This is a genomic window from Vreelandella rituensis, from assembly GCF_003336665.1.
Classification (GTDB): domain Bacteria; phylum Pseudomonadota; class Gammaproteobacteria; order Pseudomonadales; family Halomonadaceae; genus Vreelandella; species Vreelandella rituensis.
This window is the reverse complement of sequence record NZ_QPIJ01000028.1, coordinates 1-50,912: the sequence shown is the minus strand read 5'-3', so window position 1 is coordinate 50,912 and position 50,912 is coordinate 1. Positions and strand designations below refer to the sequence as shown.

The 50,912-nt window shown below is 55.3% G+C and carries 55 protein-coding genes and 4 pseudogenes; 21 read left to right on the top strand and 38 right to left on the bottom strand.

Annotated features, from left to right (window positions below; genetic code table 11):
- The 7 genes from DU506_RS12315 to DU506_RS12285 all read right to left on the bottom strand — a co-directional run.
- Positions 1-268: DUF6444 domain-containing protein (locus DU506_RS12315; RefSeq protein WP_235825583.1), on the bottom strand; the 268-nt coding region annotated here is incomplete at its 3' end.
- The gene (locus DU506_RS12310) at positions 265-681 is read right to left on the bottom strand and encodes an ATP-binding protein (RefSeq protein WP_181870760.1); all 417 of its coding nucleotides are present in this window, start codon (positions 679-681) and stop codon (positions 265-267) included. The genes DU506_RS12310 and DU506_RS12315, both read right to left, overlap by 4 nt.
- A gap of 57 nt (positions 682-738) precedes the next feature.
- Complete coding sequence (locus tag DU506_RS12305) at positions 739-1,791, bottom strand: IS66 family transposase (RefSeq protein ID WP_114487204.1); 1,053 nt, start codon at positions 1,789-1,791, stop codon at positions 739-741.
- Positions 1,792-1,928: 137 nt separating this feature from the next.
- Positions 1,929-3,446 carry a M48 family metallopeptidase gene (locus tag DU506_RS12300; RefSeq protein ID WP_114487203.1) on the bottom strand — a complete coding sequence of 506 codons (1,518 nt, stop codon included), beginning with the start codon at positions 3,444-3,446 and terminating at the stop codon, positions 1,929-1,931.
- Entirely contained in the window at positions 3,443-3,814 is a 372-nt protein-coding gene (locus DU506_RS12295; RefSeq protein WP_114487202.1) for a hypothetical protein, read from the bottom strand. The genes DU506_RS12300 and DU506_RS12295 overlap by 4 nt, the downstream gene beginning before the upstream one ends.
- Entirely contained in the window at positions 3,807-5,243 is a 1,437-nt protein-coding gene (locus DU506_RS12290) for a CHASE2 domain-containing protein (protein ID WP_114487201.1), read from the bottom strand. The genes DU506_RS12295 and DU506_RS12290 overlap by 8 nt, the downstream gene beginning before the upstream one ends.
- A gap of 290 nt (positions 5,244-5,533) precedes the next feature.
- Entirely contained in the window at positions 5,534-6,184 is a 651-nt protein-coding gene (locus DU506_RS12285) for a sodium-dependent bicarbonate transport family permease (RefSeq protein ID WP_415843675.1), read from the bottom strand.
- On the opposite strand from DU506_RS12285, the gene DU506_RS12280 reads away from it, so the two are divergent.
- The 5 genes from DU506_RS12280 (at position 6,178) to DU506_RS12260 (ending at position 11,863) form a co-directional block, all read left to right on the top strand.
- Entirely contained in the window at positions 6,178-6,642 is a 465-nt protein-coding gene (locus tag DU506_RS12280; RefSeq protein WP_235825579.1) for a LysR substrate-binding domain-containing protein, read from the top strand. The genes DU506_RS12285 and DU506_RS12280 overlap by 7 nt on opposite strands.
- A 334-nt stretch (positions 6,643-6,976) precedes the next feature.
- Positions 6,977-8,497, top strand: a complete 1,521-nt coding sequence (locus tag DU506_RS12275) for a COG3014 family protein (RefSeq protein WP_114487200.1) — start codon at positions 6,977-6,979, stop codon at positions 8,495-8,497.
- Between the two features lie 90 nt (positions 8,498-8,587).
- Positions 8,588-9,190, top strand: coding sequence for a penicillin-binding protein activator LpoB (lpoB, locus tag DU506_RS12270; protein ID WP_114487199.1), 603 nt, complete (start codon positions 8,588-8,590; stop codon positions 9,188-9,190).
- 10 nt (positions 9,191-9,200) lie between these two features.
- Entirely contained in the window at positions 9,201-10,589 is a 1,389-nt protein-coding gene (locus tag DU506_RS12265) for a DUF6844 domain-containing protein (RefSeq protein WP_114487198.1), read from the top strand.
- Entirely contained in the window at positions 10,589-11,863 is a 1,275-nt protein-coding gene (locus tag DU506_RS12260) for a CsgG/HfaB family protein (RefSeq protein WP_114487197.1), read from the top strand. Before DU506_RS12265 ends, DU506_RS12260 begins: the two co-directional genes overlap by 1 nt.
- A 103-nt stretch (positions 11,864-11,966) precedes the next feature.
- Here DU506_RS12260 and DU506_RS12255 read toward each other — a convergent pair whose 3' ends face one another.
- Together DU506_RS12255 and DU506_RS12250 are read right to left on the bottom strand one after the other, a co-directional pair.
- Positions 11,967-12,344 (bottom strand): Rieske (2Fe-2S) protein, encoded by a 378-nt coding sequence (locus DU506_RS12255; protein WP_114487196.1) that lies wholly within the window; start codon positions 12,342-12,344, stop codon positions 11,967-11,969.
- Positions 12,345-12,398: 54 nt separating this feature from the next.
- The gene (locus DU506_RS12250) at positions 12,399-12,773 is read right to left on the bottom strand and encodes a thiol-disulfide oxidoreductase DCC family protein (RefSeq protein ID WP_114487195.1); all 375 of its coding nucleotides are present in this window, start codon (positions 12,771-12,773) and stop codon (positions 12,399-12,401) included.
- 451 nt (positions 12,774-13,224) lie between these two features.
- Between DU506_RS12250 and DU506_RS12245 the strand changes: the two are divergent.
- Both DU506_RS12245 and DU506_RS21660 read left to right on the top strand, forming a co-directional pair.
- Positions 13,225-14,651 (top strand): annotated as a pseudogene (locus DU506_RS12245) (IS1380 family transposase).
- 494 nt (positions 14,652-15,145) lie between these two features.
- Positions 15,146-15,295: a hypothetical protein gene (locus tag DU506_RS21660; protein WP_220254362.1), complete on the top strand. Its 150-nt coding sequence runs from the start codon at positions 15,146-15,148 to the stop codon at positions 15,293-15,295.
- Positions 15,296-15,337: 42 nt separating this feature from the next.
- Here the strand turns inward: DU506_RS21660 and DU506_RS12240 are convergent, their stop codons facing one another.
- Entirely contained in the window at positions 15,338-15,835 is a 498-nt protein-coding gene (locus DU506_RS12240) for a type II toxin-antitoxin system YhaV family toxin (protein ID WP_114487194.1), read from the bottom strand.
- On the bottom strand, positions 15,832-16,167 hold the full coding sequence (locus DU506_RS12235) for a type II toxin-antitoxin system PrlF family antitoxin (RefSeq protein ID WP_114487193.1): 336 nt from the start codon (positions 16,165-16,167) through the stop codon (positions 15,832-15,834). The genes DU506_RS12240 and DU506_RS12235 overlap by 4 nt, the downstream gene beginning before the upstream one ends.
- Before the next feature lie 372 nt (positions 16,168-16,539).
- Between DU506_RS12235 and DU506_RS12230 the strand changes: the two genes are divergently transcribed.
- Positions 16,540-16,866 (top strand): cupin domain-containing protein, encoded by a 327-nt coding sequence (locus tag DU506_RS12230; RefSeq protein ID WP_114487192.1) that lies wholly within the window; start codon positions 16,540-16,542, stop codon positions 16,864-16,866.
- A gap of 564 nt (positions 16,867-17,430) precedes the next feature.
- Here the strand turns inward: DU506_RS12230 and DU506_RS12225 are convergent.
- Positions 17,431-18,795 (bottom strand): hypothetical protein, encoded by a 1,365-nt coding sequence (locus DU506_RS12225; RefSeq protein ID WP_114487191.1) that lies wholly within the window; start codon positions 18,793-18,795, stop codon positions 17,431-17,433.
- Positions 18,796-19,019: 224 nt separating this feature from the next.
- Here DU506_RS12225 and DU506_RS12220 point away from each other — a divergent pair, with 224 nt between their 5' ends.
- The 4 genes from DU506_RS12220 to DU506_RS12205 all read left to right on the top strand — a co-directional run bounded on the left by DU506_RS12220 (position 19,020) and on the right by DU506_RS12205 (position 24,023).
- Positions 19,020-20,150 (top strand): PDDEXK-like family protein, encoded by a 1,131-nt coding sequence (locus DU506_RS12220; protein WP_181870758.1) that lies wholly within the window; start codon positions 19,020-19,022, stop codon positions 20,148-20,150.
- Between the two features lie 123 nt (positions 20,151-20,273).
- Positions 20,274-21,104, top strand: a complete 831-nt coding sequence (locus DU506_RS12215; RefSeq protein WP_114487209.1) for an abortive infection family protein — start codon at positions 20,274-20,276, stop codon at positions 21,102-21,104.
- 332 nt (positions 21,105-21,436) lie between these two features.
- Complete coding sequence (locus DU506_RS12210) at positions 21,437-22,156, top strand: hypothetical protein (protein ID WP_114487189.1); 720 nt, start codon at positions 21,437-21,439, stop codon at positions 22,154-22,156.
- A gap of 778 nt (positions 22,157-22,934) precedes the next feature.
- Positions 22,935-24,023, top strand: coding sequence for a tyrosine-type recombinase/integrase (locus DU506_RS12205; protein ID WP_181870757.1), 1,089 nt, complete (start codon positions 22,935-22,937; stop codon positions 24,021-24,023).
- 138 nt (positions 24,024-24,161) lie between these two features.
- On the opposite strand, the gene DU506_RS12200 is transcribed toward DU506_RS12205, so the two are convergent.
- The 6 genes from DU506_RS12200 to DU506_RS12180 form a co-directional block, all read right to left on the bottom strand.
- Positions 24,162-24,566 carry a type II toxin-antitoxin system HicB family antitoxin gene (locus DU506_RS12200; protein ID WP_114487187.1) on the bottom strand — a complete coding sequence of 135 codons (405 nt, stop codon included), beginning with the start codon at positions 24,564-24,566 and terminating at the stop codon, positions 24,162-24,164.
- On the bottom strand, positions 24,485-24,724 hold the full coding sequence (locus tag DU506_RS12195) for a diguanylate cyclase domain-containing protein (RefSeq protein ID WP_268877323.1): 240 nt from the start codon (positions 24,722-24,724) through the stop codon (positions 24,485-24,487). The genes DU506_RS12200 and DU506_RS12195 overlap by 82 nt, the downstream gene beginning before the upstream one ends.
- A gap of 115 nt (positions 24,725-24,839) precedes the next feature.
- Positions 24,840-25,136, bottom strand: a complete 297-nt coding sequence (locus DU506_RS22190) for a hypothetical protein (RefSeq protein WP_235825577.1) — start codon at positions 25,134-25,136, stop codon at positions 24,840-24,842.
- Positions 25,133-25,276, bottom strand: a complete 144-nt coding sequence (locus DU506_RS22185; protein ID WP_235825574.1) for a hypothetical protein — start codon at positions 25,274-25,276, stop codon at positions 25,133-25,135. The genes DU506_RS22190 and DU506_RS22185 overlap by 4 nt, the downstream gene beginning before the upstream one ends.
- Before the next feature lie 208 nt (positions 25,277-25,484).
- Positions 25,485-25,847, bottom strand: a complete 363-nt coding sequence (locus DU506_RS12185; RefSeq protein WP_114487185.1) for a helix-turn-helix domain-containing protein — start codon at positions 25,845-25,847, stop codon at positions 25,485-25,487.
- A complete protein-coding gene (locus DU506_RS12180) occupies positions 25,837-26,145 on the bottom strand; it encodes a type II toxin-antitoxin system HigB family toxin (RefSeq protein ID WP_114487184.1) in 309 nt (102 codons plus the stop codon). Before DU506_RS12180 ends, DU506_RS12185 begins: the two co-directional genes overlap by 11 nt.
- 487 nt (positions 26,146-26,632) lie before the next feature.
- Between DU506_RS12180 and DU506_RS12170 the strand changes: the two genes are divergently transcribed.
- Positions 26,633-26,887 (top strand): transposase, encoded by a 255-nt coding sequence (locus DU506_RS12170; RefSeq protein ID WP_114487183.1) that lies wholly within the window; start codon positions 26,633-26,635, stop codon positions 26,885-26,887.
- Here the strand turns inward: DU506_RS12170 and DU506_RS22180 are convergent.
- Positions 26,863-27,102: pseudogene (locus DU506_RS22180) on the bottom strand (RNA-guided endonuclease TnpB family protein); the annotation flags it as partial. The gene DU506_RS12170 and the pseudogene DU506_RS22180 sit on opposite strands and share 25 nt — an antisense overlap.
- 92 nt (positions 27,103-27,194) lie before the next feature.
- Here DU506_RS22180 and DU506_RS12160 point away from each other — a divergent pair.
- Entirely contained in the window at positions 27,195-28,238 is a 1,044-nt protein-coding gene (locus DU506_RS12160) for an IS110 family RNA-guided transposase (RefSeq protein WP_114487182.1), read from the top strand.
- Positions 28,239-28,540: 302 nt separating this feature from the next.
- Here DU506_RS12160 and DU506_RS12155 read toward each other — a convergent pair.
- Positions 28,541-28,942, bottom strand: a pseudogene (locus DU506_RS12155) (RNA-guided endonuclease InsQ/TnpB family protein); the annotation flags it as partial.
- A gap of 229 nt (positions 28,943-29,171) precedes the next feature.
- Between DU506_RS12155 and DU506_RS12150 the strand changes: the two are divergent.
- Complete coding sequence (locus DU506_RS12150) at positions 29,172-30,428, top strand: dicarboxylate/amino acid:cation symporter (protein WP_114487181.1); 1,257 nt, start codon at positions 29,172-29,174, stop codon at positions 30,426-30,428.
- A gap of 304 nt (positions 30,429-30,732) precedes the next feature.
- Here DU506_RS12150 and DU506_RS12145 read toward each other — a convergent pair whose 3' ends face one another.
- Entirely contained in the window at positions 30,733-31,161 is a 429-nt protein-coding gene (locus tag DU506_RS12145; protein WP_114487180.1) for a hypothetical protein, read from the bottom strand.
- Positions 31,162-31,396: 235 nt separating this feature from the next.
- On the opposite strand from DU506_RS12145, the gene DU506_RS12140 reads away from it, so the two are divergent.
- Positions 31,397-31,684, top strand: a complete 288-nt coding sequence (locus DU506_RS12140; protein WP_114487179.1) for a hypothetical protein — start codon at positions 31,397-31,399, stop codon at positions 31,682-31,684.
- A 612-nt stretch (positions 31,685-32,296) separates the two neighbouring features.
- Here the strand turns inward: DU506_RS12140 and DU506_RS12130 are convergent.
- The 4 genes from DU506_RS12130 to DU506_RS12110 all read right to left on the bottom strand — a co-directional run bounded on the left by DU506_RS12130 (position 32,297) and on the right by DU506_RS12110 (position 34,789).
- Positions 32,297-32,509 carry a hypothetical protein gene (locus tag DU506_RS12130; RefSeq protein WP_220254361.1) on the bottom strand — a complete coding sequence of 71 codons (213 nt, stop codon included), beginning with the start codon at positions 32,507-32,509 and terminating at the stop codon, positions 32,297-32,299.
- Between the two features lie 35 nt (positions 32,510-32,544).
- Positions 32,545-33,030 (bottom strand): RpnC/YadD family protein, encoded by a 486-nt coding sequence (locus DU506_RS21655; RefSeq protein WP_181870756.1) that lies wholly within the window; start codon positions 33,028-33,030, stop codon positions 32,545-32,547.
- Between the two features lie 579 nt (positions 33,031-33,609).
- Positions 33,610-33,927 (bottom strand): hypothetical protein, encoded by a 318-nt coding sequence (locus DU506_RS12115; RefSeq protein ID WP_114487178.1) that lies wholly within the window; start codon positions 33,925-33,927, stop codon positions 33,610-33,612.
- On the bottom strand, positions 33,908-34,789 hold the full coding sequence (locus DU506_RS12110; protein ID WP_114487177.1) for an Rpn family recombination-promoting nuclease/putative transposase: 882 nt from the start codon (positions 34,787-34,789) through the stop codon (positions 33,908-33,910). The genes DU506_RS12115 and DU506_RS12110 overlap by 20 nt, the downstream gene beginning before the upstream one ends.
- Positions 34,790-35,306: 517 nt before the next feature.
- On the opposite strand from DU506_RS12110, the gene DU506_RS12105 reads away from it, so the two are divergent.
- Positions 35,307-36,344, top strand: a complete 1,038-nt coding sequence (locus DU506_RS12105) for an IS110 family RNA-guided transposase (protein WP_114487176.1) — start codon at positions 35,307-35,309, stop codon at positions 36,342-36,344.
- A gap of 716 nt (positions 36,345-37,060) precedes the next feature.
- Complete coding sequence (locus DU506_RS12095; RefSeq protein ID WP_114487208.1) at positions 37,061-37,294, top strand: addiction module antidote protein; 234 nt, start codon at positions 37,061-37,063, stop codon at positions 37,292-37,294.
- A 127-nt stretch (positions 37,295-37,421) separates the two neighbouring features.
- Here DU506_RS12095 and DU506_RS12090 read toward each other — a convergent pair whose 3' ends face one another.
- The 3 genes from DU506_RS12090 to tnpA all read right to left on the bottom strand — a co-directional run bounded on the left by DU506_RS12090 (position 37,422) and on the right by tnpA (position 39,777).
- On the bottom strand, positions 37,422-37,727 hold the full coding sequence (locus DU506_RS12090; RefSeq protein ID WP_114487175.1) for a helix-turn-helix domain-containing protein: 306 nt from the start codon (positions 37,725-37,727) through the stop codon (positions 37,422-37,424).
- Complete coding sequence (locus DU506_RS12085; RefSeq protein WP_235825572.1) at positions 37,724-39,070, bottom strand: type II toxin-antitoxin system HipA family toxin; 1,347 nt, start codon at positions 39,068-39,070, stop codon at positions 37,724-37,726. Before DU506_RS12085 ends, DU506_RS12090 begins: the two co-directional genes overlap by 4 nt.
- A gap of 293 nt (positions 39,071-39,363) precedes the next feature.
- Positions 39,364-39,777 carry an IS200/IS605 family transposase gene (gene tnpA / locus DU506_RS12080; protein WP_114487174.1) on the bottom strand — a complete coding sequence of 138 codons (414 nt, stop codon included), beginning with the start codon at positions 39,775-39,777 and terminating at the stop codon, positions 39,364-39,366.
- Between the two features lie 56 nt (positions 39,778-39,833).
- Between tnpA and DU506_RS22175 the strand changes: the two genes are divergently transcribed.
- Positions 39,834-40,121, top strand: coding sequence for a helix-turn-helix domain-containing protein (locus DU506_RS22175; protein WP_235825569.1), 288 nt, complete (start codon positions 39,834-39,836; stop codon positions 40,119-40,121).
- A 124-nt stretch (positions 40,122-40,245) separates the two neighbouring features.
- On the opposite strand, the pseudogene DU506_RS22810 reads toward DU506_RS22175, so the two are convergent.
- The 5 genes and pseudogenes from DU506_RS22810 to DU506_RS12045 form a co-directional block, all read right to left on the bottom strand.
- Positions 40,246-41,513, bottom strand: a pseudogene (locus tag DU506_RS22810) (IS3 family transposase).
- A 31-nt stretch (positions 41,514-41,544) separates the two neighbouring features.
- Complete coding sequence (locus DU506_RS12060) at positions 41,545-41,952, bottom strand: hypothetical protein (RefSeq protein ID WP_114487171.1); 408 nt, start codon at positions 41,950-41,952, stop codon at positions 41,545-41,547.
- 28 nt (positions 41,953-41,980) lie between these two features.
- Positions 41,981-42,454 (bottom strand): hypothetical protein, encoded by a 474-nt coding sequence (locus tag DU506_RS12055; protein ID WP_114487170.1) that lies wholly within the window; start codon positions 42,452-42,454, stop codon positions 41,981-41,983.
- Positions 42,455-42,529: 75 nt separating this feature from the next.
- Positions 42,530-42,790, bottom strand: coding sequence for a hypothetical protein (locus DU506_RS22160; protein ID WP_415843635.1), 261 nt, complete (start codon positions 42,788-42,790; stop codon positions 42,530-42,532).
- A gap of 134 nt (positions 42,791-42,924) precedes the next feature.
- Complete coding sequence (locus DU506_RS12045) at positions 42,925-43,176, bottom strand: hypothetical protein (protein ID WP_147273751.1); 252 nt, start codon at positions 43,174-43,176, stop codon at positions 42,925-42,927.
- A gap of 176 nt (positions 43,177-43,352) precedes the next feature.
- Between DU506_RS12045 and DU506_RS12040 the strand changes: the two genes are divergently transcribed.
- Both DU506_RS12040 and DU506_RS12035 read left to right on the top strand, forming a co-directional pair.
- Positions 43,353-43,610 (top strand): transposase, encoded by a 258-nt coding sequence (locus DU506_RS12040; RefSeq protein WP_328587977.1) that lies wholly within the window; start codon positions 43,353-43,355, stop codon positions 43,608-43,610.
- A gap of 161 nt (positions 43,611-43,771) precedes the next feature.
- Complete coding sequence (locus DU506_RS12035; RefSeq protein WP_114487168.1) at positions 43,772-44,038, top strand: winged helix-turn-helix transcriptional regulator; 267 nt, start codon at positions 43,772-43,774, stop codon at positions 44,036-44,038.
- A 143-nt stretch (positions 44,039-44,181) separates the two neighbouring features.
- On the opposite strand, the gene DU506_RS22155 is transcribed toward DU506_RS12035, so the two are convergent.
- The 5 genes from DU506_RS22155 to DU506_RS12005 all read right to left on the bottom strand — a co-directional run bounded on the left by DU506_RS22155 (position 44,182) and on the right by DU506_RS12005 (position 50,799).
- The gene (locus DU506_RS22155) at positions 44,182-46,917 is read right to left on the bottom strand and encodes an amidase (protein WP_235825567.1); all 2,736 of its coding nucleotides are present in this window, start codon (positions 46,915-46,917) and stop codon (positions 44,182-44,184) included.
- 61 nt (positions 46,918-46,978) lie between these two features.
- Positions 46,979-48,232 (bottom strand): M20 family metallo-hydrolase, encoded by a 1,254-nt coding sequence (locus DU506_RS12020; protein ID WP_114487167.1) that lies wholly within the window; start codon positions 48,230-48,232, stop codon positions 46,979-46,981.
- Between the two features lie 9 nt (positions 48,233-48,241).
- Positions 48,242-49,519 carry a TRAP transporter large permease gene (locus tag DU506_RS12015; protein ID WP_114487166.1) on the bottom strand — a complete coding sequence of 426 codons (1,278 nt, stop codon included), beginning with the start codon at positions 49,517-49,519 and terminating at the stop codon, positions 48,242-48,244.
- 38 nt (positions 49,520-49,557) lie between these two features.
- Positions 49,558-50,079 carry a TRAP transporter small permease gene (locus tag DU506_RS12010; RefSeq protein ID WP_114487165.1) on the bottom strand — a complete coding sequence of 174 codons (522 nt, stop codon included), beginning with the start codon at positions 50,077-50,079 and terminating at the stop codon, positions 49,558-49,560.
- A gap of 3 nt (positions 50,080-50,082) precedes the next feature.
- Positions 50,083-50,799 (bottom strand): TRAP transporter substrate-binding protein, encoded by a 717-nt coding sequence (locus tag DU506_RS12005; protein ID WP_268877324.1) that lies wholly within the window; start codon positions 50,797-50,799, stop codon positions 50,083-50,085.
- Between the last annotated feature and the right edge of the window lie 113 nt (positions 50,800-50,912).

Here is a 50,912-nt window from a genome sequence, read left to right as displayed (position 1 = left end):
CGGGCACTAATGTCGTGCCTTCATGTCCTGGCTGACCGCCAGGCTTGCGCTCGCCGGCAGCCCGTGAACGGCGCACACGGTTCATGTCCTGCGACGGCGGCTTGCTGCTGTTACGACTGCTAGTCGCCAACCGATCCGCCATCAACTTGACCAGCAGCATCAGCACGTCGATGGCAGCACGCAGCGAAGGTGAGACCGTACGATCTTCCTTAAGCTGCTGCCTGACGCGTTCCAGGGCTTCGTCGACGTTGATATCGCTGATGGTCATGTTATCTGATGAGAGAGTTGCCGAATGTCGATACTATGCCAGAGAAAATAACAGGTTGGCGAGTACAGCCTGGAACCTGCTAAATAGTTACCTTTCACAAAGCGATAGGCATACTGGTTTTGACGATGGCGGTATATCACGGCACAGCAGGTTTCACCCGTGAGACGCTGATACTCAAAAACGATCATGCTCTGCGCGTTGGGTAGGTAATAGCTGACGAAATTGCCTTTATCGGCTGCCTGTACAACAAGGCTTGCGGGCTCTTTGCCATAAAACATGGGTATAAGGAGCAAAGCTGATGTTTTCCCGGCACCGTTAGTGCCGACTAAATAGGTGTGCCCTGCACAGGGGATGGCGACCCTCAAACCCGTGAAATAGGAGTGATGAAGTATGATGTTCTGCAGGCCGCTCATTTGCATTCCTTGTAGGCGCTGAATAATAGATATCTAAAATAAATGTAACTGTTCAGCTCACGCTGCCTGACTCCGCTCGTCTCGTTGCATGAACAAGGGCATCTCACCCGCAAAGAGTTGCTCCAGTGCCGCGTGAGCCGACAGGCCCTGCTTGGCGGACGTCGAGAGAAAGCTGCGCATCCGGCAGAAGATCTCCGCACCTTCCCACGAGCGGAAGCAGCCCGATATCTTCTGCTGGACCTTGGTCATCCGCAGGTCACGCTCACCCTGGTTGTTGGTAAAAGGCGCGGCGGAATCCTCAAGAAAACGCAGCACATCCTCCACGCGTGCCTGGAGGCGTTCGAACAGGTTGCGTGCCTGGGTGCGCCCTCGGGTTCCAAGCAGAGGTTTGGCCGGCGGTGGACTCTCGACGTCGCCTTCCGCCAGGCAATGGCGATAGCGCTCTCGCCATCGTCGAGCCGCGTCGGGAGAGAGTCTGCCTCCGGCGTCTTCAACGGCCTGGTTCATCGCCAGCAGCAGATCATGCAGGGTTTTGGCCCAGGCCTGCTGGTCGTTTTCCCAGACACCGATCAGTTCGCGAAGGTGATGGGCATTGCACAGGGCATGCCGGCACTCCGTGTAGCGGTAGTAAGGCTTCCAGTGATCATGCACCAAGACACCTTGCACGAAGGGCAGTACGCCTATGGCATCCATGGCTTCCTGACCCCGTTTGGCGGTGACAAGCGACTGGATAAGGATGTCCTTGACCTGACGCTTCTCGATACCGACCGTGCGATAGGTGCGCCCCCTGGGGAGTGTTCGACGGTCAATAGACAGCTTGACGACCTCGTCGGGATCATCGACGGGCACTAATGTCGTGCCTTCATGTCCTGGCTGACCGCCAGGCTTGCGCTCGCCGGCAGCCCGTGAACGGCGCACACGGTTCATGTCCTGCGACGGCGGCTTGCTGCTGTTACGACTGCTGGTCGCCAACCGATCCGCCATCAACTTGACCAGCAGCATCAGCACGTCGATGGCAGCACGCAGCGAAGGTGAGACCGTACGATCTTCCTTGAGCTGCTGCCTGACACGTTCCAGGGCCTCGTCGACGTTGATATCGCTGATGGTCATGTTATCTGATGAGAGAGTTGCCGAATGTCGATACTATGCCAGAGGAAATAACAGGTTGGCGAGTACAGCCTGGAACCTGCTGAATAGTTACCAAAAGCTTTAAGACAAGAAGCGCAGAACCGCGAACCGTAGTGGCATCAGAGCAGTGTATCTAATGTGCGCTCGTAGCTTATTTCCTGCTCCTCTGCGTTCTCCCCGGGGCTACATGCCACCGCTTCACCCATGTAGTGGAGCTTGCACTCTATGGCAAGTTGGCCGCTGAGCACGGTGTTATTCATGGAGTCTGCAAGCTCAATCAAGGATGTGTAATGCTGTGGTGGCTTGCCGTACTCGGTAAATATCTCGTTGAGCTGCTCTAGCGTCGCAGGGCCTAAACCATCAGCACCGAGCCTTCCTTTATGAAGATGTAACTCATAGGCTGGATAGGCCCCCTGAAGCCCGTATTCAGCATTGGCAAGGACGGATTCATTATCGTTCTGAGCCCAGCGAATATCCGCGAGCGCTATGCGAATATAATTCTGTTGGCGGCTATAGTCGTTTAAGGTGCTAAGCGCTGCATTGCTGGCTTTATCTACCTCACCTTTGTAGAACAATTCCATGGCGTCGTTGATCGTTGAAACGGAACTGATCAACTGCTGTGTATGGGCAGTGTCTTTTAGCGCTGACCACTCTTTACCCGTCATTGGCGGTCGCGCTGCTCGCCGGTAATGGAGCGCAATGTAATCGGCCGCGTCGCCGATACGCTCCTCAGTGTCGGGATGACTTTCAGCGAAGCTTTTCAAGAACCCCTTGAACTTGTTTTTTATATCGTCTAATCCCGACTCTAACTGCTTTTCAAGGTTGATCCCTGCTTTTTGGCTCGCAGCGGCAAGTAAGGCTTGGCGCCTAGCCCCATTCTCAGCCGCGAGTCTGGCATTTTTCTCATCCCAAGCCCGTATTTTTGCCAGAAGTAGGTTCATGCCCTCCGGGTTGTAGCCTGCTGCTACCATTAGATCTAGAGCAATCTTGTCCGCAACGTGTTCTTGGCGGCGTGACCAGCCGGGGTTGAGGAATCCATCTGAAACCATTGTCATGGCTAGCATGTTGCGGATTCGTCGAGTATCTGATGCTGGCAAGTTATTCCCTTCGCTCGTAAGGGAGCTGACAAACGATGCGGTGTATACAGCCTTTTTCTGCAAGTTCACGAAAAGATCAGCATCATTGTGATTAAGCAGCGCATGGACTAACTCATGTGCCAGCAGTGCCGCAAGTTCATGCTGGTTATCGATATCGTTTAGCATTCCCATCGGGATATAAATATTTCCATCCGCGGAAGTTCGTGCATTGAACCCGGCTTCGGCCGATAGGTAAACGCGCCCATCGAGGTCGCTAAGATTGCTTGATGACTTGAGTTTGTCGAGGTGTTGGTTGAGATAGTTCTCCAGGGCAGGATGCTCCACAAGGCCAAGGCCGTTGCTCTGGGCGTGGAACCGGTCTGCTTTCACTCCAATACCTGTTGTAGCTGGTTTGTGATGTGTACTCACCTGAGAGAGGTATGTCTGCTCGTCGTCGAAACTACCGGGCATCAATGTGCTTAATTTTTTAACGGGATTCGTGTTACAGCCAGTAAGGGTGAGAGCCAGTGCACAAGCGCTTACCAACATGATTGATTTCATTGGGCGCACCCCTTTCCCGCTACACCGCGAGATGAGGCGACCGTGCTGGTGTTCAAGGCATTTTGGCAGTCGGCAATGACGTTGTAGGTCTTGGTAGTGTTAATAAAGCTACTGCCTACCGTGTAGCGTTCGCCCTCGATCTCGATCACGAACATGCCCTGCTGATCTTCGAGAATATCAATGGGGTATTGAATACCATCGGCTGCCACCGAGCGCACATAGGATCCGCTTGATGGATCGAAGAGATCCACTTCCGTCACTCCAGCCTTGACTCCCTTGATCATTAACGTTTCTGCTGCACAAGTGCTCTGTACCAGTAGCCCCATGAGTATTGCAGACGCCACCTGTTTGTACCGTTCCCTAGTCATGCTGCTTCTCCTGATAGATATTTTTACTTAACCATTGAGAGCCTCGCTCTACTAGATCAAGTTTTTCTGTCGCGAACCCAAGAGTTATCACACCTAGATAACCAAGCCAGGACGCTGCTGATACATTGAAAAAACGAAATTCGATCCATGAGCACAACCCAATCCAAAAGAGCAACGCGAGGAGGCTAAACAGCCATTTCGAGACATGGGAAAAGCTATTGGCCGACAGGTTCTTGATGATTACAGACCAAGGGTGACGTCTGCGGGAAAGTTGGCGAGCATTATCAAGTTGATTATTTTTGCGAGTATTGTGATGTGCAATAATTCCAATCAGCGCAACAGGGAGCAGTACCGCAAGATCAAGTTGCCACATCGGCAAGGATTGGGAGACTTCCGACTTATAAGCAGTCCCCCAGGTGAGTAGATTGTCGAATGCCATTGCATGGTAATAAACGCCCGGTAAGATTTCTCGTGTCGGCGAGAGAACGATATCCTGAACGCCTAAAAGATTGGCCCCGTAAAAAATGTGTTTTCCTTGCAAGGTAACATGCAATTCTTGCATGGCCTTGGCCTCGGTATCCGCAATCGGATTGAGCAGGTCACGTACAAAAAATGTCGTGTTGTAAGGGGGGCGTCTTTTGAAGTCGGTGAAGCCCTCTGCCACTTCATTCATGAAACTGGCGTTTTCCTGGTGTTCTATATCCATCCAGGAGATATTGAATGAGTTCTCACGGGTTCCCCAGAAGATATCCATTCGGCCGTCAGGGTCGATACTGCCAAGTTCCGGTTTTAATGCCTTTGCCATGCTGAACGCGGCTGTTTCAAGCTCTCCGCTGCTGAACAGATACTGGCGTGCGACGAAATCGGAAGGGTCGAAGCCGATCTGTGCTGAGACAGGAATTACCAGATCTTTGAGCTCGGGCCAGATGCCAAGGAAGCTATCGCGAGATTTTACCGCCATATAAACGGGAATGCTTTTTTGCTTGTATTTTTCGAGCACCTTTAATAGATACCCGAGGCCCGGTTTGTCACGGTCCATCCATAACAGATCGATAAATATCGAGTCAGGGTCATGCAGCAATAACGTATTGAGAACCTTGCCATGAAAATCGTAGGGGGCTGGCCAGCGTCCTTGAAGTTCGGTCTCGATGACTTCATCGGTGAGCAGCAGTACAACTGAATCATGCTGGTGCGTATCAGGATAAAGCCAGTCACCCATGTAATGGTTGAAAAGGTCCTGAGAATACTTGTCTGCGCGCTCACTGATTCCAAAGGGGGAGATCTGGAGAAGTATTAAACCCACCAAGAGCAAGACTAATGTCTGAGCCGCTATCTTGAACACCACAAAAACATCTATTTTTGTCACGAAAAAATAAATTTTTTTTGCTCGGTGCAATATGCTGGCTATTATTTTTTTTGGATTATTCATTATTTATTTTAGACGTATATCTACTCTGGGCTTGTTGTCTGGACATCAGATCGAATTTTACAAGAGATTGCATTCTTGTGGGACTTAAACCACTGACATAGATCAACTAACTGGGAGATTCCATGAATCGACTCTATGTCACCCTTGAGCAACACAGCTTCGCCCCTCACCAGGACTGATGAGAGGCGGTTTGGTTATCGATGAAGATATCGTCTTGGTTAGAACCGCGCGGCGAGCGTGCCGCCGAATTTCCAAAACGTTTGGAGCTTTCATGGTGAGATGAAAGCCGTTCAATAACCCGCTATTTTCTCGATCAGGACGTGATAAAAAGGAATGCCTATCATCACGTTAAGCGGGAAGGTCACGCCCAGCAATGCCAGCATCGCGAGGCCGATATTGGCTTGGGGAATGCTCGCGCGCATCGCGGCCGGCGCGGCAATATAAGAGGCGCTGGCGGTCAGGGCCGCGAGTATCACCACGGAACCGATCGGCAGACCCAGGGCCACGCCCATGGCGATACCCAGCATCGCCAATAGTGGCGGTGTGACGATGGAAAACGTCAGCAGGCGCCAGTGGTGCCAAGGCAACGGGCGCAGCGTCTGGGCGGCGGTCAGCCCCATTTCCAGCAAAAACAGCGCCAGCACGCCCTTGAAGGCATTGGTGAACAGTGCGGTTACCTCGCCGCCTTGGACAGGTCCATAGAGCGCACCGATCAGCACGCCGCCGCCCAGCAGTATCACGCCGCGGTTGGTCAGGGTTTCGTGCCATAGCTTGCTGACGCTCTCGTTAACTTCGGCCCCTTGATGGCGGCGAAACAGCGCAATGGCGATCATGATCGCGGGCAGCTCCATCGCCACCAGATACAGGGTGACCTCGCTGCCTACCAGGAGGTCGCGCGCTTCGACGTAAGCCAGCGCAACGGCAAAATCCGCTGGTGGCAATTGCCTCCGCCGCGCATCCGTTGGCTCAAGCGCCAGGGGTGCTCTCGATGGAACAGCTGCTCAACGAACGTTTGTTGCTGCGCGAGCCGGGTTCGGCCACGCGGATGCTGCTGGAAAGCTGGCTGCAGGAGCACGGCTTGGCGATGCGTTCGACCCTGCAAATGGCCAGTAACGAGGCGATTCGGGTGGTGGTGAGGGCCCGGATGGGCGTGGCGGTGCTCTCTGAGCATGTGCTGCCCAAGGAGCATCCCGAACTTGCGGTACTGCGGGTACAGGGCCTGCCGATCGAAAGCCATTGGCAGCTGATAATACGCAACGATCGCCGCCTGCCGCAGCCGGCCCAGCGTTTCCTGCAGTACACCCGGGATCATCTGGAAGAGTGGATCGAGCCGCGATTCGTGTGCAACGAACTGGCCACGCTGTTCGAGGCGTTACCGTTCAGGTTGGAAGAAGATTAGCCCGTTGGCCCCTTAATTAGCTCTGGTTTCTAGTGATTCGCGCATATCCGGCGTTATGGGCTTCAGATTGGGTAGTTATTTGGTCTAACTGATAGAGAAATAGCTAAAGTTTTTGGCTGTACTGCCGAATCACCTTTTGAGGGCACAGGAGCGTGTCCGCGAAGCGCCATGGAATCGGCTGCGAGCTTGTTAACGTACATACGGCTTTATTATTAGAGCTTATGTCCAGCCACAACCAATCCTTTGCCGCTTTACGTGGCTCCTCGTTTGCCCTTGCTACTGCCCACAGAGGCGGAAAAGAAGAAATCAATTCAGCACAACGCAAGGGAATTCAATGAAGCAAACTATCAAGGTATTGTTCGCGATCGGCCTGGTGGCAGGTGTGAGCGGCTGTTCCTCCTATCAACAGCGTAGCCAGATGGACGCTTTCAATGTTTCCTGGGTTCAAGGCGACTATCTCGGTGCCGTCGAGGCCATGGAGCCCAAACCAAGTCTCACGGGCAAGAAAAAAGCTGAAGATAAGCAACTGCTTGAATTGCTTCACCAAGCCGAGGCTCATCGCATGGCTGGCGACCATACCACTGCCATCGCACTCTACGATCAAGCTGAGACCGGCATGAAGCTGGATGACACCAGCGGGCTGGCTACCGATCTGCTGGAAGGTGGCATGGCAGTGCTGGTTAATGATGCCGAGCGTGATTACACGCCGATGCTAGCCGAGACGGTATTGGTGAACACCTACAAAGGCCTCTCCTTCCTTCAGCAGGGTAACCGAGACCTTGCCCGTATCGAGTTCAATCGTGCCGACGACCGGACACGTCGTGCAGTGGAAACTTTTGCTGCGGAGATCGCCACCCAACGCGACGCCCTTGAACAAGAAAAAGGGAAGCAGCAGTCGCAACAACGCTCGCAACAACAATCAATCCAGCAAAGCTTGGCCAGCGATGCCCTGCAACAGAGTGTAGCGGCCCACTATGGTGAACCTTCCCAGTGGAGTGTTTACCCAGAGTTCATCGTGCCTTCCGCCACCTATCTGCACGGCCTGTTCTTCCTGGCTAGTGGCGAGAGTGGCGATTTGGAGAAGGCCACCGTCTCGCTGAAGCGTGTCGCTGCCATGTCGCCCGGCAACCAGGCACTGGCTGCTGATGCCGAAATGGCGGAGGCTCTCGCGGCGGGTCGGCAGTCACGCGACACAATCGACCATCGGGTATGGGTGATGTACGAGAACGGCCTGGGACCAGTGGCTAAAGAAACTCGCTTCGACGTTCCCCTGTTGCTCTTGCACGGAAACACCACTAGCCCGGCCTATACCGGTATTGCCCTGCCGCGCTATGCGGATCGCGAGCCGGTCATCGAGCCGTTGCAGCTGGTTGATGATCTAGGGGCACGGTACCTTCCCGAATCATTCTCTCCTATGGGCAAGGTAGTACGTACCGAGATGCAGGCCCGCTTCCCCGCGGTTTTGGGGCGTGCCGTAGCCTCTGCGGCTATCAAGGCTCTGATGCAAAATGCCGCCGCCGAGGAGCTTGGGGCCATGGGTCAGCTAGGCTCGGCGCTCTTCGCTGCTGCCACCACCCAAGCCGATCTGCGCAGCTGGCAAGCCATTCCCGATCACTGGGAAGTGACTAGTCTGCCGCGCCCTGAATCCGGTCGTCTCACTCTGGAAGGGTATAACGGCCAGCAAGGTGATATCCAGCTGCCCGAGTGGCCCTACACCCTGGTTTATATCAAACGACCCAGCCAACAAGGTCCAGCGCAGGTGTCACTTATCGACCTTGAAGGTCGCCATGGCGGAGAACATCTCTCTGTATTCGGTAGCAGCAACGCGGATGACCTTATTGCTGACGCGACGTAAATAACGGGCGGTACGCTCTGGCGTATCGTCGTTTTCCCTATTCCGATTCCCTATACCTAGCTCATACGCTCATCATCAGGAAAGCCAGAAATGAACAAACTTCTCGTCCTTGCCACCTGCTTGACCCTACTGCTGGCTGGCTGTGCCACTTCCACCCGTTACGTGGATCCGGATAACGACCAGGGTGCCGTCAGTATGGCATTGGACTACCGCGACTTTGAGCGTGCCGCCAGTGGGTCGGTGGGCTCGATGTTGGAAAGTGGTGCGGTGAATAATCCCAATGGGGGCCGCTATGTGATGGTGGTCAGCCGCATCGTCAACGACACCATGCAGCGCCTGGACACCGACCAGCTGGTCAAGAAGATCCGGGTCGACCTACTGCGTTCCGGCAAGGTAGTCACGACTACCGCGGTAGGTATCGATGGTGCTGAAGATGAGATGAATATGCTCGCGCGCACCCTGCGTGATTCCGAGGAGTTCGATCAGCGCGGCGTGCAAAAAAAGGGCACCTTGCAGGCGCCTGACCTGAGCCTCTCCGGCAAGATTCTGCAACGCAACCGCAAGGTCGGCCGTGAACAGCAGGTGGAGTACTACGTGCAGCTCTCGTTGACGCACTTGGCCAGTGGCCTGGCGTTATGGGAAGACGAGACTCAAGTCATCAAGCGGGGCTCAAATGCCTCGGTCAGCTGGTAAGGAGAATTCGATGACGACGTTCAAACTCAAACTTCTTGTCGCCGCCCTGCTGCTGGGCCTGGCACTTGCCAATCCGGTGGCCGCGCAGGAATTGGCCGAGCAGGCCCAAGCGGCTCAACGAGACGCTGCCACGACGCCACCTTCGCCCTTTTATTCGGTCGACGAAGTGTCGCAAAGCGACGAGAAGATCCAGGCCTTCCTAGAGGGGCGCGGCTGGGTGCAGGGCGAGTCAGCCAGCAACCCGGCGGGCGGTATCTTGGTGATCGCCTCTCAGGATATCCCCGCGGACCCCACCAGCATCGACTTCGGTCAGGCGCGCCTGACCGCCACCGAGGAAGCCTTCCTGCAGGCCATGGGCGAGCTGGTCTCCCAGGACTCGGTAAACATCGGCAAGAGCATGGCCGACCGTTTCATGAAGGACGACCTGCCCCAGGAGGTCGAGGACACCACTAGCCTCGCCGCCTTGGGTGAGGCGCTGGCGAGCCGCTTGGCAGAAGCCTCGGTGCAGACGCTCGACAAACTGATCGAGGAGTTGGGCGGCGACGCCAGCCAGCTGCCCCAGCTCAACGTGGCCGAGCGCCAGCAACTGATCTACGACGAGTTTGTGACCAACACCACCTGGCGTGCCATGGGCCAGCTCTCCGGCGTAGGGATCTTCGGCATCATTGAGGAAGTAGGCGGCAACGGGCCTGTCAACAATGGCCGCGTCAGCGTGGTGGTGGTCAAGTCTGATCGCTTCAGCGAGTTCGGTCGCCAGCTGCGCACCGGTGACGTGGCTGCTGGCCAGGCGATCCCCATCGAAGATATTCAAGCTCGCCTCAAGCCGCAGCTTAAGGAAGGCACGCCGATGCTCGGGTACTTCGGCGTACAGCCGATCGTCGACAGCGAGGGGCGCTACGGCTTGCTCTCCTTCGGCATGGACGCGCCGGCTCTGGTGCGCGGCATGGACGAGTTCGAAATCAGCACCGAGCTGGAGGCCTCTCGCATGAGTGCGCAGATGATGGCCGACGGCTGGCTGGCGCAGTTCGCCAGCATGACCGTGCAGGGTGAGAAGGAGAGCACCAAGCGCAAGCTGCGCGAGCAGGTTCGCCACACTTGGGGCAATGGCCGTTCCGAGATCGAGACCCGGGAAAACGTGGGCAAGATGGTTCACAGCATTCTGGAATCCGAGGCCGATGCCCACTTGCAGGGTGTGCAGACCGTGGGCCAGTGGAACGCCACCGACCCCAGTACCGGTCATCCTTACCTAGGCTATGTGAAGTACTGGTCGCCTGGCACCTCAGCCAAGGCGCAGGGTAAGACACCCAAGCCTGCGGCGGCGGCCAGTGGCAGTAGTTCGGGCGCAGCTTCGGGAACCCCCGCCAGCTCTCGCTCCACCGGGGCATTCGGAGAGTGGTGATGGCGATACGAATGTTAATGCTACTGCTGACCACTTGCTGGTCTCTTTCCTTGCAGGCGGGGGTGCAGACGCGAACCGTGCAGGCCGAGGCCACGGGTATCAATCGTGAAGATGCAATCTTCAATGCCTTGGGTGATGCTGTGCGACAGGTTCATGGTGCCCAAGTTAATGCCAGCAGGGAACTGCACAATTCCATGGATCGGCTCTCGGTTCGCGATAGTGACGGGCGAGAGGCTTCGGTTACCTATGAGTCGCGTGTCGAGAGTGGCACCAGTGTCAAAAGCAAGGGATTGATCAGCGGCTACCGCGTCGTCAGTGTCCAGCCGGCTGCTGGCGGCGGACAACTGGCCCGGCTGGAGGTACAGGTGCCGGTTTATCGAGTGCCGGGTAGCGGTGCCCAGAGCAATCGCCGAAGGCTCGCCGTTTACCCGGTGGAAATCGATACCTACACCCTGCGCCTGGCTGAACAGCCTCTAGGAGCTGGTGACGTCTCGCGGCGGCTCACTCAATCCATTGTCCAAGCCTTCGTGGGGTCGCGTCGTTTCAATATCTTGGATCGCGACATGCGCCAGGCCATGGCGGCGGAACAGCGCCTCGTTGCTTCGGGAAATGTCTCCCTGGCCGAGAAGGCCATGTTAGGTCGCGAACTTGGGGCGGACTACCTGGTCGTCACGCGGTTGACTGAGCTGGATATGGATATGCGCGAAGTCAGCAATCCGGTCACTGGTGAGCGCTCTCATAAGGGAGAGGGAGTGGCTACTTTGGAAGCTCGTGTAGTGATTCCTGCTACTGGCCAAGTGATGTGGAGCCATACCCTGAGTACGGACCTGGCATCGCTAGGTATCGATAAGCCGGGCACGGGTGGCTTTACCCAGCAAGTCTTCGATGGTCTTGGCAGTGAACTCACTTTTCAGGCTCTTAACGTGATTTACCCTCTGCGAGTGGTAGAAAGCCAAGGAGACCGAGTGGTGCTCAATCAAGGAGGAATGATCGTGAAGCCCGGCCAGCGTTGGGCGGTCTACGATATCGGAAAGGCTTATTCCGACCCCTATCATGGCGAGAGCCTTGGGGCTCAGGAAAAGTGGGCGGCCGATGTAGAGATCACCCGTGTCGCCGAAAAAGTCGCCCATGCCCGTGTTATCAATGGGGGAGTCACGGGCAACGGCCAGGTCCTGCGTCGTGTGGATGCCACCGGCGCAGCGACCCGCGAAGCAGAACGTGCCGCGCTGCGCGGTACTCGTGAACGTGTCTGCTTGCCGATGGACCCTTGTTGACACTCACTCTGCAACATGCAATGCCATTCGCCGCCGGCCAGTGTCTAGTTTCGTTTAGGCATAAGTCGGCGGCAGCAAATATCATGCTGTCAATGGGTGATTTCTACTCAGGATTGCCGATTACTACCCAGCCATCTTCTTCGACGCTGACCGGCACAGCATCCAGGGCACACCCCAATCCATGGCCGCCGACGCCTTCGCCGGTACGTGTCGAGAAACTCGCCTCATGGTTGGTGCAGCGCAGAATCTCGCCGTCTTGACTCAGGATGCGCTTGCCGCGCTGGTCCAAGGGCAAGTACTGGTGGGGACAGGCGTTGACATAGGCGACAAGCGTGGAGTCCAGCTTGATCAGTAGAAGTGGAAAACGTCCCTTTTCATTTTCCAATGTGAGGCTAAGCGTACTGTTGGGCAGCTCCTCCTCCTTTACAAGGCGTGTGCCCGGGGAAGGGGCGCTACGATAACTCTGCCATGACTGGGACATACGCTGCTCTCGATGCTTGGTTGGTTATCAATGAATTCAGAAAAATAAGCGCACTCATTGGGGCAGGCGCCCCTGGCGGGCCAGGCGACGTTTGACCCAGCGCTGATAGAACCAGCTGAGTACTGGCTTGATGCCGGGAAGCCCGATCAGCCAGGCCAATGGCTTGAGTCTGGGCGCACGGTTCATCAGCAGGATATACGTATCGAGGCCGTTGTAGATCCGCCCCTGTTCATCTTCGACGTGCAGCGATAAAAGGGCTTCTTGCGGATTTACCCCTCGCTCGCGCAGTAGCGCTTCATTGTCGGTTACATCCACCCATTCGATACCCTTCGCCTGGCTGCCTGCAAGCCGTTCGTAGCGCTGCCTGTCCCGGCGGCAACCGGGGCATTTGGCATCGTAATAAACGTAAAGTGTCGTCGGCTGGGTCATGGTTATCTCCTGGGTGGAGAGTTCAAGGCTAGCTCACTATGCCAGCGTTGACTCTTTCCACCGTAGGGGCTCGAGGCACGTACGACGAGGAGACGAAAGGCAGTTCACGCTCTTTAAGCCAAAGTCCCAGGACTTTGGAAAGTAGAGCTCGCGGTCGGTAAAGGCACTACCGCCGGGATCGGTATAGCAGAGAAACACGCTAATCCCAACACGAGTCAGACCGAACCTGCATGCTCAATAAAGAGATTAGATTGAGTGTCCCAGCAATTCCCCTTACGACTCATCGAGACCTGAAATTCGTATTGATCCAGCTTAGCTCGGTAGTCATGCGACGCATACTGCTTAGGTTTAAGCCTGGGTTATTCATGACGCAGGCCTGAAAACAAGGATGGCGAATGGTATTATCTAGGTAAATCAGTATGTTCCGCCAAGAACCTGACCCTAGAGCACCATTCGCCAATTACCGTCCTGGTCGCCGACCTGCAACGGCGCCGTTCATGTCCAGTTAAGTAGCGATGCCACCACCAGTGATGCTGGCGGATTAATACTCCGCGAAGCGCTCGATATCAGCGGCGTGATCAGCGCGCTTGACTATCACCTGGTGGATCCGCGTGATCCTTTGCGCGTACGTCACTCGCTGACCAGCCAACTCCGTACCGTCGTGCTGCAGCGAGCCATGGGATGGGGCGACTTGAGCGATACCGACGTACTGGGTCACGACCCGCTCTGGCGGTTGGCGTGTAGCGATGCACGAAGCCTGGTACCGCTGGAGGAAGCACGCCCCTCGCAAGCCACATTATCTCGCTTGATCACCTGTCTGAGTGATCCAGATAACCTCGATACGGTGCATGAAGGCTTATTACGGTTGGCGATCTGGCGCTTGAACAGCTTGCCGGACGTCACGCCTTACACGGCCAATACGCCGATGACCCTCGATATCGATGGGCTGCCCATCGAGGTCTTTGGTCGCCAGGGTGGCAGTGCCTATAACGGTTATGCGGGTANGCCAGGGTGGCAGTGCCTATAACGGTTATGCGGGTACCCGGATTTACTCACCCCTTGTCGCCTCCATCGCTGAGACCGGTGACATGGTGGGCGGCTTACTGCGAGAAGGGAATGCCGGCCCGGCAGAAAACGCGGATACCTGGATCCCTCACCTCGTTCAGCGCCTGATGGAAGGCACCCATCGCGACGTGGATCAGTTCCGTGTCCGTCTGGATGCGGGCTTCACCGATGGCGAAACGCTACGCGCGCTCGACTCGCAGGCTATCGCCTACCTGGGGCGGTTAAAGAGCAATAAAGCGTTGCTGACACTGGCGGCACCCTATCTCAAACGGGCGACCACCGGAGACGCCGCGGGAGGGGTGCCATGACCTGGACTACCAGGCCGGCAGTTGGGAGTCTCCGCGGCGCGTGGTGTTGATCGTGCAGGAAAAAACGGATGACCTCCTGCCTCATGCCTTCTTCTTGGTAACAAACCTCAGTCGCTATCATTACCCGGCGGAGAAGGTCCTGGCACTTTATCGCAAGCGCGGCAGGGCGGAAGCCCACATGGGCGAACTCAAGTCGGCCCTTGATCTCCATTTGTCCTCGGCAGATCGAGGGCACTTAACGGTGCAGGACGTCATGGCGCGCAATCAGGCTAACCTGTTGCTGAGCCTCTATGCTTACCAGGTGCTGCACAGCGTGCGTTGCTTAATGGAGCGACATACCGGGCAGGGCTGGAGCCTGATGAAACTGCGTGAACAGGTGTTGAAAGTCGCGGCGACCTTTACCACGCATGCCCGGCAAATCCGAATGCGCCTGGGAGTCGCGGCTGATAAAGGGTGGCCACGCCTGTTAGCGGGTATTCGACGACTGCGACCGCTGCCAGACTAACGTTAGCAAGCTCGATGGTGTAAGGGCAGTAATCGGCGAATAGCTGAGAACACGCAGTGGATAAGTGACTGTTATCAATTAAGAAAAGCAATAAAAACAGGGTGCAGCATAACGATGTCGCATAGTGCGCGCGTCGAGAAGACGTCAGATAGCCACAAAGCGCCCATCACGTAATCGTAAAGCGCTAAAGAATGGCGCTACCGCCGCCGTGATGAATTAGGCGGGCTGAAGGGTGTAGAAGGGACGTAGGAACGGCATGCTCATAACAACAACTGTTATTCGGAGCAGTTGTTCCGCTGGCGCCCCAATTCCTGACAGTTAAGCGGAAATTTATATGGGCACAGCTTGAACGTCCGCTCTTGGCCGTTACCGGCAGGCATATAAAACGGTCGTTTTCTTTACGCATGCTAACTGCCCCTCCAGGAAGCCCTGGAGGGGCAGTTAGCATGCGTAAAGAAATTGCGTAAATATTTATACGTAAAGGAAAGGTGGGGTTGTTTTCTATAATGCCTGAGCATCACCAGCCATGGTGGCCGGTTCAGCGTGAGGGAAAGCGACAGACCTTCGGGCAGGACACGCTAAGAGCTCGGGAAGACTACCCGGTAACCGGCTTGCACGCGACCGCTGATGATGTGGCTGGCTAATTGGGGGATGGATAACAAGGTGCCAATCCCAACATGTCGAAATTAAGGCCCATCATCTTCTGCCCCCAGAAGCGCTTTGATGCGTTCGCCATCACTGATGGCCGCTCTCCACAAGTCATTCCAGCTATCCGGTGGGTTACCGTTCTTGAGCATCTTGCGGAAGATAGCGTAAGCGTCCTGTTTGCTGTCATAGGCGCGCTTGGTGGATTCGTCGTTGACCCCGGCGTAGATGAGGATCTTGCTCGCAAGGTCGTAGCGAAAGAACAGCCGGTACTGCTGATAGAACTTTGCCCGGCACCAATGGGTGTGCTCAGACCCGAGGGTGCTTCCTTGGCGATGCTGAGGGCCTGCCGGGTCCTGTGGAATGTCGTTCTTGGCCAGCTTCACAATCGCCGCCAGACGCTTGGTGGCCGGTTTGCTGCGATATCCGAGTGGATCCTTTTCCTGGAGTTGCTTCACCTTACTGGTGAGCGCATCGACCTGCTCCAGGAATAGCGGATGTGCGTAGATCGTCCATCCGTTTATCTCCAGAGGACTCATGTGTCGTCGTCGTCCTCTGGCAGTTCCTCATCGAGATCTACCTCGATGCCTGCCGTCAGGCGTTCGGCCTCGGCAAAGGTGCTGGCAGTGACAGGACGAATGTTTTCCGGGTGATCCTGCAGATCGCGCTCCAGGAAGGCTAGGAAGCTGGCCATCACGGGGTCTTGGCTGGACTCATCGCGGGCGCGAGTGAGCACCACTTCCCCATTGGGGCGAATCATGTAGTGAATCCGATCGCGGCGTTTCAGCTTCAGCACACGACGAACCGATGCCGGAACGGTCGTCTGGTAGCGATCCGTCAGGGTGGAATCATCCTCAATGGCCGTGTTCATGATTGGCCTCCGCTCAAAGGCAATGCAAAAGTAATGCACTTAAAATAATGCAATCGCATTGCCTCGTCAATGGCAGGGAAAGCAATCAATAGGTCTCCGGCGCGACACCCTATTCTGGTGTGGTTCCCAATATGCGATCATCTGTAAAGAAAACGAATATTAATTTTGATGAGGGTATGCGCCAATAAAGTGTGTGACCAAGCCTGCGACTAGTAAAAGCCAAAGGTCATAACCGAATAGGCGTATCGGGAAGGTGATTAAGAGGTTGTGGCCACGATTTGGTCACAGGGTGGTCACAGGCAAAAAATAAGGGCTTACGAATTAACGTAAGCCCTTATTTCTAATATTTCAAAATCGGTGGCGCGCCCAGGCATGGAGGTTGTGCGCACCGGTACGGAAGTCGGCCACACCTACCACCTTCTCAGCTATCGCCAGGGGCCGATTAAGCGTTACGAGCCCTTTCTGATCACGATGGACGATGCCAGTGAGGTCTTCCCGAACTTCAGTCATGCCGGGCACGAATTCATTTACCTGCTTGAAGGGCGCCTACTTTATCGACACGGCAAACAGTTTTACGAGATGGGCCCTGGCGATAGCCTGGCATTCGATGCCGCCGTGCCGCATGGGCCGGAGCAACTGTTAGAAGTACCCATCAAGCTGCTCTCGATTATTCATTACGACACCGACGATTCAGGATGACGGATTTGACCAGTAGTCGTGACGACGCGGTGTGAATCGTATTGGCACGTTTTGAAGAACCTGAGCCATGGGTCATCCTCCGATAATGGTTCATAACGTAGACCATTACTCTTCGGGACCAAACAGCTAGCCAGACATCATTTCAGAATGAAATCCATATAGGGGGCCGTGTGCGCAGGCTGTGCGTCATCTCGTGAGCCCGGGGCTTTTTGGCGTTATCACTCTGACACATCCGATATCGTGACAAGAATCACGAGGCTCGGGACGCAGGATCATACGTAAGGATCGAAGCCTCGGCGTGCCTGAGCCTGGCCCTGGACTTCCGAAAGCTTCATCAATCCCTTCCACAGCCGCCGAATGAAGGGCTTCCGGGCGGTTCCTTGAGCTGTGGGCTGATCCCAAATCGTCGGAAATGTCACCGTCGCATTATTCATATAGCAAGCCTCGCATCGTCATTCATATTGCGATGCATTATACCTTAGTATAACGCCTAAAGTCTAACCTGGGTGTCCTGCCGATTAGTAAGCAGTGCGCTGGCCTTGGGGCTGGTCTTTAGAGTTCCCCCTACTCACATTTACGATCGTTGAAGGCATGGTGACTGAAATCCCACTGCCATTCACAGCTGCCCAATATTTTCTCACAATCGCCCTGCTTGCAGAGGCTGATGACCGGATGGGTTTGTTGAATCCCTGCCTGTAATGTCAGGTTTGCGTGTAGTGAAGGGCCAGAAGGGTTGGAATGCCACCCAAGGGTCGTACTTCCCGGCGCCTGAATATAGGGGCCGGCGAGTCCGTAAAGAATAATTTCGAGTTGTGGTATCAGCTTGCTGGTCGTCTCGACGTCAATGTATAGCGAAGGATCGGGCACATGAACGGCGGGCGGGGTAAGTTCGGGGCCGTCAAAGCGCCAGTCACCCTGTGACCAGCTTGTCTGTCGCTGCAGGTGATGTTTCAACAGCACGGGTTCCTGCTGCCGGAAGCCAGCCCCCGTCTCAAGCGCATAGGTAAGGCCGGCCCCTGCCCTGGCGACGATCGGCAGCCAACCCACTCTGAATACCGTGGGGCGCGACCGCTCCTTCCAGAGCAGCCACTCCTCATCCACCTCATTTTCTACGCGCACTTTCAGGCTGCCCGCCTGGCAGATATCAGTATTGAGCTCGACGCGTTCCACCTGGCCGTTATCAAACGTCAATGCATATGTCAGGTGAAGTACTGCACTGTAGGCGATGTCGGCTTCGACACCATACGGAAATACAATCCTTTCCACGGTATCGACTTGAAAGCGACCGGGAGTGCAGTGCAGCTCAGCGGTATGCAAGCCGACCTTTCGGTAATGATCCCCTTCCGCGTAGATATGGGGTTCCAGGCCAAACATCTCGTTTCTTGACCTGATCATCGTTTTAGCCTCGATAATCAGCGTGCCTTGCTCAATAGCATCGGCCAGTGTTGCCCGCTCCAACCGAAGTTGCCAGCCGTCGTCAATCTCTTCCAAGGCGATAACGCGGTGCAGCAGCCCATCCCAGGCTAATCGTTCCTTTGCGCTTGGCTGCCAAAGTGTGTCTTGCCAGGGTTCGTGGTACAGTCTTTCCGGTGGTGTCACCGCTGCCGCCAGAACGTCGCCGGTGCTCAAACCATCGAGCGATGAGGGAAGCAAATCGAGATACAGCGTCAGTTGGGATTCTCGCTCCGTCTCGCCTTGTCCGCTGACAATGGCAAAGAACTCTTCCGACGCTTCCGCCGTCAAGGGCACGACACGGGCGAACAGTTGAACCTCGTCATCATCTGATGAATATATATCCAGATGCTGCGGCTGGTCATCCCCATCATGGAAAGCACTCGCCAGAGGACTGAAAGAGGCCAGTAGCGTAAGAATCAGCCAGCCTATAAGGCGTTGGGAGCGAGTGAGCAAACGGCCGTCTCGAAGCGACATAGGAGTGTCTCCCAAGGCAAAAACCATCTACTCAGTGTAGGCCGCATTGCCGGATAGGTCAGGAGAGACGAAGAAAAGGAGGCGCCCTCGCTCGATAAATCGACAAGAAATACGCTTAATCACTTTGAATTAAGTAGATTTAATTTTAAAGTGCTACGAACTAGATTATTTAACCTCTCGCCCAAATAATACCAGAGCCAGCCTTTAGGATGAAGGAGATGCTTATGGACAACAGTCTGCTGGTGAGCCTGCGCCAATATCGTCCCCGTGAAGGCCGCGATTCCCTGGAAAATTTCGTCACCGAAGTGTTCGCATGGCTACTGCGTAATGGCAGTGGCACCAGGAAGGCAGTGTTGGCGCGTCTTCGCGATACAATGCCGGCGGGGCAGGATTTCGACTTGCCCAGGGACAACGAAGAAATCGAATGGAGCACTCAGGCCCGGTTAGGGAGTCGTCGCCCCGATATGCAGGCCACTTGGCCCGGCATGGCGCTAATCTTTGAACACAAGGTGTGGTCGGGTTTAGGTGACGGCCAGATCATGCGCTACCGTGCGCTGGCTCAGGAAGCATTTCCCGACGCTGCAGTGCGCGTCGTGGCCATTACCGCCAGCCGCCACCAACACAGCAACGAAGCCGATGCTTGTCTGTGCTGGAGTGATATCTACGACACACTGGAGCAGTACTTGGGCGAAGAGGTAGAAGCAACCGAACGCTTCCACATCGAAAGCTTTCTCGCCCTGCTGAACCATGAAGGTCTCCAGCCGGCAGCACCCATGGCCCATGAGGCAATCCTCTACTTTCCCACGGCCGGCAAGCTGCCCCAGCAGCTGGAACAGGCCTTCACACCCCTTGCCGCCAGGGACTGGCCAGTGAATGGAGGTTACCAAGCCGTAATGAAGCGCTTGCGCTGGGGACGACTCGGTATCGAGCTTCACCGTACCGATGCCAAGCGTAAGTGGAGCCCGGGCATTTTCATTGGCTGTGTGATCGATGGTAGCGATCACACAATCAACCACCGCATCGAAGATTCCATAAAACTGCAATTGATACTCGACTTCAGCGATGGGTTACGTCCGCATTATCCCTACATCGACAGTTACCGCGTTTTAAAAGCCACACTAGCTGAAGTCACTCAACATAGCCGGTGGACCTTCTACGACCATTCCAAAGAACGACACCCCAACACCTTTCACCCGCTCTACCTGGAAACACCGCTACTCGAAATTCTTCGCGGCTCCAAGACCATGGAGGAACAGCGTGAAAGAATATTTGATGCCGGTTGCGAAGCCTTGGAATTGTTACAGCATGGTGGGCACTTGGATAAGTTGAGAGACGAATGTGATGTGGTTGCATAATGGCAAGAGATGACCGATATCGACCCAAAGCGGCCAGTCCGGCATAGGCGGCATGTGCGTTCGTTCTCGTTATGCGGCGCGCACGATGATGTTAAGTATTCTAAGAGAGATGTGAGTAAGCCTATGAGAAAGGAAATCCCAGCCCCAGTCATAGCCGTGCTGTCAGAGAACATGCCTGCCATCGAAACACACGCCAGCTTGGACAATCTTTTCTCGTATGCTGAAGCCCCTGGCGAGCCACCCGATGGCTCAAAGCCCGTCAAAGTTCAGGCATGGCTTCGGCGAGTCAATAAAGAGTCTAAGCATCCTTTGGTTGTTTTAGGCCGGATTATTGAGGGTTACATGGAGTTGCCCGATTTGGGGAATGATACATTCTCTTGGCTTGGCGCCCCTGCTGTGGATGTAAAGAAAGAGTTCAAAACCAAGCTAGAAGCAATTCTTTCTCGGTGCAACCTTGCGTATCTTTCGGGCGGAATAATTTCCGATGGTAGTTCTGCACCCAGTCGATCGCTGGCCGAACTGATTAAAGGGCGCGATATTCCCTCAATTGATGCAGAGTTTAATAGAGCCCTTTCCAACGTAAACTCTGAACCTAGAGAGGCCGTGTCAGCCGCATGCAATATTCTTGAATCCATCTTCAAGACATATATAGCAGATGAAAAGTTGGAAATGCCTCAAAAGCAGGATCTCCAAAATGTGTGGAAGGTTGTACGTTCTGACCTAGGCTTTGATCCAGGAGTACTGGAAGATCACGATCTAAAAAAGATTCTTTCTGGCGTATTGTCTGTAGTTGACGGCATTGGAGCGTTTAGAACGCATGCAAGCTCCGCTCATGGCCAAGGGCGAAAAATATATAATCTAAAGCCAAGGCATGCGCGGCTGGCTATCCACTCAGCTCATACCATAGCGTTATTTGTCTTGGAGACTTGGGATGAGAGAAAGACCCAAAAGTAATGCTAGTAATTGCTGGCACACGGGTAAAATTTCCGCTGCGCTTCAATTTTTCCTTTGCTGCAGACGTTATGCCTTTAATGAAGCTATATGAATAAATGGCATATTAATTTTCATGGTGCTCAGTTCTGGGGAGAAAATTTGTCCGGTTGCTTTGACAGAAATGATATTGTATGCCGCGCTTTCTGATGGTAGCGGCCAAGGCTCCGCCGATCCCATAGCAGTCTGCTGAAGCTGAATGAGCCATATGCGTAATCAGGAAATCTATTGTGAATGCAATTGAAAGACACCATTTGCTCTATGAGAAAATTGTCTAAAACTTGTTAGAGGCCTGAATGATTATCGACGATTTTTTGAAGTTTTTGGGTCAGGTTCTCGCTTATGGTGGCGGCTCTGCTGTGGTGGCCTACCTATTGTTCCAATACTTTGGGAAAACATGGATAGAAAACAAATTTGCACAGCGTTTGGACCAACTTAGACATCAACAAGCGCTTGAGCTACAAAAGCTCAGGGTGGAAATTGACGCAATGCTGAGTGGCGCACTAAAGCTACAAGAAAAAGAGTTCTTAGTTCTTCCAGAAGCTTGGGGAAAGCTGGACGAAGCTCATGGCCTCGTTGCGTGGCTGGTTTCACCAATGCAGCAGTACGCGGACGTGGATCGCATGAACCCGGTACAGTTAGATGAATTTCTCGCGGGTACCGAATTCACAGAATTCCAAAAGGATGAAGTCCGGAACTCTCACGATAAGGGGAATACGTACCAAGGCATTATCTTTTGGCATCGCCTTCACAAAGTCAAGCAAGCCTTCGGCGACCTACAGTGCTACGTGGCTAAGAATGGAATATTTTTGCCTCCGGAACTCGAAAAAAAATTCTTAAAAGTGTCAGATAAGCTGTGGTCTGCTGTTGTTTCAAAGGAGGTGGGCCACGAGGCGAAAGACTGGAAAATGCAAAACGAAGGCTGGAAAAAGATCAAAGAAGAAACCGAGCCTCTCTATAAATCCATAAAAAACGATATTCAGGCGAGGCTCCAGGCCCATGGCCGCAAACTATAGGCGTCTAACCACTGGCTTGTGCGGACGCCGGGGATACCGGATGGCGCGCCATGTATTCTGATGTTTCATTGGCGGGAGCCGCACAGCCAGGCTGATTATATCAGAATATACTAAAAGTCCACTCTTGGCCGATAATGGAACAGCCTTAACAAGACTGTATTTCATGTGGAAGGAACGCAGCCATCCTTAATAGTAGAGTACGCGCCGACCTATCAGTCTGCTCAGCTTATCTAACTGAAACAGCTCCGAATAAACTGTTGGAAACAGCCTTGGTGGGACAGCACCGAGGGGTAGTCTCCAAAACTCATTCCATCATCGGGAGCTTTACGCCTAGTTAAAGAGGAGTAAAAATTCCTTCATACGCAAATTCTACAGGGGCTTGGCTCTAGTTTGCTGTCAGATTTTTCGTACAGCCAACTATGCAATGGATAAAAATACATTTATATTATTGATTTTAAAGGATTAAATGGATTTTATTCGTCTGGCGAGTGACCTCATTTTCTTTCTCTACGAAGCCAATTCTCTAGCAAACCAGTCCACAGGCACAGTGAAAGATAGGCAAGACCCTAGAATCAGGCAAGTACCACTACCTGGCATCAAAGCTCTAATATTGATAAAATGTGTGTTTTAGTTATATTAGAATGAATCGGACGGGCGAGGCGCCACCGCCTGGCTTTTGGCCTACCAACCCAAGGAGCTATCTCTAATGGATGATGACCTGCCCATCGTGGCGCCACCCTCATTGCCAACCGCCGCCGATCATCCAGACACACCTGCCTTGCCGGTTCACTACGATAAAGAACCCATCCAAGTTATCCGTGATGTTCGGCAACCCCTGCCACGCTCACAAAATCCGGCCTATCGCCATATCAACAACCAAGAGTCAGCCGGCAGCAAAATTACCAAGCGCAGCTACCTCAATCGCCTGGCCCTGATGCTGGGTGCTCCAGAAATTGAAAAACGAACCTATCTTGATCCCAATACGGGTAAGGAAGATCGTCGCCAGCTTCACCCCGATCAGCTGTTCCCGTTTGATTATGTGCGCTGGGAGCAGCTTTCCGTCAATGTGATGGAGGACTTGCTCGCTGAGCTTCGAGATCACAAAGAAAAACCAGTCAGCGCTGCCACCCGGAACAGCTATCGAGCCTTGATGCGCGGCGTGGCAACTGAAGCGTACAAAATGAAGCTGATGGATGTGGATGTGCTTGAGCGGATCAAGACTGTAAAATCAGCACGTTACCATCGTCTACCCGGGGGTAAGGCGCAGCCAGACCGCATCATCCGCGCCATGCTGGATGTCTGTGACAAGGTGGACGATGCCATCCATGCACGAGATGGCCTGATGCTGACCCTTCTTGTCACCTCGGGACTTCGACGTGCTGAGCTGGTGGGCATCCAGCTCAAGAATATCAATCATGAGACCCATGAATTTTCAGTCACCGGCAAAGGCAATAAAGAACGGGCACTGATGATGCCGGATGTGATCTGGGAGCGTTATATCGATTATCTGGCTCGCTATCGAGGTGACCGCCCGGGATTTCTGTTTACTGCTATTTGGAACAAGCGCAATGAGCCGAGCCTGGGAAAAGGCCTGAGTGTCGCTACCGTCAATCAGCGCATTGAGTCGATACGCCGACGGGCCAGTGGCCTCCTAGGGGTGGCTATTGCTCCTCACGATCTGCGACGTACTTTCGCTACAGATATGTTCAATAACGGCATGACTATCCGAGAGATACAAATCCTCCTTGGCCATGCCTCGGCGGCTACGACTGAAACATATCTCTTTGACGAATCCGCAGAGTATCGCCAGAAGTCAGCTGATCTGAACGCAGGGCGCTTCAAAAAACGTGCGATTGAAAAACAATAAAATGCCAGCACGCTTCAGAAAGCCAATTTACGTCGTTTGTTGCACCTGATACCGGGTAGCTAAAGTGTCGGGCCACCCCTGTCAGACGCTACAAGGTGACCCTGACACCCTCTATATCAGCACCCGTTCGCTGGAGCATCAGACGTGCTGTATTTTTTCTAGTGCTGCATTGCTCAAAAATGCTGAACGACTTTTGACGCCGTGCAAAGCCACGTATTCGTCAATCTGACGAATCACCATGCCGGGTAGCGTCACGGTGACTTTCTCTGCTTTTCCAAGGTAGGGTGTCAGATCAATATCGATCATACCCCAGCCCCAGCCTTCAAAATCCGGGTTGCTGCGATGCTCATTGATCTTTCCCGGCTTGGGAGCAGGTTCACCGCGCGCCACCATGTCTTGCAGCACAATATGTGCGGCCTCGATGACATTATCGTAGGCTTCTTCCGGAGTATCACCCGCGCTCATAGCCCCGGGAATATCAGGAAAAACGATGCCGGTAGCGGTTTTATCGTCTCCCCATTCAATGGCGATGGGATATTGCATTGTGTGCCTCCACGCAGGTTATCGGCAGCACTTGAGTGGGCATGAGGAATCACGAGCGTCAGTATCGCCTCGCGCAGGCGCTCGGCGACCCAGGAAGCACCCTCTGCATCAGTGCCCGACAGTAAGGCCACAAATTCTTCGCCGCCATAGCGGGCCACCAGATCTGCTGGGCCCTCGGCGGGACCCTGACACCCTCTATATCAGCACCCGTTCGCTGGAGCATCAGATGTGCTGTATTTTTTCTAGTGCTGCATTGGTGAATTCTCCCGCGAATCATGCTGCGCATTGATTCGGGGCTTCATCGCTCCGCCACAACGTGGAGAGCGTGACCGGCATCTTCGGTGAGCCAGGGGAACGTTTGCCGCCTGACTCCTGCCCGTCCTTTCGGCGGGTCAGTTTGCGTTTCCATGCCCAGTAACGGGCACCCATGTTGTAGCTGGCGCTAAGATCGGCGTTGTACTGCTTCCTGCTCTGGAAGGTGGCCAGTTCGTATTGCGTCTTGTGCCGCTTCACGCGGCCAGAGCCATCAAACGCCCAGGATGACGTGCCTCGCGCATAGACATAAATCACCTTCCCGCCGGCTTCTTGCCAGCTTTCGGTCGCCAGCCTTTGAGGTCTTCCAGCACGATCACATCAGCGCCTTCGGCCAAGGCGAAATCCACGAGTTGGCGTGATGTCTGTTGCGCCATGTTCTCGTTAATGCGCTGCACTTTGCGGTACCACGTTCGGCCTTCATAACTGACATCAAATACTTGGCAATAGTCTGAACAACAGATTCGAGCACGCATCTTCCAACTGCGATAGCCTTGGGGGCATAAGTCCCCTCTTCGGAACTTGAAGCTGATTGGCCCAAGAAAGGGCGAGTTCGTATGACTACACAACAGCCCCAGATGGCTCCCAATGCCAAGGCTTGATTGATTAGGCGGCGGCTTGGCTCATCAAGCTATCGTATGGAATATTCAGTCCATCATGCAGACGCTTGATCATGCGCAAGCTCAATTTACGCTTCCGGTTCAAGACTTCTGAAACCCGACCGCTAGGACCGATGTATGCCTCGAGGTCGCGCTGAGTCAGGCCTTGTTGCTCCATGCGGAACTTGATCGCCTCGATAGGATCGGGCGGACTGATGGGGTAATGCTTTTCTTCGTAGGCCTCGATAAGAGTGACGAGAATCTCCATCTCATCCGCCTCCGGTGTGCCTTCCTCGGCCTGAAAGATAGCTTCAAGGCGATTGAAGGCAGCCTGAAGATCGGCATCGGATCGAATGGGCTTAATGTTCATTAACTGTCTCCACATCTATTTCATCGTATTGAGCGTGAGTGCCGATGAATTTCACCCAAGCAATGCCACAGCGATACTGCATTTCCGTGACCAGCCGGTACTTATTTCCGGCGATATTGAATACGACGCGGTTATTGCCACAGATACTAGCGCTTCGGAATTGCGCCTTTACATCATGCGGGGTACGCCAAGTTGCGACTATTACCTCGTCGTACCAGCTCTCTAGCGGGCCTTGCGCATCTTGGCAGCCAGGCGCCTCCCAGAACTTGCGCAACGTGCTTTTGGCTATAACCCGCATACTTTCTCCCGTTTTGGGAGAAGCTTAGTCTCAGCTAACCATGGAGTCAAGAGATTACTATGCGCTGACTGCCGCAGATTACGTGGCCCGCACCGGGAACTGCTTTGAGTCCTGGTGGCAACCCCAAGCTGCGTACGGTGACAGCCGTCATCAAGGCGACGGGGATTCAGTTTCACCAGTTAACCTATGCGTCCTGACGGCCTCCACTGACGACAAGGGCCAAGTGACACGCGAAGAAATGACACGCCATGACTACGTGGTGACACTCCATGCAATTAACATAACTTAAGCGGCAAAGCTGTACGGAAAGTAGCGTAAAGCGCTTTATCGCCATATTACCGCTTGTCATGTAGTGGGAGAGGCGATGGCCGCCGTGTCTTGGGCCGAGCATGGATTTTGCTAAACACCCTCTTCAGGACGATTGAAGTGGCTATAGTTTCCCGGACACACAGACGCAGGTAATATCTCCTGCTTATAGTGGTGTGTCATGACTCAGAAGAAAACCAATTCTTATACCGACGAATTCAGAGAAGGTGCCGTCAAACTGGCGATAGAATCGAATCAGCCAGTTGCCCAGTCCGCCCGAGAACTGGGGGTGAACGTTAATACACTGCACACCTGGATCAATAAATTGCACGGCGAACCACCGCCAGGCTCCGGTAAGCAGGTAAATGACGTGCATCTGTATGAGGAGCTAAAACAGCTGCGTCGTGAAAATGCCCGCGCCAATTTGCGTGCGTGACGCGCCGTATGGCGGGGGTTGTTGACCCGTTTGCCGTCACTGGTGACAAATAGGTCTTTCAAGCCAAGATCAATCCCCACCATCTTCGGCACCACGCCGAGCGATAGGGTTTCGACCTTGCACAGGCAGCTAATGAAATAGCGACCGGCGCGGTCTTGGGAGACGGTAACGGTGCTGGGGGCTGACGGAAGCACGCGGCTCCAGCGGATGTTAAGCAATGGGATGGACTCCTCCTCACCTAACCGGCATCTAAGTGCCAAAATGGAAGGTGAACCATCAACCATCGTGAAGATGAGGAGAAGTCCAGATGAACATTATCCGCGTCGGTGTTGATATTGCCAAGTCAGTGTTTCACGTTCACGGTGTCGACCGTCACGATCAGATCCAATGGCAGGGTAAGTACTCTCGGAATAAGTGGCTGGATGCACTAAGCCGAAAAGTGCCCGCCGGCGCAGAGATCGGCATGGAAGCCTGTGCTTCATCTCATCATTGGGCACGGGAGCTTCAAAAACGGGGGTATCAGGTCCGGCTAATTGCGGCTCAGTTTGTCAAACCTTACGTTAAAAGCAATAAGAATGATCGGGTGGATGCGGAAGCAATCTGTGAAGCGATGAGTCGTCCCAATATGCGCTTTGTTGCCCCCAAGACCGTTGTCCAGCAAGACATTCAGGCGGCACACCGCATCCGTGAGGAGCTGGTAAGCCAACGAACCGCTAAAGCCAACCAAATTCGGGGACTGGTAGGCGAGTATGGGATTATCGCGCCCGTTGGCATTCTGCAACTGCGCCGAGCGTTACCTCGCTGGTTGGAAGATGCAGAGAACGGGCTCACTGATAGCTTTCGCATTTTGCTCAATGGCTTGGCTGAGGATCTCCAGTATCTAGATGATCGAATCGTAGCACTCGACGAGAGAATTACTGAAAGCGTGAAACAAGATCCCGTCGCACGGCGCTTAATGACGTTAAGAGGTGTTGGGCCACTCACTGCCAGTGCTCTATCCGGTGCGCTGGGAGACGGCAAGGCATTCAAGAGAGGTCGTGATTTTGCCGCCTCTCTTGGACTGACACCCCGTCAACACAGCACAGGGGGAAAAGACCGCCTTTTAGGCATTAGCAAACGCGGTGATAGCTATCTGCGTAAACTACTTATTCATGGAGCACGGGCCGTTTTACGCCATGCAGATCGCAGGGATGACGGTCTGAGCCATTGGCTTAAAGGTCTGGTGTCCAGAAAACATATCAATGTTGCGACGGTGGCATTGGCTAATAAAACTGCCCGAATTGCCTGGGCGCTGGTAAGTAATGAAACAGCTTATGACGACAATCTTGCTGCGGCGAGTGTCGGCGTTTAAGTGAGTTAGTTGAGGGTGGCGCACGCCTTCTAAATAGTCGGTATCGAAAATTCTGCTGGAGACCTTCCACACCGCGATTGCATGGCATTTTGATTGATGGCGAACAGGACGAACCGGCGCTGGGAAACCCCTAAGGAACATGGAGCCACGAGCTCGTTTAAGCGATTGGGAGCCAGTGCGCGGATAGCCCATTAGGGTTCGATGCTAAAAAATGGCATCATTAAAGAGACCGGATACACGTAGGCAGTCGTACCTTAGTCACGATCAAACAAAGTGCTTGCAATAGAGGAGGAGTCCATACACGGTTCCTGGCACTTGGCCAGCGTGATCTGGCCGTTGCGATACGCAAACGCCGAACTGGCAAAGGTGGCGGACTGCCGCTGCTTCTTTGACTTGAATCGCGGGTATCGTGCGCGCTTGGCAAAGAAGTGCTTGAAGGCCGATTGTTGATGGCGCAGGCATTGCTGCAAGGGCACCGAACTGACCTCGGCCAGGAACGCGGTTTCCGGTGCCTTTTTCAGCTGGGTCAGGAAAGCGCTGGCGTCGTTGTAACCAATCTTTTCCTGGCGTTGATAGAACGCATCGGTGCGATAGCGCAGCACTGCGTTCCAGACAAACCGCACGCACCCAAACGTCCGCGCCAGCAGGATTTCCTGCTCGGGCGTCGGGTAGAATCGGTATTTGTAGGCGCGTTCAATTTTCATGACTTACAGCTTAGTATCATTTTCGTAAGAAAACAAGGCGTCCTCTCGGACGCCGCGCTTGTATCTCCTCCCTTCGCGCCACGAGACTCAGGAAGAAGTATTACGCGCTTCTAGATAACGGCATATTTACATCCTCCGACCACTAAAAATCATAGATTTTTTCAGTATAATCGCGCCCCTTCATCAATACCCCCCAAGTAAAAACATAATTACAGGAAGGAGTTACTCCTTGACGAACCATCCAGAAAAAGCCAACGGTAACCTGTGGCGACGAATCCCTCTGTGGCAAAAAATTCTCACTGGTCTCGTGCTGGGCATCCTGGCGGGTGCTTTGATGGGCGAAAACGCCAGTGTATTCAAACCTATCGGCGATATCTTCATAAACGCCATCAAGATGCTGATCGTACCTTTGGTGTTCTCTACTCTGGTAGTAGGCATCACGGCAATGCGCGATCCGCAGAAGATGGGCCGTATCGGCGTACGCACCATCGGGCTTTATCTCATCACCACCGCTTTTGCGATTTCCATCGGTCTGCTCGCCTCGCTGATCTTCCAGCCTGGCGTAGGCCTGGAGATGAGTTTTGAATCCGGTGTGCAAGCCAGTGAAGCGCCGAGTCTGATTGAAATTCTGGTGGGTCTGGTGCCGCAGAACCCAATCGATGCTCTCGCTAAAGGAAACATCCTCCAGATCATCGTTTTCGCCATTGGATTAGGTATCTCCTTGACATTGATTGGGGAGAAAGGCGAGCCGGTCATTCGTGTTTTTGAAAGCTTCGCCGAGGCTATGTACAAGCTGACCAGCTTCGTCATGGCGCTCGCGCCGTTCGGCGTGTTCGGCCTGATTGCGCATGTCTCCGGCAGTTATGGGCTCGAAGTATTGTTGCCGTTGGCCAAGGTCATCGGCGTGGCTTATCTGGCCAGTGTGCTGCACGTATTGGTGGTTTATACCGGTTTGCTGGCATTGGTTGGTCGGCTCAATCCCGTGCGCTACTTGCAAGGGATTCTCGATGCTTTGGTCGTCGCCTATTCGTCGGCTTCATCCTCGGGCACCCTGCCTGTCTCTCTGCGCTGTGCCCAGAAGAATCTTGGTGTATCGGAAGGTGTAGCTGGTTTCGTATTGCCGGTGGGCGCCACCATCAACATGGATGGCACCGCCATCTATCAAGGCGTAGTGGCGGTATTTATCGCCCAGTTGCTGGGCGTCGATCTCAGCCTGATGGATTACGGGATGATCATTCTCACCGGTACCTTGGCATCTATCGGGACAGCTGGTGTTCCCGGTGCCGGTCTGATCATGTTGTCCATCGTGATGGCCCAGATTGGTTTACCGCTGGAAGCTATTGCAGTGATTGCTGGCATCGACCGTATCCTGGATATGGCGCGTACCAGTGTGAACGTGGCGGGTGACCTCATGGTCACGACCTTGGTCGGCAAGAGCGAAGGCGAGCTCGACGAAACGATTTATAACGCCCGCCACAAGAGCTGAACCCACGTCAGCAGCACCGGTGCAAGGCCGGTGCTGCTTTTCTTGATACTGATTTTCTTAGCGATATCATCGTCCGGCAAGCCGTTCTCGTGCCAAGTCGTCGCCAAGTCAGGCTAAAATGGAACTGTCCATAATACCCCATTATGTCCAATATGCTCGGCATGATGGCCAGGTCGTGGGCTATGCGGATAGGTGTTCATCAAGCCAACGGGGCAATCACCCACGCATCTATCAGCAGCGCTGATGATGCGGGGCTTGCAGGAAGATGTGCAAGTCCTAGTTGACTAGGCCAGGGCTATCGCAGTTAGAAATAATCGCTTTCTAAGGTCTTGGCTTCATGCCTGATAAATAGCTTGAACAATAGACTCGAGCGCCCATCTGCCAACTGCGATAGCCCTGGTTCCTCCATGCCTTGCCAGGCATGCTGTAAGCCCAGTGAATAGAAAGCACGATCAAATACCGTCAGGAGTGCTGGCGATGAGCTGGGGGGACAGCTGCTTTTCGCTACGCTATTGACAGGATGGGGAGCAGTCACATTGAAACTAATGTTTCGCATGCGAAACATTTTTCTAGCAGCCTGTCGGATTTCATGGGGAGTAAATCGCAGAAGTAAGGCCTCCTTGGCTTTTTCTTCCAGTTCTTGAAGTTTTCCGTCAAGCACCGAATACAGCAACTGGCAGACTGGAAAGCGCCAACATGGAGATAGGGGGGGTCTGATAGCGGCTTTGTCCATAGAAATAGTTTTCCACTGTTTCTGTGGATAAAACTGTGAATTCGATAAGATATATCACCTTAACTCCTTATTTTTTTGTTATTCATCGTCACAGTTAACAGCCTGATCATTTTTTATACATTTTGTCCAAGCTGGAAGCAAACAGGATGTCGCACTCCTGGATCACCGACAAAATTCTGCTGCGCTGCCATGTGATACCCGAGGTGGGGCATAGCCGCTGGACCGCATCATCAAGGTGGAGCTGATCGCGCTGTTCCATGCCCATCGTCAGGTCCACAAGCCGGCGAACTCCAACTGGGTGATGCACCTGTTACTCTACGTCTACAACCTGGTGCTGGAGTGGGAGCTTCCGGGACTCCAGGAGAACCCCACCAAGGAAATTCGCCAGTTCCAGGAGAACAACAAGCGCGAGCGTTTCCTGACGCCGGTGGAAGCCAAGCGGTTGTTTCTGGCCATCGAGACTTCGCCCAACACCCTGCTGGCGTCCATGGTGTTGCTGTTGACCGGCGCAGGGAAGTATTGAAGGCGCGCTGGGAGGATATTCACTGGGACCAGCGGCGCTGTTGGATACCGCTGTCCAAGGCCGGTGAGGCGCGCCATGTGCGCACCATACCCACCTTTCCCAGGAAACGTTGCTGAGTGCCACCAGCGGGGTGGGCTTGATACTCAGCGCCTCGATGGTGGTCCCGGCGAGGCTTCCCTTGCTCCCGGTGGAGGTGACTCAAAGCCTGGCGAGATGACCCATCGCCACAGAGCCACACGGAAAGGCCGCCCCGAATGGAGCGGCCTTTGGCGCCTTGTCGCGTCGCCCACTACCGAGCAACCCACCGCTCAAAAGCGAATGCCCGCGCCATCACGTCGTAAGGTTATCGCCAGCGCCGCCAGGCGCAAGGAAGTCAGTCACCGTGAGCTTGAATGCCAACCCCCCCAACTATTCACCTTCCCGCTCCGCATCGTTCAAAAACGACACCTCATCTCTCACCGCCCAAACGCCAAGCGACGCGTCTCTTCATCGGCGCTAAGTTCACGGATGCGATTCATCGCACGTTTAACCAGTTCATGGGAAACATTGGTCATGGTGAGCTCCTCCTGCCAGTGCTTAAAGAAGGTGATCCAGCACTGCTAAAAGGTGGGATCAGTGCTTATCTTCGATGCGAAGCTTGGCAATCTCGTCAACCGCTAATCCTGTCGCTTCGGCAATTTGCTCATCACTGAACACACCGAAAGCCAGATGACGGACAGTTTGGCGCTTTTCTTCCAACGCACGCCGCTCAGCTTTCTGCCGCTCTTCCCGACGCCCTTCTTGGCGCTCTTGCTGTGCCCAGTTTCCCAAATTCTCTGCCAACATATCTTTATCCTCCACCAAACTGTTGAAAGGTGGACTCAGTGCTGGGTCTCGGCGCGTAGCTTTTCGACTTCTTCAACCGGCAGTTCTTCGATCTCAGCAATCAGTTGATCGTTCATTTCGGTCAGTGCAATCAGCTTGCGGGCCGCGTTGCGCTTGCCTTCTAACGCACGCTGCTCGGCTTCCCTTACGCGCTGCTCGGCTTCCTCAAGGGTTTCCTGACGGCCTTCCTGAACTGCTTTTTCTCGCTCTACGCGCTCAATCGTGTTGACGTATGGCATGTGCTTTTCCTCCTGTATGGCGTTAACCGCCTGTACAAACTCGGGTTCCAGGGCCTTGGGCAACTGGAGCATCCAATCGATAATGTTAAACAGTCTTACGATCTGCTCGCGGCTGTAGCCCCGTTCATACAGCAGCCGTATCAGGGCAATCTTGACATCCTTGCGCGTGGCACCGTCCTTTACTCGCTTGGCCTGAATCTGAGCCATCACCACCAGAGCAAAGACGTTGTCGCTGGCTTCCAATTCTTTCCAGCGTGCCTCCCAATCTCGCAGGGATGACAGTCTGAGTCATTGGCTTAAAGGTCTGACGTCTCGAAAACATATCAATGTCGCAACGGTAGCCCTAGCCAATAAAACGGCTCGGATCGCCTGGGCACTGGTGTGTAATAAAACAGCTTATGACGACAATCTTGCTGCGGCGAGTGTCGGCGTTTAAGTGAGTTAGTTGAGGGCGGTAGAACATGCCGTCGACATAGTCAAAATTGAACGTTTTTTGGAGACCATTCCACACCACGATTGCGTGGCACTTTGAAAGATGGCAATCAGGTCGAACCGGCGCTGGGAAACCCCTTACGAACATGGAGCCACGAGCTCGTTTAACCGATTGGGAACCAGTGCGCGGATAGCCCATTAGGGTCCGATGCTAAAAAATAGCATCATTAATGAGACCGAATACACGTAGGCAGTCGTACCTTTATGCAGTCGAACAAAGTGCTTGCAATAGAGGAGGAGTCCATACACGGTTCATGGGAAACATTGGTCATGGTGAGTTCCTCCTACCAGTGTTTGAAGAAGGTGATCCAGCACTGTTAAAAGGCGGGATCAGTGCTTATCTTCGATGCGAAGCTTGGCAATCTCGTCAACCGCTAACCCTGTGACTTCGGCAATCTGCTCATCATTGAGTACCCCTAGCTTCAGCAGGTTGTGAGCAGTCTCGCGCTTATTTTTTTCAATACCTAGCTTCTTACCCTTCTCGATACCTAGCTGCTCACCTTCCCGCTTCGCATCGTTCAAAAACGACACCTCATCCCGCAATGCCCGTTCACGCACAAACGCCAGACGACGCGTCTCTTCGTCAGCGCTAAGCTCGCGGATGCGACTCGTCGCCTTTTGGGAAGACTTAGTGTTTGAAAAGTTCATCAAGGCTATCGACAGTAAGTATTTCATCCGTCCAGGTTTCTAGCTGCCCAGTATCAGCCCGCTCCAGCTTTTCACCTACCCACGCAGGTAACTCACCAAAGCGTTTTTTCAGCAGACGCTGCAGAACGCGACGCTCTCCTGTCATTTCGCCTTCTCGCTTTGCATCGTTCAGCAATGACACCTCATCTCTCAACGCCCGTTCACGCACGAACGCCAGACGACGTGTCTCTTCATCGGCGCTGAGCTCGCGGATGCGGTTCATTGCACGTTTCACCGGTTCGTGGGAAACATTGGCCATGGTGAGTTCCTCCTGCCAGTGCTTGAAGAAAGTGATCCAGGCGCGTAGTGGGCCCTCTGGCAAGCCCAGGCGATCCGCCTTGTTCAGTTCGATCAGGTTCATCTGCAAAACGTTCCCCAGCGAAATATTCGGCTGGCGTTCATCGCGCATCTCGAATCGCCAGATCGCTTGCTCGCGCTCGGCGGCGGTTTCCGTAAACAGGTCGAAGTCCAGCAGGTGCAGGCCCACCGAGGCACGCAGCTCCTGGTAGTCTTCTCCGGCGCTCAGCTGACTTCCCAGCGTGCGGGTCAGGTAGAACAACCCCCGCTTGTGCCACGCGCCATAACGGCGTACCTGAACCTCGACATTATAGCAGTTGCCTTCGCCATCACGCGCCAGCACGTCGAGGATGATGTACTTGCCGGTGAGCTCCGTCGGCTCGATGTTGGGGTTGATGATTTCAACGGACGTAATATCAGGCAAATCCGGGCGCAGATCGTTGATCAGATCGACCAGCAGATCCGGCGCTTCGGCAAACAGCCGCTTGAACACATAGTCGTTGGTAGGATCGAGTAATTCGCTCATGGGCCACTCCTCATGCCATACCGGCACTTTACCATAGCGGGACCACCGCGCGGTTTACCCATGCCACCTAAAAACGCTAACCCCCTGATTCAATGGCGATGACGGCCACCTCAGGATAGCCTGGTGGTTTTACGTTACCGAGTTCCATCCCTGCCCTGACGATGCCGGCCAACCGGTTATCTTGACGGCGCCCTCAACCCCGACACCCCTGGCCTGCTGGGATGACCCCGAGGCGATCGCTCGGACGGTGCCGGATGGGCCTCTGCCAGCGCGGCTGAACGGGCTGGCGCTAAGACCTTATCCGGAGCGCGAGACACTCGACCGAGACGGGCCTTGGGAGGCCGCTGAGGTGACGCAAGCGCAAGCATCGGTTCGTGGCCATACAGCTTGGAAGCCCCACCGCTGTGCTGCGTGCCCATATTGCCCTTGATGTCCAATGGGATGGAGTCCTCCTCACCTAATTCAGCGCTATGCGCCATACTGAGAGGGTGAGGTTACCGGCTGAGGAGAGCATCCCATGAGCATTTCACGCGTTGGTGTCGATATTGCCAAATCCGTCTTTCATGTTCACGGCATCGATCGTCATGACCAGGTCGAGTGGCGCGGCAAGTACAAGCGCGACAAGTGGTTGGATGCCATCGTCAAGCGCGTCCCCACGGGGGGCGAGATCGGTATGGAGGCGTGTGCCTCCGCCCACCACTGGGCGCGTGAGCTGCAGGCACGCGGCTATCACGTCAAACTGATCGCCGCACAGTTCGTCAAACCCTACGTCAAGAGTAACAAGAACGATCGTGTCGATGCAGAAGCCATCTGCGAGGCCATGGGGCGTCCGACCATGCGCTTCGTCGCCGTCAAGACCGTCGCGCAGCAGGATGTTCAAGCGACGCATCGCATCCGCAGTGAACTGGTTCAGCAACGCACTGCCAAGGCCAATCAGATCCGTGGCCTGATCGGCGAGTACGGACTGGTGGCACCTACCGGCATTGGCCAGCTGCGCGCGGCCTTACCTCGCTGGCTGGAAGATGCCGAGAACGGCCTGACCGATGATTTCCGTGTCCTGTTGTCGGGTCTCGCCGAGGACCTGCGCTACCTCGATGATCGCATCGCCACGGTGACCGAGCGCATCGAGCGACACGCCCAGACCGACCCGGTTGCCAAGCGACTGATGACCCTGCAGGGCGTCGGCACACTGACCGCGAGTGCGTTGGCCGGCGCTCTGGGTGATGCTCAGGCCTTCAAGTGTGGCCGTGATTTTGCCGCCTCGCTGGGACTGACACCGCGGCAGCACAGCACGGGAGGTCGTGACCGCCTGCTGGGTATCAGCAAGCGAGGTGACAGCTACCTACGAACCCTGCTGACCCACGGCGCGCGCGCCGTGCTGCGCTACTGTGAAGGCAAGGAAGACAACCTGAGTCACTGGGTCCGGCAACTGGCCGAGCGCAAGCATGCCAATGTGGCGGTGATTGCCCTGGCCAACAAGACGGCACGCATCGCCTGGGCCATCACTCGCCACGACAGGGCCTATGATCCTGGCTTGGCAGCACAGGCGGCGTAACATCCGCCTAACTGTATTACTGAGTTTTCAACAAGATACCCCACCATCACGATTGCTGAGCATGCTGCAAGATGGCGAACAGGTCGAACCGACGTTAGCAAACCCCTACACGTACGGAGAGCAAATAGCTCGAGGGTCCTATTGGGAGCTGACGTGCGGATAGCCCATCAGGGTCCAATGCTTCTGGCATTATTTAAGAGACCGGATATACGTGTGCAGTCGTACCTAACGCCTATCGTGCCCCATGCTTGCAAACGAGGAGGACTCCATATACGTACGTAGAGGCACCTTCTCCTGGTAAAGCGTCTGATCGTTGGCCACGGTCGACCGTGACACCGCCGTCATCAATGCCCAGAATGACCGGCTAACCATACTCGGCAGAGATGTAGGACAACTGGATGGCAAAGGGTGTCCTCTGGATCGCCTCGACCTAGTCAACCAGGACTTGCACCGCTTCCGGCAAGCTCCGCATCCATCAGCAGCGCTGATGATGCGTGGGTGGCTTGCGCGGCCTGCGAGATACACGTGCTCGCGCCAGGATCACGGTCCGATTCAGGTGCCTGAGACTGGGCAACCCGGGCGACGTGAAGCTGGTCGGGGAAGGCGTCTCCGAGCGGCGCATCCCCTACAGTCCCGGCTACCGCGTCTATTACATCACCCGAGGGCCCGCGACGATCAAGCCAAAACCATTGCCACGCAGTGGAAGGAGTAACGCCATGACTGAGCAAGCCGTCACTTTCAGCCACTACGACGCTGCGGACTACCTGCAGACCGAAGAGGACATTGCCCGCGCTCGCAACATGAGCCAGCTCGCCAAGGAAGTCGGGATGAGCCGTGAGGGGCTTTACAAGGCCCTGTCCGGCGAGGGCAACCCGGCCTTCTCCACTATCAGCAAGGTGGCCAACGCCTTGGGGATTGAGCCGCTCTCACAGCCCAAGGGCAACAGCTAAGCCGCTGGCGCTCAATGATGCTCAGCCCACCGGGCGACCAGTGGTTACCCGAAAGGGAATCCTCTTCCTGAGTCGCACCAGCGCGAAGAGAGGATGTCAAAGCAGAATAATCCAAGCTGACTCCGGTTCACTCGGTGATTGTCAGCGCCCGCTCCAGCAGAGCACGCTTACGCGGCAGCAGGCTCACTTCCAGGCCTAGCGGCCGGTATACACGGTTCTTAACCTCTAGCGTGACGTTGCTCTTATCGCCTTCAAGGTCCGACAGAGTGCGCCGGCTAATGCCGACCAGAGAGGCGTAGCGGGTCTGGTTCAGGCCCAACACATCACGCCTCAGCGCACGTAACAGCTGCCCATCAGTTAGCTCACCCGCATAGAAGTGTTTCAACAAAGACACCAGCGCCGCTTCGCGATCATCGGGATAGCGTCGCTTCATAACAACTCCCAGCGCTTGAGTCGAGTACTTATAGTGCGCAAGCCTACTGCGGGCATGTCCAGAATCCGGGAAGGAACACCACGTTCAGCCAGACGCTCATCCACCCCTTCAAGCCCGGCTGCAAGCATCCGAAGCTCGTTCATCACTCGTTCCGGTGCGATGACATCTGCCAACGACTCGGCAATGGCTGGCCAGTCATACTCTCCCCCAGTTTCTAGGGGTAGTCCCCACTGGGTGGTCCTTGTGACCCCTTCGGGATCTGCCTTCATAGGTGCGAAGTCATATACTGGGGCAAGCCCGATGCCTTCGGGGCGCTTGAGCAGGGCCGTATTCCGGCCGTGGTTGTCGGAGTTTCCGAAGGCAATGTTGAGTAGGTCACGCTTGACCCACTCCAGGACAAACGATTCACTATCGAACGCCTCCCCTCCTTCTCGCACTCGATACTGGTCGTGCAGCAAGCTTACCAATCGGCGAAGTGTCTCACCGTGGCGAAGAAAGCTGCCCGGCGCTGCCCCCATTAAGGTGTAGACGGATTCCAGGCCATAGCGAACCCAGGCACCGTCGAGGTACTGCATATCGAAGCGTGGTAGCCACAGGGAGGGATAGCGCTCTCCTTCAACAAGACGCATTTGGTCTGTGTCAATGGTCTCGACACCGAGCGAAGCCAACTCCTGGTAGTAATGGTACTCGGCACGCAAGATGTCGCAATCGTCATCAGAGCGGCTACCACGCGGAAATTTCACCAGCATTGGCAGATCAGATCGATGTCTGTCGTCTTGCCAAGTATCGATCCAGACTTGCTCATCCTCGGTGAACCTGAGCAGCAGCTTGGGCGCCTCACCGCCAGCACCGGTCGCACCACCACTGGCCGCCCCCATCTGCTGGGCATACTCCAGAAAATCCACCTGACGCTCTACGACGCTTTGCATCGGAAAGCGCCGCTCCTCCAAGGTTTGCTTAGCTGAAACATCTGGCACTGCTTCTTTGATACGCAGGTTGCCCACCGGCGCGATGGTGCCATGAGTCAGCAGCTCGACGTCCTGACGCCCTGCTGGCAAATCGTGAAGCCCAAGATAATCTACCCAGAAGCGGCGACTAGCACCGGACGGCATAATATCTTCCAAGAAACCGAACCAGGGCGAAGATTCGTGGGTCAGCATCAATTCTACAGGTAGCTGCATGCTGCAGGCGTGCAGGTCGTCTCGAAAGAGCCATTCGACGGCATAGTCGGTCGCATAGCGAAGCCTAGACGTTCCTTTCACTCCCTTATCTTGGTCAAGCAACGACAATTCGGCAGCATCGTGCCAGGCCTGGTCAATGTGAATCTGTACCGTCAATTTCAAGGGTCACCTATGCGCAGCAAAGTGCTCAAATAATCCTGATAAAATATAACATGAGCAGTTTAACGCACATAATATGCTTTAGGAAAAATAATTGAGCAACTATCTGCTCAATTATGGCAGAGTCGGTCCACAGCTATTTCTCTGCTCGGCATTGCCAAAGCACTCCGCGGGCGGCACCGGCACTGACATTTTCCAAATGAAACCACGCTGACGGGGTTAGTGTGGCTTAGCAAAAAACCGCGTAAACCTCTGCCCACTCGGGCGGGGATACAAGCGGGTACTGCGCAGCCGTTCTAGTCGGGTGTCTTCTGTCCATTGACGTATTCCTGGAGCGCTTCAATCGTTGCCCCTCCCGCACTACAGGCAAAATAAGACCGCGGCCACAGTGCAGCACTTTTGCTCAACCTCGGGATATGGGCATTCAAAAAGCGCACCCGCCGGGAAGAGGTGGATTTCAAATTGTTCACCAGCACACTAATCGATAGCTCCGGCGGGTATTCGATGAGCAGGTGGACGTGATCCTCCTCACCGTCGAACTCAAGGATACGGCAGTCGAGCTTCCCGCAGGCCGATTCAAACGCCTCTCGAAGCTGTCCAATCATGTGGCCGTCGAACACCTTGCGTCGATATTTCGTCGTGAAAGCGAAATGGACGACGAGCCGCGTAACGCTGTAACGGCCTCGCCGATAATTTTCATGCACACTCACTTGTTTTACCTCGTCTAAGCCTCTAATTTATGGGAAGTATAGTAAGGAACACTGACATGCTGAAAGCCACCAGGATACGCATCCACCCCACGTCCGAGCAGGCGGCGTTTCTTAACCGTCAGTTCGGCATGGTGCGTTTCTGCTACAACACCGGCCTTCGCATCATATCTCACCGCTACAAGCGCCACGGCCAGTCGTTGAGTGCTAAGCACGACACCAAGCGGCTACTGACCGTCGCCAAGAAGTCCCGCAAGTATGGATGGATGAAAGAGGCGGACTCCATCGCCCTCCAACAGGCGTGCATTAACCTCGACAAGGCATTTCAGCGCTTCTTTGATCCCTAGCAGAAGACCGGCTATCCCCGCTTCAAGAGCAAGCGTGGAAAACAGCGAGCTATCACTGCGTTGGGATTAAATCCGGGGAGAATTGGGTCAAGGTGCCCAAGCTCGGGCCGATCAAGACAAAGATTCACCGTCCGGTTGACGGCAAGCTCAAGAGCATCACCTCATCGGGTGTTGCATCGTTGAGTCCCTGATGGGGCCGATCCCTGTTATACCAGATAAAGTAACGACTCAGCTCCTCGCGCAGGTGAGCGCCATCCTCGAAGGCTTTCAGATAGACGCACTCGTATTTCACGCTGCGCCAGAGCCGCTCAACGAAGATGTTGTCCTGGTAACTGCCCTTGCCGTCCATGCTGATCCGGACCTCATGGGCTTCCAGCACGTCAGTGAATGCCTTGCTTGTAAACTGACAGCCTTGATCCGTATTGAAGACCTCGGGTGGTCCGTGGTGCGCGAGGGCATCCTCCAGGGCATCGATGCAGAAGTCGGTATCCAGGGTGTTCGATACTCGCCAGGCGAGCACACGGCGGCTATGCCAATCCATGATGGCCACAAGGTACATGAACCCACGTGCCATGGGGAGATAGGTCACATCGGTCGCCCAGACCTGATTGGGGCAGTCGATGACACGTCCCCGCAGTAAGTAAGGGTAGATCCCAGGGCTATCGCAGTTGGCAGATGGGTGCTCGAATCTATTGTTCAGACTATTGCCAAGCACTTGATGTCTGGTATGAAGCCAAGACCTTAGAAAGCAATTATTTCTAACTGCGATAGCCCTGGGGTAGATCCGGTGTCCTTCACCCGGGCGACTGGTGCGCGGCTTCGGATATACCGCCTGCAGCCCCATCTGGCGCATCAGCCGCTGGACTCGCTTGCGGTTCACTTGGTGTCCCAGACGGTTGAGATAGATCGTCATCCGACGTGAGCCATAGACTGGCGTTCGCAGATGTTCCTCGGCAATCAAGCGCATCAGTTCCAGGTCGTAGGCCTGCAGCTCTTTGCGCTGGTAATACACCGAGGAACGGCTGATACCGAGCAACTGGCACTGGCGACGGAGGCTGAGGTCAGGCGCCTGAGGCCCGACCAGTGCCAGGCGCTGGGCCCGACTCAACGATCGAGCCTGCGTGACAAAAAATCGCGTTCCACCGTCAGCTTGCCGATTTCACGGTAGAGCGTATCGATCTCCTCCTGGGTCTTCTGGGCCGCCTTGCCGCCGCCCTTGCTCTCGAAGATGCCGGTGGCGTTGTCCAGCAACTCGCGCTTCCACTGGCTCACCATGGTCGGATGGATTTCGAAGCGGGCAGCGATTTCCGACGTGGTCTGATCGCTCTTAAGAGCGGCGAGAGCCACCTTGGCCTTGAAGTCACTGCTGTACTGTCGGCGTTTCCTGCTCATGATCACGTTCTCCTGTCGGAATGATCAGAGCTTAGCGCCTGGTCCGAATTTTGGGGACCACTTCAGTTGGGTTTATCTTCCGGTGTTCGGTAAGTACCGCCAACAGATCGGCATACGCTTGTTCCGACTTCTCTTCCTCCTTATTGGCACCTTCAATGGCACGATCAATCTCGTTGTTCGCCTTGATCAAGTCTTTTTGTATCGTCCGTTCAATCCGCAAAAGCTCAGAGGGATCTCCATCTGGCACGGCTTTCAGCGCCGCATGAACCTCGTGGCGAAGACGCTTTGCCAGTTCACGCGCCTGCTCTTCTTCCGACTGTTTTTTTCGCGCTTTATGGACCGCCGACGCCAGCTTTTGGGCTGCCGCCAGGATCGCTCTAGAATGCTTCATCGCCTCGGGCAAACCGATGACAGCATTGTGCGACAGATTTGCACTCATCAAAATTACTCCTTATACCCATCGCGCTTCAGCGCGCAGGAGTAATAATGTCGAGCAACTTTTGGTATGCGCCTTGTGATATGGCGGTTTCCTCGGCGGCACTTTCAGCGGCCTTGTCAAACTTCTTGAGCGCCTTCAGTACGTCCTTTTGCACTTCCTCAAAGCTGCGCATTTCAGTTGATGTGCGGTTTTCCAAGCGGCGGTTAAACGCCTCATTAGCTTCTTCCTGAAGCGTTTGCGCGGCGTGTTTCGCCTCTTCTTCGTCAGATCGGTTCTTCTCCACCTTTTTTGCTGCCGCAGCCAAGGTTTTGGCGGCCTCTAAAATGTCATCGGCATGCGGCGCTATCGCATCAAGGCTCAGGATCTCGGTTTGTTGGCCTTCTTTTGACTGCTCGACAGTTTCATTGCTGATAGCGGAGCCTGATGGGTCATGCTCGCTTGTACCCGTGTCGGCTTGTGTTTCGTGGCGTTTATCCAGGACGGCTTGATTTTCTGTATGCATCTCGGTTTCTCAGAGTAGATAGCAAGCCCGGTAAGTCTTGCCGGGCTTGAGGATGGCCATGTTGTTCGCTCACGCTTACTCAAGCGGCACTTCTTCATCCAGAAGTGCGTCTGCCATACCATCGTCTTGCGCTGACGATGCGGTGGTATCGGCTGGCGCTAGGGCTTCCTCGGCGGGCGGCGCCTGATTGGAGTCAGGCAATAGCTGAGCACGAATCCCTGCCTCGATTTCCGCCATTAGCTCGGGGTGTTCTTCCAAATACTGGGCGGCATTCGCCTTGCCTTGGCCGATGCGCGTGCCCTGGCAGCTGTACCAAGCGCCAGCCTTCTCAACCAAGCCGCACGATACCGCGTCCGCCGCTGCAGGTGTGGGGCATACGAGTTCTCCGCTTGAATATTAGTGTTTTCCGCTGAGATCACAGCGATTCTGTTGCAGCCTTATGAATAATGAACCTATCAGAATTCATTGAATTACATAAAGCGTCTCTCCAAAGCAGGAATCTCAAGCTCCATATCGTCAGTAAAAGTGTTGTGGTATCTGGCCGCATCATCTTCCTCATCTTCAAACTCAAATAAGTTTGAAGCATAAGAACGCAGCCACAGTTTTGTGGTATCGGCTGAAAGCACATAGCCCTTCGCACTTTCGGAACCTCTCAATCGGTCGGGTATAGCCCATCCTGTTTTTTCTAGTTTCGCTACTGTAACGATCAAATGTGCAAGCAAGGGCTGATTTGGAGCGACTTTTTCATGAAAATGTTGCCAAAAGCCCTCATCATCCTCAGAAGCCCTCCAACCCTTTAGATCATTGACTTCTGAAAGATTTTCATAAGGGTGAGCCTGGGTTATTCATGACACAGGCCTGAAAACAAGGATGGTCGGGTAGACCGGGCGATTGCTCGATCCTCGACCAAGGTTGGTACGAGATTCGACGCCAGCTTGAGTACAAGATGGCATGGACCGGGGGCTTGTTTGTGGCGGTACCACCGCACCACACGAGCCAGACCTGCCCAGCCTGCTTCTACAAGTCGGCAGACAACCGCAAGACTCAGGCGAGTTTTCTTTGCACGCACTGCGGTTACGCCGAAAACGCTGATATCGGAGGAGCTATCAACGTGCTTCACCGAGGCCTCGACCTGCGCGAAGCCTCGAACCAGTAAGACCTGATCAGGGCGGGACGACGCCCGTAGCGCCTGTGAAGTGAGTGGTGCAGTAGGGCCGCCAGCAGCAGGAACCAGACCACCGGGCGACCAGTGGTCACCTGAAAGGGAATCTTCTTCCTGAGTCGCGCCAGCGCGAAGGAAGGGGAGGATGTCAATTCATGCTATCAGTGATTGCTCAAACCTTGGCACAAAACGCCCCTGTAAATGCCTCCGTAAACGCCCCTGTAAATGTAACAGGGCTAAAAACGCCGGAAGCACTGCTGCGCTTACTGCACGACAACAACCAACTCACCCGCCAACAGCTTGCCGATATTCTCGGCAAGGACGTTCGTACCATTGCCCGCGCACTGGCCAAGTTGCAACAGGCGGGCAAGCTCACACGCATCGGCTCGGACAAAACCGGACATTGGGAGGTTCATCTGTGACAACTTATACACCCATCGCTGAATCCAGCAGCTTCATTGTGTTGGAGAAATACTCCAAGGAATGGAAAGTGGCAGACAGCTACCAGAGCGAAGATGCTCTGGAGCGGGAGCTGATACAAGACCTGGTCAATCATGAAGGCCGTTCACTGCATGCCAAGAGCATTGATGAGCGTTCGCGCAATCGACAGGAGTTGTTCGTCCTGCCAGCGGTCAGCGATAAGCTGCACCCCTACGGGTAGTCCGTCTTGCCCCTTGCTCAGTGGCAGGTTGAGACACGGCACCCCTAGCAGCGTCCAGGCCCGACAATAGACTGGATCCCCGGTGGCATGAAGGCCCGCCGGGGCAACTCCTGGGGCACTCGCTGCCAGGATCACGTCTACCTCATCGGCAAACACTCTCGATAGTGCCTGTTTACACTGCTCGGCCGCTAGCAGGGACACCCGATAGTCGGCATAGGATGTCGCCAAGCCTTGCTCGATCAACTCGACCAGTCTGGCTCCCATTTCCTCGCCATGCTGTTGAAATTCACTGGCCAGCGTCTGCGCCGCTTCATAGGCCAGCACCACTTGGTGATGCATGACGAGGGCGTCGTAACGACTATCCAGGGGCAACGCAAAAACCTTGGCGCCGGCCTGTTCCAGACGCCTGGCGGTACTGGACAAAGCCTGCTCTACATCGAGGTCTAGCGGCCCGTCACCCGGCAGGTTACGCAGCCCGACACGGATGCCGCCGAGATCGGGTAGTACCTTGATGACGTCAGAGCGGGTCAAGGCCGTGAAGGTTGTGCAGATATCCTCGATGTGTCGGGCAAACCAGCCCAGTGTATCCATCGAGGGAGCAAAGGCCTTGATTCCGGAGAAGGATACCGTATTGACGGTGGGCTTGAAGCCGAAAACACCACAGTAACTCGCCGGACGAATGATGCTTCCGGCCGTCTGTGTTCCCAAGGCGAGAGGCACCATGCCGGCCGCTACGGCGGCCGCTGAGCCACTGGAGGAGCCGCCCGGGGTACGTGAGAGATCCTGCGGATTGCGCGTCTTGCCAGGCGTGAAGTAGGCAAACTCGGTGGACACGGTCTTACCCAGCAACATGGCACCCTGTCGTTTGAGCAGGGTGACCACAGCGGCATCCACAACAGCCCCCGGCGAGACGAGATAGCCCCCGGTCCCCCAAGTGGTCGGCATGTCGGCGGTGTCGATGATGTCCTTGATGCCCACCGGAACACCGCGCAGCAACTGCCCGGGGTACGGCAGAATCGCGGTCGAGGTCAGCGGCTTGAGGTATTCCCAGGCTTGGACATCCGCTTCAAACGCCTCGATCCGTGCCTGGCAGGCATGCCACCAGGCCAGGTCCTCACATTCCCCTCGGGTAAGCTGGGCCCGGAAGGCGTCAATGGTGGTGTCATTGAGCTCGGTCATGCCTGCACTCCTCTCATGCTGAAGGGTCACCGGATGCCATGATTGTTTCACACCGATGTCACGGGCCGGTGGGACACCGAGAATGGCCAGGCTGTTACCCAGCTCGGCCTCGATAGCCTGGCCAATGGCCAGCAGCCGCGCGTCCTGCCAGGGTCCGGCCAGCACCTGTAAGCCCACCGGCATGCCGGCATCGTCCTTGCCCACCGGCAGCGTCAACCCGCAGAGGCCCATGAAGTTCCCCACCACCGTATTGCGCAGGGCTTGCATGTTGGCCTTGGGATAGGCCCCTTCTGGCTCGAGGCTCTCGAGGGTCGGCGGCGTCAGCGTCACGGTCGGGGTCAGCAGGGCATCGACACGCGTCAGGCAGTCAGCGGCACTTGCCGTCAGCGACTTGAGCACGTCACAGCGCCGGACATATTCCCAGCCGGGGATGTCGTCGGCCGCCTTGACCCGGGCCGCCACATTGGGATCCAGACCGTCGATGGCCTCCGGTAGCTGGGTCTTGAGGAAAGCTGCCAACTCGACCGCCGCCAGCCCGCCCTGCTGGAAAAGGGTGAAGACCTCATCCGTGCGTGGCAGATCCAGGCTCACGATGCGGGCACCCGCGGCTTCAAGCTGACGGATGGCGGCCTGAACGGACTCGGCGATGCCCGGGCTGCAGTCCTCCCAGAAATAGGCCTCCGGTATCCCGAAGGTCAGATCGGCAAGTGATGGGCGCGCTGGCACCCTGCTGGACCGGGTCGCCAGCGAACCGTCCAGCGCATCGAAGGCAAAGACCAGATCGTCGACACTGCGGGCCAGCAATCCCGGCGTGTCCAAAGTGGCGGACAGCGGCACGATCTGCGCCGTCGACCAGCGCCCCACCGTTGTCTTGAGGCCTGCCACGCCGGTCATTGCGGCAGGCACACGCACCGAGCCTGCCGTGTCCGTCCCTAGCGCCAGGCCTGCCGTCCCGTTGACTAGCGATACCCCGGCGCCGGCACTGGACCCGCCGGGTGTCCGGTGGTGGACTCTATCCCAGGGATTGCGAGGCGCCCCCCAATGGGCATTGGTGCCCAGGCCACCGAAGGCGAACTCTACGCTATGAGTCTTGCCCATTACACTGGGCAACTGACGCAACAGCGCCGAAATCATGGGTCCCGGCTCCTCCCAGTGTCGCGGCAATCGCCGGGCGGACCCAGCATAGGTTGGCAGCCCCGGCACCGCATAGATATCCTTGATCGACACCGGGACCCCCATCAGGGGGCCCGTGTCACCGCCACTGGCAAGAACGCTATCGGTTGCGCGGGCCATCTCACTAGCGGCCTCGCCATTCCAGGTCAGGTAGGCATGATCAAGGGCACCGCGACTGGCGTGGTGGTCAATTGCCGCGTCGGCAAGCTGGACAGCACTCAGCGAGCCACCGCGCAGCCGGTCATGCTGTTCTCGCAGTGGAAGAAAGATCGGGGACATGTGCATCATGGTGGGGCCTTCTTATGAGTACGGTATGGAGTTGAGCAGGCACATCGAATGCCACGGGTGATCAGCCCAACAGGCGGGACGCCGCCTCGGCCAGGGCACGCACCGCAATGTCGGCATCCTTACGCTCGATATGCTCGTCGGGGTGATGGCTGATGCCCGCTCGACAGGGAGTGAACAGCATGGCTGTCGGACAGACTTGGGCCAGATGGATGGCATCATGGAAGGCACCGGAAACGAGTTCCGGCGCTTCTGCGCAGACACTGTGGGCGCTCTCGCGAAGCACGGCCAACAGACGCTCGGGAAAGGCCACCGGTGCCACCCGCGATGTCACCTCGAGGGTGACTTCACAGCCACTCCACTCCCGCTCGGCTAGGACATGGAACTGGCTGTCGAGCACATCCAGTACCTCTTGTGTCGGATGGCGCAGATCGATGGTAAAGGTGGCCCGCTGGGCAATGGTATTGACAGCATCCGGCCACAGAGAAAACTTGCCGATGGTGAAGCGCAGATCATCGTCTTGCTCACGTGTTGCCGCCTTCAGCGCAGACACTAGCTCATGGGCACCATCGAATGCATCCCGACGCGCCTGACGCGGGGTGGTACCGGCATGATTAGCCACTCCCTCGACCTCAATGCGATACCAGTTGACACCTTGGATCCCGCTGACGACGCCCACCGGTTTGCCCAACTGCTCCAGCACTGGTCCTTGCTCAATGTGAAGCTCGAGAAAGGCGTAGGGGACAAAGGGGGCCGGGCGGTACACGAGACCATTGTCCTCCAGCAGAGACAGGCACTCGTGAAGAGCATCACCGAAGCGCACGCCGTCTCCGTCCAGGGCGGCAATGATGTCGTCATACTCCCGCTGCCCGGCGAACCAGGAGGACCCCGAGGCGCCCGGAGCAAAGCGAGCGCCCTCCTCGTTCGTCCAGGAAACGATCTCGAGCGGGCGCCGATGCTCGATGCCTTGCTCCTGCAAGGTCCTGAACACCGCCAGACCCGCCAGCACCCCCAAGGCCCCGTCATGCGCGCCGGCCAGTGGCTGACTATCCATGTGACTACCGATCAACAGCGGGGCCAGGGAGGCATCCTGCCCCTCGCGACGCAGGAAGAGATTGCCTAGGGCATCGAAGAACACCTCGCAACCCAATGAGCGACCCTGCTCAGCGAGCCACAGACGAGCACGATTGTCCTGGGCGTCGAGTGCCAGCCGTCGAATCCCCTTGGGCTCCAGGGCCCCGATGGTCGCCAGCGCCTGGACATCGTCCCAGAGGCGCTGGCCATCCAGGGTTTCACGCAGTTGCGATAACTCCGTCATGTCAACTCCTCAGCGGTAAATCAAATCAGGCAGGTAGGTACTGATCCAAGGTACGTAAGTAATGATCACCAGCGACAGCAGCATCAAGCCGATCAACGGTAGACATGCCTTGAACACCTCCGGCAATGTCATCTTGGAGATGGCCATTGCCACGAAGAGATTAAGGCCCACGGGCGGGGTAATCATGCCGACCGAGAAGTTGATAAGCGTGATAACACCAAAATGGGTCGAGTCCACGCCAACCTGGGCGGCAATGGGCTGCAGAAGCGGCGACAGCACAATGATGGCTGAGGCACTGTCGAGGAAGAAGCCGGCAATGATCATGACCACGTTGAACAGCGCCATGACCTGGATGGGATCTTCGGTCCAGGAGAGAACCTCACTCGCCAGCTGTGTCGGTGCCCCGGTAATTGCCAGCAACCAAGAGAAGGCCGATGCCCCCGCGGTGATCAGCAACAGGGACGCCGACATCAGCCCCGCACTGTTCAGCGTCGACAGCAGGTTCTTCACGTCAATCTTCCGATAGACCACCATCCCGACGAAGAGGCCGTATATGCAGGCCACGGCGGCGGACTCCGTGGGTGTGAAAACGCCGCTGTAGATCCCGCCCAGCAGGATGACCGGCAAGCCCAACCCCCAGGCCGCCGCCTTGAACGCCGAACCGATCTCACGCAGTGACGGGAAGGTGCTACGGCCATAGCCCTTGAAGGACGAGTAAACGATGCAATAGGCAATGAGGATCGAAGCAATCAGGATGGCGGGCAGGAGTCCGGCGGCGAAAAGGCGTCCCACCGAAGTTCCGGTGACCGAGCCGTAGATGATCAGCGCAATACTGGGTGGCACGATAGGCCCCAGGGTACCCGCTGTGGCAATCACCCCAATCGCGAAGCGCTTGTCATAACCGGCCGCCACCAAGGCTGGAAACATGATACTCCCGATGGCTACCACCGTGGCCGGGCTCGACCCCGAGATGGAACCGAAGAACAGACAGGACAGCACCGTCGCCGCCGCCAGTCCGCCAGGCACCCAGCCGACGAGCGCCTTGGCGAGATCGATCAGGCGGTCTGATAGACCGCCAATGCGCATCAGTTCGGCAGCAAGAATGAAAAAGGGAATCGCCATCAGCGAGAAGTTGTTCATGCCCGAGAACATGCGCATGGGCACGATCACCGGATCGGTGTTGCCAAAGAACTGGATGGAAAGTATCACGGCAAAGGCCAGCGCCGCGAAGATCGGCAGCCCCAACAGCAATATAGCAAAGAAGATGGGCAACAAGGCCGTAATCATGAGGTTTCCTCAGGTAGTCACGGTGGGCAGGACGACCGTCACACTAGCTTGTCTTTTTCAGCAGCGAGCTCTTCGGCCATCGTGGCAGGTGGCTTTTGCCAGTTCTCTTTGATCACCCAGCAATAACGAATGATCAGCAACACACCTGAAAAGCCGATGGGAAAGTAGACCCATGCCATGGGCATGCGCATTGCGGGGGACAACATTCCGCGTTCGAGAGTACTGAAGAAAAGCCTGAATCCCAGATAGGCCAGCGCAATGGCGAAAGCGATGCCCAAAACGCCCGTGAGGATATGAAGCCAGCGATTGACTGCAGGTGGTGCGAAGGCATTGAGCACGTCCACCGAGATGTGAACCCCATGGCGAACACCCATGCTGGCGCCGACGAAGCTCATGCAGACAATGGAGTAGATTACGACCTCTTCTGCCCAAGAGAGCGAGCTGTTGAAGCCGTAGCGGTAGACGACCTGGAAGGTGGTGATGATGGTCGCAATCGACATGAAAGCGACCATCGCCAACTTTTCCAAGCGATCAATGAGGTTATTGAGCGCTTCTAACATAGATCAATACTCGATGCCCACGATGTCATAGACTTTGTGAAGAAGCTCTGTCGTCACGATGTCCTCGTACTCTTCATGCACTGGCATACTTGCCTCGATGAAGTCTTCACGGGCTTCGTCTGTGATTTCGTTGATCGCAATTTCATCTTCGATTTCCTGAAGAATACGCTCCTCATCCTGAAGTGTGAGTTCACGCGACGCTTGGCGTCCGTTATCGAATGCCTCGATCATCACTTCCTGCAGATCTTCGGGCAGTGAGTTCCATGAATCGCTGTTAATCACTGCCGCGTAAGCGTGATAGGCATGGCTGGTAAGAGACAAGTAATCCTGCACCTCATAAAAGCGCATGGTGTAGATGTTGGCCAACGGGTTTTCCTGCCCTTCGACGACTCCCTGCTGCAGGCCGTTGTAGACCTCGGTAAAGGCCATGGCCGTCGCATTGGCGCCCAGTTCTTCATAGGTAGAGATAATGATGGGTGCCTGCATGGTCCGCATGCGAATCTCGTCAAGATCCTCCGGGGTTTCGATTGGGCGGACATTGTTAGTGATATGTCGGAAACCAGCCCCCCAGAAGTTAACGCCATACATGTTGTCGTCATTGAGCGTATCGAGGATTTCACGCCCAACGTCCCCGTCGAGTACTTCGACCATGGTGTCGTAATTCGGCAACAGGAACGGCAGATCCAAGATCTGCATGCGCGGTTCGAAGTTACCTAGCAGTCTGTCGGATTTTAGATAACGTCATGAGATACTTGCCTCCTGCCACCCCACCGGAACGACGCCATGAGCCGCTTCATCCCCGTTGACCGCCAGACCGACTATCTTCTGCCGCC

Coding starts and splice junctions, on each gene's coding strand:
- DU506_RS12310 (WP_181870760.1), bottom strand. CDS start 681: ATGAGCGGCCTGCAGAACATCATACTTCATCACTCCTATTTCACGGGT.
- DU506_RS12305 (WP_114487204.1), bottom strand. CDS start 1,791: ATGACCATCAGCGATATCAACGTCGACGAGGCCCTGGAACGTGTCAGG.
- DU506_RS12300 (WP_114487203.1), bottom strand. CDS start 3,446: ATGAAATCAATCATGTTGGTAAGCGCTTGTGCACTGGCTCTCACCCTT.
- DU506_RS12295 (WP_114487202.1), bottom strand. CDS start 3,814: ATGACTAGGGAACGGTACAAACAGGTGGCGTCTGCAATACTCATGGGG.
- DU506_RS12290 (WP_114487201.1), bottom strand. CDS start 5,243: ATGAATAATCCAAAAAAAATAATAGCCAGCATATTGCACCGAGCAAAA.
- DU506_RS12275 (WP_114487200.1), top strand. CDS start 6,977: ATGAAGCAAACTATCAAGGTATTGTTCGCGATCGGCCTGGTGGCAGGT.
- lpoB (WP_114487199.1), top strand. CDS start 8,588: ATGAACAAACTTCTCGTCCTTGCCACCTGCTTGACCCTACTGCTGGCT.
- DU506_RS12265 (WP_114487198.1), top strand. CDS start 9,201: ATGACGACGTTCAAACTCAAACTTCTTGTCGCCGCCCTGCTGCTGGGC.
- DU506_RS12260 (WP_114487197.1), top strand. CDS start 10,589: ATGGCGATACGAATGTTAATGCTACTGCTGACCACTTGCTGGTCTCTT.
- DU506_RS12255 (WP_114487196.1), bottom strand. CDS start 12,344: ATGTCCCAGTCATGGCAGAGTTATCGTAGCGCCCCTTCCCCGGGCACA.
- DU506_RS12250 (WP_114487195.1), bottom strand. CDS start 12,773: ATGACCCAGCCGACGACACTTTACGTTTATTACGATGCCAAATGCCCC.
- DU506_RS12240 (WP_114487194.1), bottom strand. CDS start 15,835: ATGAGTCCTCTGGAGATAAACGGATGGACGATCTACGCACATCCGCTA.
- DU506_RS12235 (WP_114487193.1), bottom strand. CDS start 16,167: ATGAACACGGCCATTGAGGATGATTCCACCCTGACGGATCGCTACCAG.
- DU506_RS12230 (WP_114487192.1), top strand. CDS start 16,540: ATGGAGGTTGTGCGCACCGGTACGGAAGTCGGCCACACCTACCACCTT.
- DU506_RS12225 (WP_114487191.1), bottom strand. CDS start 18,795: ATGTCGCTTCGAGACGGCCGTTTGCTCACTCGCTCCCAACGCCTTATA.
- DU506_RS12220 (WP_181870758.1), top strand. CDS start 19,020: ATGGACAACAGTCTGCTGGTGAGCCTGCGCCAATATCGTCCCCGTGAA.
- DU506_RS12215 (WP_114487209.1), top strand. CDS start 20,274: ATGAGAAAGGAAATCCCAGCCCCAGTCATAGCCGTGCTGTCAGAGAAC.
- DU506_RS12210 (WP_114487189.1), top strand. CDS start 21,437: ATGATTATCGACGATTTTTTGAAGTTTTTGGGTCAGGTTCTCGCTTAT.
- DU506_RS12200 (WP_114487187.1), bottom strand. CDS start 24,566: ATGCAATATCCCATCGCCATTGAATGGGGAGACGATAAAACCGCTACC.
- DU506_RS12185 (WP_114487185.1), bottom strand. CDS start 25,847: ATGAACATTAAGCCCATTCGATCCGATGCCGATCTTCAGGCTGCCTTC.
- DU506_RS12180 (WP_114487184.1), bottom strand. CDS start 26,145: ATGCGGGTTATAGCCAAAAGCACGTTGCGCAAGTTCTGGGAGGCGCCT.
- DU506_RS12170 (WP_114487183.1), top strand. CDS start 26,633: ATGACTCAGAAGAAAACCAATTCTTATACCGACGAATTCAGAGAAGGT.
- DU506_RS12160 (WP_114487182.1), top strand. CDS start 27,195: ATGAACATTATCCGCGTCGGTGTTGATATTGCCAAGTCAGTGTTTCAC.
- DU506_RS12145 (WP_114487180.1), bottom strand. CDS start 31,161: ATGGACAAAGCCGCTATCAGACCCCCCCTATCTCCATGTTGGCGCTTT.
- DU506_RS12130 (WP_220254361.1), bottom strand. CDS start 32,509: ATGTTGGCAGAGAATTTGGGAAACTGGGCACAGCAAGAGCGCCAAGAA.
- DU506_RS12115 (WP_114487178.1), bottom strand. CDS start 33,927: ATGAACTTTTCAAACACTAAGTCTTCCCAAAAGGCGACGAGTCGCATC.
- DU506_RS12110 (WP_114487177.1), bottom strand. CDS start 34,789: ATGAGCGAATTACTCGATCCTACCAACGACTATGTGTTCAAGCGGCTG.
- DU506_RS12105 (WP_114487176.1), top strand. CDS start 35,307: ATGAGCATTTCACGCGTTGGTGTCGATATTGCCAAATCCGTCTTTCAT.
- DU506_RS12095 (WP_114487208.1), top strand. CDS start 37,061: ATGACTGAGCAAGCCGTCACTTTCAGCCACTACGACGCTGCGGACTAC.
- DU506_RS12090 (WP_114487175.1), bottom strand. CDS start 37,727: ATGAAGCGACGCTATCCCGATGATCGCGAAGCGGCGCTGGTGTCTTTG.
- DU506_RS22175 (WP_235825569.1), top strand. CDS start 39,834: ATGCTGAAAGCCACCAGGATACGCATCCACCCCACGTCCGAGCAGGCG.
- DU506_RS12060 (WP_114487171.1), bottom strand. CDS start 41,952: ATGAGTGCAAATCTGTCGCACAATGCTGTCATCGGTTTGCCCGAGGCG.
- DU506_RS12055 (WP_114487170.1), bottom strand. CDS start 42,454: ATGCATACAGAAAATCAAGCCGTCCTGGATAAACGCCACGAAACACAA.
- DU506_RS12035 (WP_114487168.1), top strand. CDS start 43,772: ATGCTATCAGTGATTGCTCAAACCTTGGCACAAAACGCCCCTGTAAAT.
- DU506_RS22155 (WP_235825567.1), bottom strand. CDS start 46,917: ATGATGCACATGTCCCCGATCTTTCTTCCACTGCGAGAACAGCATGAC.
- DU506_RS12020 (WP_114487167.1), bottom strand. CDS start 48,232: ATGACGGAGTTATCGCAACTGCGTGAAACCCTGGATGGCCAGCGCCTC.
- DU506_RS12015 (WP_114487166.1), bottom strand. CDS start 49,519: ATGATTACGGCCTTGTTGCCCATCTTCTTTGCTATATTGCTGTTGGGG.
- DU506_RS12010 (WP_114487165.1), bottom strand. CDS start 50,079: ATGTTAGAAGCGCTCAATAACCTCATTGATCGCTTGGAAAAGTTGGCG.